Raw genomic sequence first — 41,039 nt, 5'->3', positions numbered from 1 at the left:
TATCTGCGTAAGGACTTCCGGAGTTTGTGTCCAGTAGTCCATTAGTATTATATTGCTTTAACTCAGGCTGTGTAAGACTTTTAGCCATAGCTAGTATATTTATACGGGGGAAGTCCAGAAATATAGACGAGGTAAAGGGTTTTAGGGGCCTGTTTGGCCAAGCAGCTGCAAGGTTTTCAAGCTAGTGGCTCAAAAACCTTGCCTCTTGATGAGCGATCGCATCCTGTCGGGGCGAAGCATTCGGATAGAAAATCTACGGTTTCAGCGATAGGTTATTGCCCGAATGCTTCGCCCCTACTTTTTCAGCAAACCCCTAATTGGTACTTTTGGATCGGTGGCGATGATGTGAAGATCGATATTTTTCTGCCAGATCAGGCGCATGAGTTTTTGGGTGAAAGAACCTTTGATGAAATGCTTCCAGCGCGATTGAAGGCTCTCCCCGATCACAATCTGGGTGATCCGTTCCCGTTCGGCCACTTCTGCGATCGCTTCGGCCACCTGATAGCTTTTAACCCGTAAGAATTTACCCTCGAATTCTCGACATAAACGTTCGCAGGTTTCGATATGTAAAGCCTCCTCTTTGGAGAGAAAGCGATCGGGGTTATCGACGAAAATCACGAAAAATTCTGCGTTCATATACCCCGCTATCCGCGCTCCCCGACGTAATAATCGTAAAGAGTTGGGATAGGTGGAAATACAGACTAATACCCGTTCGTGAACGGGACAGGATTGACCGATGAATTTGGTCGAATTACTCGCTTCTTCTTCTACCGTATCGGCCACTTCGCGCAGGGCGAGTTCCCGGAGGGCGATTAAATTGCGCCGTTGAAAGAAATTATTTAAAGATTGTTGGATCTTTTCGGGAGCGTAGATTTTTCCCGCTAATAATCTTTCCTCTAGGGTTTCGGGAGTAACATCTACCACGATCACTTCATCAGCTTCCTCCAAAATTCGATCGGGTATTCGCTCCCGCACCACCACCCCGGTGATTCGGGCGACCAGATCGTTTAAACTCTCGATATGCTGGATATTCACTGTCGAGTAAACATCGATTCCCTGGGATAAAATTATCTCCACGTCCTGAAAGCGTTTCTCTCGCTCCGAACCAGGCGCGTTCGTGTGGGCTAATTCATCGATCAGACACAGCTGCGGCGAGCGGGCGATAATCGCTTCCGTATCCATTTCCGAGAGAGTGAATCCCTCTTTCTCTAGGATTTTTCTCGGTACGATTTCCAGTCCCTCAGCTTTTTCGGCGGTCTCTTTCCTGCCGTGGGTTTCAAGCAGTCCAATCACCACGTCGGTTCCCTGCTTTCTGAGGCTATGCCCCTCCTCCAGCATTTTGTAAGTTTTCCCGACCCCCGGGGCCATGCCGATAAAAATTTTATGTCTTCCCCGTCGCACGCTCGTCTCCTTTTTGGCAACTTGCCTTACAGATTAATACTAAATCCAGTTATTAAAAACTGATTATCTATTCCCTCTTTTGCCTTTTGCCTGTCCTCATAAGTAGCCTATACTCAACGGATTTGCTCTGAGAGTGCTTATTGACTAGAGGTAATACCGCGCTGACGTAATTGGTCGATAAAAAATTCTTCTAGGGAAGCACGAGCTAAATTAAGACTAATCAAGCGAGCATCCATACTAGGCAGGGCAGCCAGAAAAGCAGCGGGTTCTCCCTGTAATTGTCCGTGCCAACAATGATCGCGCCAATGCAACCCGAGTATCCATTGCTGCAGTTGCTCCTCCCTACCACCTTGAACAATCACCTGATAGACATCAGCACGACCGAGAATTTGCTCGAGGGAACCGACACAGAGTAATTCTCCCCGGGCCAACAGGGCAATGCGATCGCAAATTTGTTCCACATCGGAGAGAATATGAGAGTTAAAAAAGATGGTTTTCCCCTGTTGTTTGAGGGATTGAATAATTTCTCGCACCTGATAGCGACCGATAGGATCCAGTCCCGACATCGGTTCATCGAGAAAGACTAATTCAGGATCATTGATTAATGCTTGGGCTATACCGATCCGTTGCGTCATACCCTTAGAATATTGACGCAATTGTTTTTTCTGGGCAGTTTTGCGGTCTAATCCCACTAAATCCAATAATTCAGGAATGCGTTTTTTCTGCACAGAAGAGGGAATTTGAAAAATGCCGGCGATTAATCTTAGGAATTCCCAGCCGGTGAGATAGTCGTAGTAGTAGGCATTTTCAGGAAGATAGCCGATGCGTTGCCTGACCGAGCGATCGCCAATTGGTTGACCGAGAATCAAGGCCCGTCCGGAAGTGGGTCGGACAATCCCCAAAAGGGTTTTTAAGAGTGTGGTTTTGCCGGCCCCGTTCGGGCCTAATAATCCAAAAGTTTCGCCCTCATGGACAATTAAAGTACAGTTTTTCAAGGATTCGATTTTTTTATTTAACCAGAATCCTGTCCGATAAGTTTTTTGTAAGTTTAACGTCTCTAGCACAGTTTGACGGCTGGTATTCGTCATTGTTTTGGAATCATCTGAGACAGAATACATGGGTCTGATATCCCTTTTCCTACACTTTGCTTTTATTATCCCCAAATTGTCACCAGCAATGTCAACGGTATCAAAATAGCACGATTTTGGAACCCAGAAAAATTCCAACTGGTCTTGAGAAGGGGTATCAGTGCAGTTCCAGGCTATTGCCAGCTTTCTTCTCTGGCATTGGTGTGCATTAGCCGCTAAAATCTGTTAGACAGGTAACTTTGACACTTGAGCGGCAACTGGTACAATAGTGCGAACGCTTACGGAAACCAGACTCTTACACAAACACAGCATGAAACAACTCCTCAATAGCCTCAATTCGCTGACAGTGGCCAGTGTAGCCACTATCGCCTTGGCCTACCCTAGCATCGCTCAAGTTAATCTGTCTGTTTATCCCGCTCCTTCCTCGTCGAACGAATCCATAGAATTATACGTTCCCCCGCCAGAAAACAATAACACCAATAATAATACCTGTACTCAATTGATTGGGGCAAATATCGATAAAATTATCGGTCAAGCTCCCAATCAGTGGGGTATATTAATCGAATCTATCGATCGCCAAACAGTTATTTATAGTCATAACGCTGATCGCTATTTTATCCCTGCTTCTAATACAAAGTTATTTACCACGGCTGCCGCTTTACAGGTGATGAACCCGGAAACGACAATTCAGAAAAAATCCCTGCGCGATTGGGTTAATATCACTAATCAGAGAAGTAATAATTTCTACGCTGAAACTCTTTTTCGCTTTATCGGCGGTTCTAAAAATGTTACTGCCATCTTGGCACAATTGGGCATCAATCCCAGTGGTTTTCGTTTAGCCGATGGTTCGGGATTATCCCGCCAGAATACCGCTACTCCCCGCTCGATCGTGGAAATTTTGCGGATGATGTATTATTCTCCTAATCGCGACACTTTCTATGCTTCCTTACCAGTGGCGGGAATTAGTGGCACCCTGAGAAACCGAATGCGTCAGACGGCCGCTACTGGCACAGTTTACGCTAAAACCGGCACTCTTACCGGTGTGCGGGCCCTATCGGGTTATCTAGAACACCCCAACCAAGGACCGATGTTATTTAGCATTATCGTTAATAATCAACGGGTTTCTGGACAGGCCCTGGTGAAAGCGATCGATACTATTGTTCTACAGATGACCGCATCTCGTTCCTGTCAAGCTCAGTAGAGCGCTGGTAAAAATCCCCATTTGTCCTGGTCAGCTGTCCGCGCATTTAAGTTGCTTGTGGAGATAAGGCAAGAGTCAAGAGGCAAGAGTCAAGGTTAATAATAGCCATAATCTGCCTCAGTTTGGGTTTGGGTTTGGGGGGAGAGATACTCAAAATTGGAAGGATCTCGCAGGAAGCGAAAGATTTCTGCTTCGAGACGATGAATTAGATAGGGTTCTATGGAATTAGAATGGCGTAAACAGGCTAAATAGCCTTCTACATATAGCCGGATCTCATCAAAACGCGAGCCACGGTGCCAAAGATCCACCATGTCATCGGTTAGTCTTTGATAGTAACGAATAGATTGGGTATCTTGGAGCATGGGCAGTAGAACAAAAAAGAGAGAGTGGGGGTAAGTGTTTATGGATAATCGTAGGGAGAATTGCTATTCTCGGTCCCCGATACCTCTATTGTACTCACCAAATCGGCAAAACACAGGCGGGGGTATTTTCAGTGATCAGTAAAGGGTGTGGGGTGTGGGGTGTGGGGTGTGGGGAGAACAAAGCTGCCTTTTGCCTTTTGCCTCCTGCCCTCTGCCTCCTGCCTTCGTATAGATTATTCATGGTTTCTTTGTCTTTTTGCCCGTTCAATTTCCGCTTGTAGTTCTGCTATTTGTCGCTGCAATCTTTCGCTTTCCCTATCATTAGCATCAACATTAATTGAGCTTTTAACCCCTGTTTTGGCATAGTTTCCCCGGCGAATTTGACGATAGGATTCCGAGTTAAACCATTCCTGTAGATAATGCACTCTTTCCACGGAAAAAGGATGGGTTAAAAAGGAACCATTACCGCCATTATAAATGAGAAATTTATAAATCTGGTTTAAGTTATCTTGGTCTAATTGTCGGTAGGCTTCCCCTTGACGAATAAATTCTTCTAAGTTGCATTCATGCAGGTATTTTTGACTTCCTCCTGCACATTTCATTAAAGTTCTCAGGACTAAATTTAAATCATCGCTAACTAATAAAGCCGCTCTGTCTGCTGATAATTCGGCTTTTCTGCGCCATTCATAAAAGGCATAAACTAGACCGGTAGTAATGGCTTTTCCTAGTCCTAAGGTGATGCCCCCAAGGAAATTAGCCGCCCCCATCACCCAAAAAGACATTTGAATTAAAATACTATGATCGCATTTTAAATGACCTAATTCGTGGGCAAGAATTACCCTAATTTCTTCTTCATCTAAGAGGTCTAAAAGGGCAGTATTAAAGACAATGTAGGGATGTTCCGAACCTAAAGAATAGGCATTCGCTGAAGGGTTTTGACTGACATAAAGATTCGGTTCTGGAGACATATCTAAATCCCGCAGACATTGGCGATATATACCGTATAAAGTGGCGTATTGACGCGGGCCGACTTTTAGATCATTGCCCATTAATAAAATTTGCTGGGGACGTTCATAGAGATATTCGGAAAAACTTTTCGCTAATAAATCAAACCCTGGAACTGATCTTAAGGCCTGTTCAGCTTGCTGATCTAGGGGATGTTTAAAAGCTTGACTGGAGATATCACGATAAGTTGGCATATTTTTTCAAGGAAAAAGGGTAAAGGTAAAGATGATAATTCAGTCGTTAGTCAGAAATAAACGGGCATTAATTGCCAAGTTTTTAAGATTGTCTTGTCAACTTTTTCGAGGCAACCTATGGCATTATAGTCAGGAATTCCTTCTAGAAAAAGTTGGCGTTTATCAAATCAGTAATGCCTCTCAATAGGTTTTTAATTCTGCAAAATTGCGGATTCTAGAGTTTATTTCGGTGACATAGAATAGACCTGTGGAAGAAATGAGCTTTTTTATTGTTAACTATCCTTAGCAATAATTCCTAGATTCGATAACAAAGCTTGTAGGTTAGTTTGCACGGTAGCGGGTTGGTATCTCTTAATAGTTTCTAGGGAATTATCAGCGAGTTTTTGCCACAATTCCCTATGATCATAGAGTTCGATCACCGCTTGGGCAAATTCCTCGGCAGTATCGGCAATTAAAACATCTTGGTGGTCAATTAATCCCATACCTTCGGCACCAATTTTTGTGGTAATAGTCGGTAATCCTAGGGAAAGACTTTGACCTATTTTACCCTTCATTCCCGCACCAAATCGCAGGGGTGCGACAAAAATCCGACTCTTTTGGAAATAGGGTTCCACTTCGGGAACATAACCGGTAACAATTACTTTATCATTGGCTAATTCTTTCACTTCATCCTTGAGGTTACTTCCCAATAAATTAACGGTAATGTCAGGACGGAATGCCCAAACTAAGGGCATAATTTCTAAACATAACCACTTAACTGCATCAATATTAGGAGGGTGATTGTAGCTACCAATAAATACTAACCCCGATCGCTGGTCAAAAGCAACTTTTTCTGACAGGGAAATTTCTTCATGGATATTGGGGATTACCCAAACATTTTTCACTCCTAAAGAGGATAATACCTGCTTTTCGTCTTCGGTTACTACTACGGTTGCTTCCGCTTGATTAGCATAGTTTAACTCTAATTTCTGATAGGTTTGCCAACTCCAGCTAGTATTTTGGTAACTGGGATCGAGATAGTCTTTTTGTCGTTTTAAACGTAGAAAATGCAGGTCAATTGTATCATAAATAATTGGTGCTTTTGTTTTTAAGCGAATTAAATCCATATACTTATCGCACAATTCGGGACGACACAACCAAACTCCATCTATCAGGGGTAAATATTTGATTAATTTTTCTTCTAGATTATATCTTTGTGGTGTGCCATAAATAACTTCAATTCCCAGCTGTTGCAGGACGGAAGTATAGGGTTGTTCGGGATAGCCATTATCGGGAAAGAAAATGACTGAATAGCCTAAATTGAGCAGTAGCTTAAGAATATTTAATAAACGCACACAGCCGGATTCTCGATCGTATAGTGGAACGTAGGAATCGATGACTAAAATTGTCGTTTTTCCTTGTAAACGTCGGGCAGCTTTGGGTACATTATTAGCATCGTTATCTAGGTGTTTAGTTAATACCTTTGACCATTTTTCTCGAAACTTAGTTTGATTAATAACTTGATATTGTTTGATCCCACTAGAAAGGTCTGTTCCCGAGGTGATTCCTTCGTAGTGAATGACGTTAGATTGGGGTTGATAAAGGACTTGATAACCCAATTCTCGGAGGGCAAAACATAAGTCTGTATCTTCGTAATATGCGGGGATAAAGTCTTGACAAAAACCACCTAATTGCTTAAATAAATCTGTAGGAACTAATAAACTTGCTCCCGAACAATAGTCCACGGGACGGACATAATTATATTCCGGTTCCTCGGGACTATCTAAGCGTCCATAATTCCAACCATCGGCAGAATTCCAGATAATTCCCCCCGCTTCTTGTTGTTTACCATTAGCATAAATTAACTTGGAACCCACCGCACCAACTTGGGGATTATTGATAATTAATTTCACTAAACTTTCTAGACAATTTTCTAGAATACGAGTGTCGTTATTGAGAAAATATAGGTATTGACCTTTTGCTTGACTAGCCCCATAATTACAGGAACGAATAAAACCAGAGTTCTCTGCATTAGTTAATACTTTAATTCCTTTAACTAAAGTTGCTAATTGTTCTAAAGTTTCATCGCTGGAAGCATCATTAACGATAATTATTTCATAAGCTAAATCAGAACCTAGGTTAACACTCAAGGATTCCAGACAGTTAAAGGTGTAGGCAAATTGGTTATAAGCAGGAATAATAATCGAGACTAAAGGATCATCACTACTGGCAATTTCTAGGGGTCGGGGTTCAGCTAATTTAGCACTTTCGATCACCTGTTCTTCAAATTCAGAGGAACTCTTTCCTGTGAGAATTTTGATAATTTTTCGTTTCGTCTTTTTGAGCGCTGGTTTCCATCCTTCCTCCTGGAGACTAAAGACAAATTTTTTCAGCAGTTTTTTAACTTTGAAAATAATCATTATTACCATAAATACTCCTCTAGAGAAAACCAATCTTGTGCTAAATTTAAATCTCTTTTTGCTCTAACAATAGCCCCTTCTTTTAATTGTTGATCGAGGTAGTTTCTCTGTTGTTCCAAAATATATAATTTAATCGCTTCATTAATTAAATTATTATATTCTTTTTCAGGATAATCACTACTCGCCAACCATTAATCGAGAAGTTGCATGGTATCTTCAGGGAGAGTTATCTGAAGTTGTCTGGCCATTTTGTCTTTCCTAACTATATCTAGACAATAACAATTATAAACCCCTAGAGCGATTTTAGTTGCTGTCGGGATAAATTCTCGGGGCTGCGGCGATTAATTTTTGAGTGTAGGGGTGTTGGGGATGGCTAAAAATCTGTTCAGTGTCACCCATTTCAACTATTTTACCCGCAGTCATCACCGCAATTCGATCGCAGAGGAATCTCGCTAACCAAAGATCATGAGTTATAAATAAATAAGTGAGATTAAATAACTTTTGTAACTCTAACATTAACTCTAAAACCTGTGTCTGGACACTAGCATCAAGCATACTAACCGGTTCATCACAAATAACTAATTCTGGATGGGTAATTAAAGCGCGAGCAATGGCTACCCTTTGCTGTTGTCCCCCCGATAACTCCTTAGGATAGCGTCGATAAAATTCCTCTACTGGTGTTAACCCGACTCGATCTAACATTTCTAAAACCTGTTTTTTAGCCGTTTCTAGATTAACTTTTTGATGGATAAAAAGCGGATCGGCGATACTTTCTCCCACCGTCATTAAAGGATTGAGACAAGCGAGGGGATCCTGAAAAATCATCTGCATTAAGCGCCGTTTTGGACGCATTTTTTCCGCCGACAAAGGGGTTAAATCTTCTCCTAAAAATTCCACTTTTCCCCCGGTGGGTTTAATTAACTGTAATAGGGTTCGCGATAGGGTACTTTTCCCACACCCCGACTCCCCAACTAAACCGAAGATTTCCCCTCGATACAGTTCAAAATTGACTTCATCCACCGCTTTAATAAATTTCTTGTCTTTCTTTAAAAAGCTATCTAAAAAGTTACCTTCTAGGGTATAATACTGTTTTAAATTATCCACCTTTAACACCGTTTCCTTGCCTTGAATTGCCGTTGATTTTTCCTCCCGTAACTGTAGGTGTAAAGCGGCGGCCAAAAGAGAACGGGTGTAGGGGTGTTGAGGTGTATTAAAAACTGTTTTTACCGCTCCCGATTCGACAATTTTGCCCCCCTTCATCACCGCTAATTGATCGCAATATTCTCCCACCAGCGCTAAATCATGGGAAATTAACAATAATCCCATCTGTTCCTCGCTACATAAACGCTTTAATTCCCGCAGAATTTCCGCCGAAACCGTCACATCTAAACTGGTGGTGGGTTCATCGGCAATAATTAACTTAGGGTTTAATAATAAAGCTAAAGCAATGGCCACTCTTTGCCGCATTCCCCCGCTAAATTCGTGAGGATATTGGGACCAACGATTAGCGGGAATTTTCACTTTTTCTAGGACAGTACAAGCTTGACTTTTAGCTTGACGATAGGTTAAATTTCCCCGATGAGCTTGCAAAGTTTCCACACAATGATCGCCAATAGTCATCAGCGGATCCAGTCGCGTCATCGGATCTTGAAAGACTAATCCCACCGCTTCCCCGCGAAACTTTTCTAACTGTTTGCTAGATAAAGATAAAAGCGATCGCCCTTCAAAGGTAATCTCACCTTCCACGTGAGTGCGATTGGGTAATAACCTTAAAATAGCCTTACCGATGGTCGATTTTCCACAACCAGATTCACCCACTAATCCCAGAGTTTCCCCTTTGCCTATACTAAAAGATACCCCATCGATCGCCCAAGCGGGAGAACTTAATTCGGTCGGGTAGGCAATTTTTAGGTCTTTAATTTCCAACATGACGCGATCGGTAACGATAAAAGTTAGGACTTAGGGTCAAGTATGCCACACAAACGGCGATCGAGCATTTAATTGCTAATCGACAACTGACCCTAACAAAACCCGACAATACCCCTTTAAAGTCGCCACTCGCTCGCTAATTATCTGTAAACGTTTCTCCCGTCCTTGCCGCGCCGAGGCCAAAAATAACCAATCCGTCTCCAGCAATCGCCACGATCGATATAGTTCCGTCTGGAGCGCGCGCCAACGATTAGCCACCTCTGGGCTGAAATTGTCATCATTTAGTGACAATATCTCCCCTTCTAGACAGGTTTGTAAAGCTTGAAAAGATTGTAACCCCGTGGAAGCATCCCCATCCAGAAGGGCAAGACTGAAATCCTCCAGTTTTCTTAACAAAGATTTGTAGGCTTGATGGTAATTTGTCGGTAGCATCCAATACAAAGCGCGTTAGAATTTGTTACATAAGATTAACGATTTGCCGTCACGGTTGCAAGTCCTCTTCCCGATCAGAGACAAAAACTTAAAAGAATCCCGCCCTTTTCGCCGATCGATCCGATTCCAGTGTTAGAGAGTTAAGTAATCTGGCATCCCTTCGGCCTAATAATTTTCTAGTTATCCGTCTCCTCCCCCCCCCTATTATCCCCCCGATCTAACCATGAACGCCATCACTGCCATCCAACCGGAAACCCTCACCGCCCTTCCCCGGGCCACGGAACCGAAAAAAGCGTTAGTTTTACCCGATTGGCTGAAAGAATGCCTGATTACCTACGAAAACGACCCCCAGAATCCCGATATCGATTTAATCTCTAGGGCTTTTAATTTCGCCCACAAACTCCACGAGGGCCAGTATCGCAAATCCGGGGAACCCTATATCGCCCATCCCATAGCTGTGGCGGGATTACTGCGGGATCTGGGGGGTGATGGGGCAATGATCGCGGCGGGATTCCTTCACGATGTGGTGGAAGATACGGAAGTCACCCCCGAAGAAATCGAGGCTAGATTCGGTGTCGAGGTGCGTAATTTGGTGGAAGCGGTGACAAAACTCTCCAAATTCAACTTTTCTAGCAAAACTGAACGGCAAGCGGAGAATTTTCGCCGAATGTTCCTGGCGATGGCTCAAGATATCCGCGTTATCGTGGTCAAATTAGCCGATCGCCTGCACAATATGCAAACCCTCGAACACCTCACCCCGCAACAGCAGCAACGCATCGCCCTAGAAACTAGAGAAATCTTTGCTCCTCTGGCTAACCGTTTAGGGATTGGCAGATTTAAATGGGAATTAGAGGATTTATGCTTTAAATACCTCGAACCCGATGCTTATCGCACCGTGCAGTTATTGGTATCGGAAAAACGTATCGATCGAGAGGCCCGCATCGAAACCGTCACTAACACATTGCGGGAAAAATTGCAAGAAATTGGCATAAAAGTTCTTGATTTACAGGGTCGCCCCAAACATCTCTACGGCATCTATCATAAAATGCACAATCAGGGCAAAGAATTCGAGCAGATTTATGATATAGCCGCCGTCCGCATTATCGTCGAAACCAAAGAGGAATGTTATCGTTGTTTAGCCATAGTTCACGACCAATTTACTCCGATTCCTAACCGTTTTAAAGACTATATCGGTTTACCAAAAGCTAACCGTTATCAATCCCTCCATACCACCGTTGTTGGTTTAAATGCCCGTCCCCTAGAAGTGCAGATTCGCACCCTAGAAATGCACCATGTTGCTGAATACGGGATTGCAGCCCATTGGAAGTATAAAGAAACCGGTTCTAGTCAAACAACTTTAACCGCTGCGGATGAAAAATTCGCTTGGCTGCGTAATCTGCTCGACTGGCAAAAAGACCTTAAAGATGGCCAAGAATACATGGATGGCCTCAAAAATAATTTCTTTGAAGAAGATATCTATGTTTTCACCCCCAAAGGTGATGTGGTGGCCCTCGCCCAAGGCGCAACACCGGTAGATTTTGCCTATCATATTCATAGCGAAGTAGGTAATCAGATGAAAGGGGCAAGGATTAATGGTAAATGGTCAGTTCTTGATGCTCCCTTGCAAAATGGTGATCTGGTGGAAATTCTCACCAGCAAGCATAGTCACCCTAGTTTAGATTGGTTAAATTTTGTCGTTACTCCTAGCGCCAGAAATCGCATCCGGCAATGGTACAAAAAATCGCGCCGAGAAGAAAATATTAGCCGGGGTCGTGATTTATTAGAGAAAGAATTGGGTAAAACTGGCTTCGATGCCCTGCTAAAATCAGAACGAATGCAATCGGTGGCTAAACAGTGCAATTATGTGGCAGTAGATGATTTATTGGCGGCTTTGGGTTACGGCGAAGTTACCCTAAAAAATGTGGTTAATCGTCTGCAAGAAACAGTTAAAAATCAACAGGAAATTTTAACGGTCAAAAATCCGCCCGATGTCCTGACTGATTCCCAATTGATTCTACCACCTTCTCCCGTTCAAAGGGCTTTACCCGTTAGTAAATCACCGATCGCCGGTGTGGAGGGATTAGTCTATCGTTTGGCTGGTTGTTGTTGTCCTTTACCAGGGGAAAATATTACCGGTATAGTCGCCCATGCAGGGGAAGGTATTGTGATTCACCGTCAGGGCTGCTCGAATGTGGAAAAAGCCGAAGCTGAACGCTTAATTCCTGTTAGTTGGAACCCCCTAGATGACCAGGGACGTTATCCAACTTATCCAGTAAATATTCAGATTGAAGTGATCGATCGCGTCGGGGTTTTAAAAGATATTCTCTCTCGTTTAAGTGACCAAAATATTAACGTTCGCAATGCCGGAGTTAAGACTAATTTCGGTAAACCCGCTTTAATTTCCCTGAAAATTGAAGTAAAAGACCTGCAACAATTTGAACGCTGTGTTACTCAAATTAAGCTGATGAGCGATGTTTTAAACGTTCGTCGCATCAGTCAGGTAAAAAGCGATCGAGAGTAGGGTGAACCTAAAATTTCTGCTAATATCCCCCAAACTTCAGAGTGCCTTAGCTTTGGAAGTGGGATGCTGACACTGACTAAAACCACGATGGCAATATCGGCACTTTTTGTCACCGAACAACGTAGGATCGATAATTAATCTGAGTGCGAAAATCCCTATGTTATTATCCCTACTCTCAGTCATCAGTTTTCTGATTAGTTTTCTGGTGGTTGCCCTGATTAAACAACGTTTTAGCCAACAATTGTTAGATATTCCCAATGAGCGTAGCAGCCATAGTCAACCCACACCTAGGGGGGGTGGACTCGGTTTTGTCGTCGCTTTTGCTCTGACTGGCTGCCTCAGTTATTTTCTCCTTCCTCCTTCCCTACCTCTCATTCCCCTGTGGTTGTCCCTGACTCCTTTAATTATTATCGGCCTTCTCGATGATCGTCGCAGTATTCCCTCTAGTATTCGCTATTTAGTGCAGTTATCCTCCGCTAGTGTTGCGGTCACTTTTTTCGGTGCTTTTCCCCAATCGTGGCTATTAGATTTGGGTTTTGGCGGCAAAGTTTTGGCTATTATTCTCACAATTATCGGCCTGACCGCGATGATTAATTTTTATAATTTTATGGATGGTCTCGATGGCTTGGTGGCTGGCTGTACGGCGGTACAATTAGGATTTCTCGCTCTCTATTTTCAGCAACCAATTTTATGGCTTTTAGTGGCAGCTTTAGGCGGTTTTCTCCTCTGGAATTGGTCGCCAGCGAAAATTTTTATGGGTGATGTGGGTAGCACCAGTCTGGGGGCAATTGTCGCTATGGTTTTACTTAATAACCAGGGCAATCAAAGTCAGGCTTGGTCAGCTTTAACTATCACTTTACCTCTGATTGGTGATGCTATTTATACCCTTATTTGTCGATTATTAAAAAGGGAAAATATCTTCCAAGCTCACCGCATTCACCTTTATCAAAGATTACAAAAATCTGGCTTGTCTCATCCACAAGTAGCAATTATTTATATGGGGGTAACTCTCCTGATTGCTATTAGTATTAACTCCCTAGGAATACTAGGATCATGGCTGAGTTTACCTCTGATTCTAGGATTAATTTTTCTCGGAGAAATTTATCTGAACAGGAAAGTTAGCGATCATAATTTAGCGGTGACAAGAAAAGAATAATTTTTTTTTGCTATGGACTGAGGGGTTATTCAAACCTAGAGAATGTTAGACTAAATCCTCTTGAAAGATTATAGGAAACGGGGGGTAAGGAGCAGCAGTAATCACTCAAATAGTTATTGGCTAAAGTCTTTTATTTTACTCAAAAACTGATGGTTTTAAGCTGGCAAAAACAGAGCGATTCACCTATTATCCCTCCTAACCAAGAGAAAAGAAAAAATTAATACTTATCGGCCAAGGTTAGCTGATATGATGAAGGAGATGACTATCATTCCCAAGTCAATGAGCGCAAGAACGTTATTCGATAAAGTCTGGGACGCACACACGGTTAAGATTCTTCCCAGTGGACAGACACAGTTATTTATCGGACTGCATCTAGTCCATGAAGTCACCAGTCCCCAAGCTTTTTCGATGCTAAGAGAAAGGGGTTTAAAAGTATTATTTCCAGGACGGACTATTGCCACCGTCGATCACATCGTCCCCACCGAAAATCAGGCGCGTCCTTTCCTTGACGATTTGGCCGAGGAAATGATCCGAGCGATCGAAACTAATGTTCAAACCAATCATATTCCTTTCTATGGCATCGGTTCCGGCAATCAGGGCATAGTTCATGTGATCGCTCCTGAACAGGGTCTAACCCAACCGGGGATGACGATCGCCTGTGGTGATTCCCACACCTCCACCCACGGCGCTTTTGGGGCGATCGCTTTTGGCATCGGCACTTCCCAAGTACGCGATGTTCTTGCTACCCAAACCCTATCCCTATCGAAATTAAAAGTGCGTCGAGTGGAGGTAAACGGCGATTTAAACCCCGGTGTCTATGCTAAAGATGTAATTCTCCATATTATCCGTCAATTGGGCGTAAAAGGCGGTGTTGGTTACGCCTACGAGTATGCTGGTAGTACAATTGAACGGATGTCCATGGAAGAAAGGATGACGATTTGTAACATGGCGATCGAAGGTGGGGCCCGATGTGGTTATATCAACCCTGATCAAATCACCTACGATTACCTCAAAGGTCGTGATTTTGCGCCCAAAGACTGGGAAAGTGCGGTTAATTGGTGGGAAAGCATTAAAAGCGATGCCGATGCGGTTTATGACGATGTGGTGGTCTTCGATGCCGGTGAAATCGAACCCACAGTTACTTGGGGGATTACTCCGGGCCAAGGAATCGGGGTTAACGAAATCATTCCCACTCCCGAAAGTTTACCAGAAAGTGAAAGAGCGATCGCAGAGGAAGCCTATCAATACATGAAACTCACCCCCGGCACCCCGATTAAAGGCACAAAAATCGATGTCTGCTTCGTCGGTAGCTGTACTAACGGCCGGATCAGTGATCTGCGCGAAGCGGCCAAATTTGCCCAAGGTCATCGTGTTGCCCCCCATGTGAAAGCTTTTATCGTCCCCGGTTCCGAAAGAGTCAAAAAACAAGCGGAAGCAGAAGGATTAGACCAAATTTTCCTAGCATCGGGCTTTGAATGGCGCGAGGCGGGCTGTTCCATGTGTTTAGCCATGAATCCCGATAAATTGCAGGGAGATCAGATCAGCGCCTCCTCCTCCAATCGTAACTTTAAAGGTCGTCAAGGTTCCGCTTCCGGGCGTACTTTGTTGATGAGTCCGGCGATGGTGGTAGCGGCAGCGATTAAAGGGGAAGTCACCGATCCCAGGGAGTTGTTAAATTAAATAGGGTTTGCGGCAAAAAGTTTGTTACTGGGGTCAGGAGTCAGGAGTCTCCGAGTCAGGAGGCAGGAGATAGGGTGATAGGGTTTTGGGGTGATAGGGCGATGAGACAGCTTCCCCACTTCCCCACCCCACTTCTCACTCCCTTCTCCCCTTCTCCCTTCTCTACAATAATTACTCGCAACCAGAAATACCTTGGGTTATTAAGTACCTAAGCAAAATTAATTACACATCTAAGCCACTACTCCGTGAGACTTCTGCTGATGTGAGCAAACAGAGAACTGAAAACTCAAATCCGATCCCTAATAGCTGTCTCCCGTCTCCTGTCTCCTGTCTTCTGTCTCGACTAGGAAATTAATTTTGCACGACTAATTATCATACTTTGTGCTTTTTGTCAAAAAAACTTTTTTTTTGCAATAAAACTACACAAAAAAAAGATCATCGTTGTGGGTGAAATTGACTGATTTACCCGTCTTAATTAGGATCACCTTCTAGGTGTGGCAAGGGTTTCAACCATTGCTGCCCAAAAAAGCACAGAATAACCCATTATGAAATTCAGTAAAATCGCTGTAACTATCATAACATCGTTGTTAAATAAAAATCTTTCTCAATTAATTTTTAAGAATTTATAAATATTGCGGAATGTTAATTTAAATATTCTCAAGTTTTTGCAGTAAATCAATAATTTTTACTTATCTTTGTCCAACATTGGGTTAGAAGTCAGGAGTCAGGAGTCTCCGAGTCAGGAGTCTCCGAGTCAGGAGTCTCCGAGTCAGTAGTCAGTAGTCAGTAGTCAGGAGATTATTTTTATTTATTCTTCCCACTTCCCCACACCCCACTTCCCCACTTCCCACTTCCCACTCTATTTTAATTTGATTGCCATAATTGCCAAGCTTTAACGAGATTTCCCCCCATCAAGGCAGCCACTGCATTTAAAGTCTTAATTTCCTCACTATCGGGATTTAATTGTCTAGCTTTATCTAAGACTTTTTGGGCTGCTTGCGGTTGCCAATCGTAGAGATAAATAAAACCTTGATAAGCATAATGATAGGGATTATAGGGGTCAATTTTAATCATTTCCTCCGTGGCTTTTATTGCCCCTGCTACATCCTGTTGTAGTACCTTAGAAATTGCTAATCCGTAGGCTAAAGATAATTTATCGGGGGGGTTTTGTTGCTGTAAACGACAGGAAAAAGCCTTGTCTGCTTGCAGCACATAATCCTGAATCGAATCGTATTGATTGATACGATTAGTTAACTGAAAAATTGGCTCAATACCCGTTAATCCTTGACCAATATTAGCAGACTTTAAGCGCAATTGGGTCACTAAATCTAATTGGGGCGTTGCTAACTTGGAGACTTGAGGATCGATAGTAATTTGAGCATTAGTTTTAATTGGATAGGTTTCGCCAGTTTCCCGATTGAGATAGACAGCAGATAAGCGATAAACTCCGGGGGTTGCTGCCGACTGCATGGCGGTTTTTTCAGTGACTTCAAAACCCTTTTGTTGCTCTTCTGGAGTTAATTTTTCTGCCATTAATCTCCCCATAGCAATACCATGATCGTGCATCCAATAATCCTTACCGTCCACTTCTTGCCAGGTTAAAATTACTATCCCTGACTTTAATTGTTGCCAGTCTCCTGCCCATTTATAAACCACAGAAATTGGTTGATTAGGAGAGGCTTTTTCGGCAAGGGCAATCTCTCTTAATTCCACCTGTTTTGGTGCAGTTTCAAGGGGTTTAACCGTGACGGAGGGGGCTATTTTACGGTGTAGGGAAAGGGTACTATCATCCGGTAGCTGCCAAGTTTTCTCCACTTGGAAATCTGGCCCAGTGGCGACTCGATTAACAATTTTTTTCTGGACATCGGGGACGGAACCCTGTTCACCAGTTTTAGTTAAAAACCAATCTAAAGAATTGACATCCTTTTCGATATCTTCTTCCCGAACTCCCACCTGTCTGCCGGCAACCTGGGAATTATGTTTACCACCGTAGAAAGAGAAGGTATGTTGATTTAATTCGGGGGTGGAAGGTAAAACCCCTAGGGTGCTGCGAAGATAGGGAGAATCGACTAGAATCTCTTTAACTACTTCTTCCTGTTGCCAGCCGGTTTTTAAATAGGGATGGTGTTGCAATTCGGGACTAAAAACATTAGTAATTATATCTCCCCCCAAGGGGAATAAATTTAAGCTGGTGAGGATAGCGGCAATAGTTAATGTTCCCCAACGGATAGCGGGGGCAAAACGACCGCGCCAAGATAATAAACCAACGGATAAAATTAAGGATAAAGTCGGTAAAAGCGGCAAAATATAACGAGCATCTTTATTGATATTGAGGGATGATAATAGGTATCCCCCCAGCAGAAAAACTCCTAACCAAATCCACACAGGACGATTAACCTTATCTTCGGTTTTTCTATGACGTAAGGAGATTAATAATCCCACCAGGGGAACTAATAACAATACCCAAGAAAGAAAATAGGGTAAAACTTGGGCGTAAAATGTCCAGGCATCTGGACTGGTAAGAGGGGGATCTCCCTCCAAAATCGCCGAATCTACCGTGGCACGTTTGCCCGCGGTTAACATTAATAACCAATTCGTCCGATACCAGGGAAACATTAACAGTGCTGCCGTCAAAAAACTGAGCATTAATTGCGCTAGATTGCCCCAACGTTTTCGCCGGAGATTTTCGCCCAATACCCACAAAATCGGTAAAAAGAGGAAAAATAGGGCGGTTTGTTTGACTAACATCCCTAAACCGAAAGAAATCCCGAAAGCGATCGCTTTTAGCCAGCCTTGACCACTAAATCGCCACCATGTCAAGCATAAGTAGGAAAACGTTACAATTGCCGCTAAGGGAAAATCTAAGAGATATTCGAGGCGATAATAGTATAAACCGGGAAGAAATTGACAGATTAAGACCGCCCATAAAGCCACAGTCCCATTAAAGAGGATAATTCCCAATCCGTACACAGAAAAGAGCAGTAGGGCGCTATAGATAGCCATTACCCACATACCCGCGTCAAGACTAATACCAAAGAGATTAAAGAAGGGAATCGTTAAAAGATAGGTTAAAGGGGGAATTTTCGGGGACATTAGCCATAAACTGCGCCACCAATCCCCGTCAAACCAGCGCGGATTTTGGAAAGCTTGGGTATAGATAATCCCACCGTTGAGATAATCGGCCTGATCCCAAGCAGGAATAGTATGATCGAGACTAAACCAGAATCTATCGACTAATATCCCCAATATCCAAATAATAGTGACAATAATTAATTCCTGTCTCCTATCTAGCGATCGCTTCAAAATGACTTCTCCCTAGTGCAACTGTCAATTATTCTGCCACGCTCTCAAGTGACCCTGAAAAAATCGCCAGCGAGAAACACCAGACCGATCGGGTAAAATAAAGATTTAGTGAAAAATTGTAACAGGAACTTGACAAATGCGAGTGGTGATCGTTGGTGCGGGATTAGCGGGAATGGCAACAGCTATCGATCTGGTCGATGCGGGCTGTACAGTAGAAATATTAGAATCTCGTCCCTTTGTCGGGGGAAAAGTCGGTAGTTGGGTAGATGCGGACGGTAATCACATCGAGATGGGCTTGCACGTCTTTTTTGGTTGTTACTATAATCTTTTTGAGTTAATGAAAAAAGTGGGCGCTTTTCAATCCCTACTACTCAAAGAACACACCCACACTTTTATCAACGAAGGGGGAAAAATCGGCGAATTAGACTTCCGTTTCGTCGCAGGTGCGCCTTTTAACGGTTTAAAAGCCTTTTTTACCTCCTCCCAACTCTCAGCAGCCGATAAAATCTTTAATTCTCTGGCCTTAGGTACCAGTCCCATCGTCCGCGGTCTGATAGACTTCCAAGGAGCAATGAAAACGATTCGGGATCTGGACTCGATTAGCTTTGCCGATTGGTTTCGTAGCCATGGCGGTAATGAAGGCAGTTTAAAAAAAATGTGGAATCCGATCGCCTATGCCTTAGGATTTATCGATACGGAAAATATCTCGGCCCGTTGTATGCTGACGATTTTCCAATTTTTTGCCGCTAAAACCGAAGCTTCCGTCCTGCGGATGTTGGAAGGTTCCCCCCACGAATACCTGCATAAACCGATTATTAACTATCTGGAAGCCCGGGGAGCCCAAATCTCTACCCGTCGTCAAGTGCGGGAAATTCTCTATTCTGGAGAGGGCGAAAATCTGCAAGTTAATGGCCTGATCGTCGCTAACGGAGAAACCACGGAAACTATCACCGCAGATGCCTATGTTTGCGCTGGTGATGTCCCCGGTATTCAGCGTCTTATTCCCCAAGATTGGCGAAAAATGCCGATTTTTGACAATATTTTCCGACTAGAAGCCGTCCCCGTCGCCACGGTACAATTGCGTTTTGACGGTTGGGTGACGGAATTAAATGATGCCGAAAAACGGCGACAACTGCAAAAAGCGGTGGGAATTGATAATCTTTTGTACACCCACCAAGCGGATTTTTCCTGTTTTGCAGATCTTGCTCTCACCAGTCCTAGGGATTATTATCGCCCCGGAGAAGGTTCTTTATTACAGTTGGTTTTAACCCCCGGGGATCCTTTTATTAAAGCTAAAAATGAAGATATCGCCTGGCAGGTTTTAGCGCAAGTCCACAAGTTATTTCCCTCCTCGCGGGAGTTAAATATGACTTGGTTTAGTGTGGTGAAATTAGCCCAGAGTCTCTATCGGGAAGCACCGGGGATGGATGTCTATCGTCCCTCGCAAGCGACTCCTATTGCTAACTTTTTCCTGGCTGGCAGTTATACCCAACAGGATTACATTGATAGCATGGAAGGAGCCACTTTATCGGGTAAACAGGCAGCCAAAGCGATCCTACAACAGGCCGAGCGCCGGAAATCTTTAGCCACGGTTTGATTAAACAGCCAGCAATCTCGTCTCTTGAGAAGGGATTGCCTCTAGACTTGTTTTCAGTGGCAAAAGATAACCCCTATAGCTAACTTGGCAAGTCAGCCTCAGGGCAAGCTATACAAAAAAGACCGATCAAGCTAGACTCGTAAAAAGATCACTCCATCTAGAAGGCTTACCCTAGACTGGAAAGAACGTCGGAAAAATCTCGTCAGAAATAGGAGTCAATCGAGTTTATGCCAGAGCTTGCTGTACCATTAGAGCTTGATTTCACCAGCGAAACCTATAAATCAGCCTATAGTCGCATTAATGCCATCGTTATTGAAGGCGAATACGAGGCCAATAGCAATTATATTCAATTAGCAGACATCCTCGCCGATAACAAAGAAGAGTTACACCGTCTGGCAAAAATGGAAAACCGTCACATGAAAGGTTTTCAAGCTTGCGGCCAAAATTTGAAAATCACTCCTGATATGGATTATGCCAGAGAATTCTTTGCCTCTCTGCACGATAACTTCCAAATTGCCTACGCAGAAGGTAAAGTTGTCACCTGTTTATTAATCCAATCTTTGATTATCGAAGCTTTCGCGATCGCTGCCTATAATATTTATATTCCTGTTGCTGATCCTTTTGCCCGTAAAATTACTGAAGGCGTAGTTAAAGACGAATATTTACATCTCAATTTTGGCGAAGAATGGCTAAAAGCGAACTTTGAAACCGCTAAAGAGGAATTAGAAGCGGCAAATCGCGCTAATCTGCCCATTGTCTGGAGAATGCTCAATCAAGTCGAGGATGATGCTCGCGTCCTCGGGATGGAAAAAGAGGCCCTCGTGGAAGACTTTATGATTAGCTACGGGGAAGCTTTAAGCAATATCGGTTTCAGCACCCGTGATATCATGCGGATGTCTGCCTACGGATTAACTGCTGTCTAAAGCTTGAGCATCGAGATTTCTTTTTTTCCCCTGCTGCCGCTCAACACAGAGCGGCTCTTTTGTGTATTATATTTAAGAGTCTTAACGATTTCTTAGCAATATCCTAATTTTTATCTAGTGCCATCTAGTTTAACGAAAGAACAATCAATGTTTGGTCTTATAGGTCATCTTACCAGTTTAGAACACGCCCAATCGGTCGCCGACGATCTAGGTTATCCTGAATATGCTAACCAGGGATTAGATTTTTGGTGCGCTGCCCCCCCGCAAATTGTCGATGATTTTCATGTCACCAGCATCACGGGGCAAACCATCAGAGGAAAATATATCGAATCCTGTTTTTTACCGGAGATGTTGTCGAATCGTTGGGTAAAGTCTGCTATTCGTAAGGTGCTAAATGCCATGGCACTCGCTCAAAAAAGTGATATCAACATCACCGCACTCGGTGGTTTTTCTTCAATTATTTTCGAGGAATTTAATCTCAAAGATAATCGACAGGTGCGGAATATCGAGCTAGATTTTGGCCGTTTCACCACCGGTAACACCCACACCGCTTACGTCATCTGCACTCAAGTAGAAACCCTCGCTGAAAAAATGGGCATCGATTTAGCTCAATCTACCGTCGTGGTTTGCGGGGCAACTGGAGATATCGGCAGCGCCGTTTGTCGTTGGTTAAATGAAAAAACCGATACAAAAGAACTAATATGTGTGGCACGCAATCAAGAGCGTTTACAATCTCTGCAAGAGGAGTTAGGACGCGGTAAAATTCTCCCCCTAGAGGAGGCTTTACCCCTGGCTGATATCATTGTTTGGGTGGCTAGTCTGCCTAAAGGGGTGGAAATTGATCCAGATAAACTCAAGCGCCCCTGCATTATTATTGATGGTGGTTATCCGAAAAATTTAGGCACGGTGTTAAATGCCCCCGATATTTCGGTGATTAAGGGCGGCATTGTCGAGCATTCCCTCGATATTGACTGGAAAATTATGAAAATCGTCAATATGGATATTCCCTCTCGTCAAATGTTTGCCTGTTTTGCCGAGGCGATTTTATTAGAGTTGGAGGGTTGGCAAACTAATTTTTCCTGGGGACGCAATCAAATTACCGTCCCTAAAATGGAACAAATCGGCGCAGCTTCCCGCAAACACGGGTTTCAACCTTTGTTATTTTAATTAATATCCCCAACCCCCCCCCCACCGACCACGGAATTAGAAGTTTTAGGCGACAAATAATTAGGAGTGAGTGCTTGACTTTGCCGGCGGCTTGGGTTATGATTGTCTTATAATGGGATGTTTGTGTTTATCGCAGACTGCTTAGATTCCCATTATGAATAAACTCTTTTAAAAATATTATCCCAAAATCTGCCGACAAAAGCAAGCAAAATTTTGCCATCAATTGTTAAGTTTTGTTAAGAAAAATGGCAAGAGTGGCAAGGAAGAGAACTTCCTTAGCTGATCAGTCCGATATCCTTGATAGTTTCTCATGACTTTTGGGGGAATTATAGAAGTGTGGGCCTGATTTTTAGCCTTCTAGCAAAGACGACAAAACCACTAAACCCTATGAAAACTTGGTTAGAAGATCGCGGTATTTTACCCGCTTACGGTGGTGGGGTAATCATTGGCATTACCCTGTGTTTTTTCGGAGCTGCGACCAATACCATGGCGGGATGGTTGTATGCTATCTGTGGCACGACGATCGCTGTTTTAATTTTATCGATAATTTTACCCCGTCGTTCCCTTCTTCCCCTGAAAGTGCGTCGTCTTGCCATTGTACCCGTAAGTGCGGGAGACGATCTTAGTATTAGCCTAGAGATAGAAAATACTAGCAATCAGCCGATAAATCTGTTAGAAGTGACAGATATCCTGCCTATAGTTCTCGATCAGCCAAAAATAACCCCAATAGAAGTGATTGCCTCCAAAAGTTGCCATCGTTGGACTTATTATTTACCCACCAGTAAACGGGGTATTTATCACTGGCAAGAAGTACAATTAAGAACAGCAGCCCCTCTCGGTTTATTTTGGTGTCGTCGTTGTCAGCAAGCAGCGGCTAAAGCTTTAGTTTATCCCCAAATTTTACCCTTACAACAATGTCCCCTGATCGATTCCCTTGGTCAAGAGATGGAACAAAAATTAGAAAATAATCGCTATTATCAAAGGGCTAGTCAAGGACTTACTCGTAACCTGAGACAATATCGCCGGGGTGATTCTACCCGTTTAATTCACTGGAAAACTAGCGCCCGTCTGGGAGAATTTCAAATTCGGGAATTAGAAGTGTTAACGGGAGGACAGGAAGTGATTATCTGTCTGGATACCCTCTGTGATTGGCAAGAAGACAGTTTTGAACGGGCGATTATTGCCGCTGCTTCCCTCTATTTTTATGCCCATCGTCGGCAATTAAATGTGAAACTCTGGACGGGTGAAACGGGTTTAATTCACGGGGAGAGGATCATTTTAGAAACTTTAGCCGGTATAGAGGCAAAAGCTAGTCAAAAAAATGCCAATCTGCCTAATTTACCTGTAATTTGGTTGACAAGTAACTTCAATTCCATCGAACAACTCACCCCCGGCAGCCGTTGGTTATTTTTCCTCGCTGCCGATTCTAGGGAGAGTCCTTCACTCTTAATCCGACAGTTTAGCGGATTGGCGATCGAACCGGAAACTTCTCTACAACAACAATTGCAAAAACCGCCTCGTTGAGGAAATTTCCGTTCACAGTCTAGATTGAGAGGAAATTCTCCGGAAAAAAATACCGGTATCCCCGAAAAAGATGTTATGATAAAAAAGACTCGGACTCATGCGATCGCAACGCCTTAACCTTGTCAGGACCGGAAGGTAGCAGCAATACGGGATGCTTGTGACTGGCGTGATCTCCGGGTCTTTTTGTTGCCTGTGACGGTCGCTGTTGTGAACGCTTTCAAAACTTTTCGATCGCTTACTGCCGAAACTCGTCGTCAATTACTCATCCTCTTCGTCACGGCGCTGTTTTTCTGGATAAGTATCACCACTCTCGTCCCCACTCTCCCCACCTATATTGACTCCCTAGGCGGTAGCAAACAAGATATCGGTTTTGTCATGGGGTCTTTTGCCATCGGTTTAATTTTGTCGCGCAGTTGGTTAGGCAATCTAGTTGATCGCCGCAGTCGCAAATTAGTGGTTTTATTTGGAACTATTGTCGCCGCTACCGCACCCCTCGGTTATCTATTTTTTCGCGATCTTTCCTCTTTATTCGCCGTCCGCGCCTACCATGGCCTCAGTATCGCTGCTTTTACCACTGGTTACAGTACCCTAGTGGTGGATTTTTCCCCCGTTCGTCAACGGGGAGAGATAATTGGTTATATGAGCTTAACTGCACCCATAGGCATGGGAATCGGTCCAGCTTTAGGCAGTTATCTCTACGAATCGATCGGTTATAACGGTTTATTTCTAGTTTCCGCCGCTTCAGGAGCGATCGCCTTTCTCTTGGGTTTCTCCATTCAAGAACCGGACTTCAAGAAAAAATTAGCCCAAATGAAGGCAGAAAATCAGACAATCGAGCGCAGTTTTTGGGCATTATGTCAAGAGCGAGCTTTTTTAGTCCCTACCTTAGTTTTTCTATTGGTCGGTACTTTATTCGGCGGTTTAGTCGCTTTTTTACCCCTGTTTCTCCTCGAAAATCAGATTCCTGTCAGTGCTGGTCTATTCTACAGCTGTGCGGCAGTATCGGGGGTAATCGGACGGATTTTGTCGGGAGGAGCCAGCGATCGCTATGGACGGGGTTTATTCATCACTATTAGCGTTTTTTGCTATGGTTTATCCATGTTGATTCTATCTTCTGCCCGATCTCCTTCCGATTTAATTTTAGCCGCTATCCTCGAAGGTACGGGAGGGGGGATTTTATTCCCTATGTTACTGGCTTTAATCTCCGATCGCTCTGGGCCCCAAGAACGCGGCCGGGCCTATTCTATCTGTATCGGCGGTTTTGATGTGGGAACAGCCTTAGCCGGTCCAATTCTGGGGGTTTTAGCAATTTCCTACAAAACTATGTTTAGTTTATCGTCAGGATTAGCTGTTATCGCTCTCTTTCTCTTTTTTACTCTCTCTAACCCCACCATACGCCATTCTTTTCTCTTCGCTTTTGGTTTAGAAAAAGATCGTTATGCTCTGCGCGGACAATTACAATAAAGCTTACTGAAAAAGTTTTTCCTAGGGCAGGGTTATTTAATAGGTTTGAGGTGGAAAATTATCGGGAATATCTAATTCAAATACTTGGTCATGAATCTGAGCCACATAAAGCCCTTCTTGCAGAATTTTTTCGCGTAATTCTGGGGATAAATCCACCGCCGCTAATATGCCATAGAGTTTTTTATCTTTGTGTTCAGGAAAAAAGCGGCGAAACCGTTGCAAAATACTTTTTAATTGTGTAATATCTTCCTGTCTAACATGACTTTTAACCTCAACGATATAAGCAGTATTTAGCTCACCATTGCTATAGGCAAGAACATCAATTTCTAGGTGTTGTCCTTCTTTACTGGCGCGCACACTGGGACTAACAACTTCCATACCAAAGCGTTGTCTGAGAATCGTTTCCATTGAGGGAAGGGCAAGTCCTTCGGTAAAGCTGCCGAATTTGGCACCGAGTCCCCCAATTTGTTTGCCCAGTTCTTTGAGTTGTTTGTCAGTTTCCTTCTGTTGTTGGGCGTTTTCCTTCTGTTGTTGACTAACTTCCTTCAATAGTAGTTCAGTCTCCTTCTGTTGTTGACTAACTTCCTTGAGTTGTTTGTCAGTTTCCTTGAGTTGTCGGTCAGTTTCTTTTTGAGCGGTAGTTAATTCGGCTAAGAGTCGCCATACGTCTTCGGATGTAGTTGCCATAGATAATTTTTTCCTTCTGCTCTGGTCTATTGCTATTTTAGTCAATTGCGCCGATACTTCCTAATTTTTAACCCGCAATGATGTCTTTTTTGTCCAGTACATCTTATCCCATTTTAAGCGAACACTACCGTGCGATTAGCGTAAACCAAAATGCGATTTTGCAAGTGTAAACGTACCGCTCGCGCTAACACCCCCCTTTCTAAATCCTTACCTTGACGAATTAAATCTCCTACGGTATCGCGATGGCTAACTCTGACCACATCCTGCTCGATAATTGGCCCCTGATCGAGATCGGCAGTGATATAATGGGCGGTGGCTCCAATAATTTTTACCCCTCGATCGTAGGCCCGTTGATAGGGATTAGCTCCGGCAAAAGCCGGTAAAAAAGAATGATGAATATTGATAATATTGGGGAAAAAGTTAATAAAATCTGGAGTGAGAACCTGCATATATTTAGCTAAAATCACTAAATCTATCCGGTATTCCCGCAGTAACTCTAATTGTCTGGCTTCCTGTTCAATCTTGGTTTCGGCGGTAATGGGAATATGATGAAACTCAATACCGAATTGATTGGCAACTGAGTGTAATTCTGGATGATTGCTAATAATTAAAGGAATTTCTGCCCTAATTTCTCCCCCGTGTTGTCGCCATAATAAATCGAGGAGACAATGATCCTGTTTTGTCACCCAAATAGCTAGACGCGGGACAGTATCGGAAAAATGTAAGGACCAACTAGCCTGCAAAGGTTTGGCAATAGCGGCGAAAGCTGGTTCGATCATCCCACGGGGTAAATTAAACCCTTCTAATTGCCATTCTATCCGCATCAGAAACAATCCCGCCGAAAAATCCGTGTGTTGGTCAGCGTGGATAATATTGCCGCCATTAGCATAGATAAAATTAGCGATTTTCGCCACCAGACCAATCTGGTCGGGACAAGAAATTAACAAGGTTGCAGTGGTACCAGTCATAAATTATCGGTGGCAAGAATTGACTTTTCTATCCCCTAATGTATGGCCTTTCTCGTCAAGGTAAAGTATAAATTGAACCTTGCCGAAGTAAAGATTTCAGTCGCAAAAACGTACCCCATCTATCGGAGAACGGCTGTAGGACAATTTTAGACAAGCTAAGAGGCATTACCGTTCCGCAGTTCCGGCGTTTCCCTATGCCCATAGACCAATTTAGATGCGCGGGCAGCCTACCCAGTCTCTTTTTTGCACAAAAAAGAGCATTTGTCAATAGCGATCACCGATTAAATTTCTGGTTAAACTGATACAGTATTCTCTTGCTCAGAAGTGGCAAAATGCCGCTCGATCAGGGAGGGGACATCTTGGGGAGCTACCTGATTATAATGCTTTTTATCGGGCATAACCACCAGATTCGGCCCTTTTTTGCACTGTTTTAAACAGCCAGTTAATTTAATATTCACCGCTTCTCCCAGTCCTTTTTCCTCTAAATCACTCTCTAACCTTTGGCAGACTCTCGCACCGCCATTTTTCCAACAATCGGACTTCTGACAGATTAAGACGGTGGCTTTTTTAGCTTTTACTGGGGCCACTTCTGGGGTTTTTTCGCCAGATAAATGCTCGATCCCTAGTACCCTCAGTTTTAATTTTCCCTTTTTTGAACAAAGACTACTTTCTCCCGTCACTTTTAGCCATGATTGGAGAGCAATATTGAGAGGTATGTGGTCTCGCAGTGTTTTTTCGGGCTTAAACCAATATTCTCGTTTATCAACACTGATTCTCAGGTATTTTACCTTATATCCGTCCTTGAGGACAAAACCGAGGAATTGACCGACCACTTGAAAGGGAACCATGGTAGTTGTAGATTTTGACATACTTTCTCACTTTTTACTCTCAGATTGCTAATTTTTCTCAAGGATTATGCCTGCCAACAGGTTTCCAGCCAATCGATTAAACAGCCTCGGGAAGCCTCTACCTGTCGCAGGACAATCCACAGCTGTAAAAGTTGAGCGGGGCTATCGATGCGAACCTGCAAAAGCTTATGGAGCGAGCATTTATCTTCAATGTCCAGGGTCTGCAGCCGGTGGTAGAGCTGCCAGCGCTCCCAAGCACTAAGAGGGAAGATTTTCTCACCTTCCGATGGCAATTTGTCTATACTCATGGGGCTTTTAATTGAGAACTATTAGCAATATAACTCTAGGCTGATGTTCTCAGTATAACCGACAACTGCAAATAATTATCAATAACCTGAAGAAAAAAAGTTACCCGGTAGCGGCGATCGGCTAAAATCTTGCTATTGTTGCCTTGTCCGCTTTGCCGATCCCAGAATCGCTACCGCCTAGAATTGTCAAAGAGATAAAAATGGAGATAACAAGATTTATTGACGAAAATTATGGATAAAAAAGCTCAAAAAACCGATAATTCAGCAATTCTCTATTTTGATGGTGGTTCTCGCGGCAATCCGGGGAGAGCAGCCGGTGCAGCGGTAATAGTTTTAGCCGAGGGTAATTCCTTGACCACGACTAGATATATGGAGAGAGCCACTAATAACGAGGCCGAATACACGGGATTGATTATTGGATTGGAAAAAGCCCAAGAATTAGGCTTAAAAAGCCTAGAAATTCGCGGAGACAGTCAATTAGTCATCAATCAAGTTAAGGGAGACTGGAAGGTAAAAAGCGATAGTTTACGTCCCTTTTATCAGCGTGCTTGTCAATTAGTTGCCCGATTCGATCGCATTAGCTGGCGCTGGATTGAACGAGCTAAAAATAGTTTGGCTGACGCTGCTGCCAATCATTGTCTGGATGCGGCGAAAAAATCGCCAGAAAAACCAAAGGAAGGCGAAACTAATCTCGATATTCTGCTCCAATCCCTGAAACCAGTCCTAAATACCGAAGAATTCGTTTTTTCTTCCCTAACAGCAACAGGACTAGAACAGCTACAATTAACCCCTATCTGCCAATTTCAGGAAGAGGAAGGCATAACGGTGATTATTCCCCGTCAGCAAGCCGATCACAAGAATTTGCAGTACAAATATATTTATAGACAAATTACTCTTTCTGTGCATTCTAGTTTAGCGGCGGTGGGATTTTTAGCGGTAATTAGCGAGAAACTGGCCGCAGCAGCAATTAGCGTCAATGTCATTTCTGGTTATTATCACGATCATTTATTTATCCCTAGGGATAGGGTGACAGAAGCGATGGCTATTCTCGAAGAAATTAGCCGCTCATAACAGTTATCAGTTATCAGTTATCAGTTATCAGTTAGCAGATGTGAGTTTTCAATTCACTCATTACTGTTTACTGTTTACTGTTCACTGAAAAAACAGGATTTATTATTATTTGCCCTCCTCTGAGGAATTTTTCACCGTTTCTTCTAGGAAAACTACTGGTTCTTTTTCCCGCTGCTGCGAGCGGATGATATCGATAGTACTTTTCAGCACACTAGCGATGGGAACTGCTATCAATAAACCGAGAATTCCTGCCACTTTGCCACCGATAAAAAGAGATAGAATAATCCAGACGGGATTAAGTCCGATCATACCTCCCATTAACCGAGGGGCGATGACATTATCATTAATTTGACCGACAATAATGGTCAGGGTCAAAACTTTTAATCCTAACCAAAAGTCTTGAAACATCAGTAGGGTACTAATGCCAATAATGGTGAAGGCACTGGCAAAAGGAATTAATGTAGTTAGACCGATCGCCACACCGAATAATAGGGCATAATCAACCTTGAGAATCACAAAAACAAAAATTTGAGCAAGGCTGAGAATTCCCGCTAAAATGGTTTGACCGGCAAAATAGGTTTCAAAAGTTTGACGAATAATCGTTCTTAATTTGAGATTCCAGGGAGCAGGAATCCAGCTAAAAATTCCCTCCCAAATTTGTTCGCCATAGAGAACAAGAAAGACGGTTAGAACCAGAACAAATAGAATGTTTAAGATACTGTTGATAGTTCCTAGCACAAAGCTCAGTAATTGAGTGCTAAGAGTTTGTAAAACATTGGTTAGTCGTTCCGATAACTGGGTGATTGATTGCTCGATATAAATCGCATATTTCTGAGTTTTATCCCACTTTTCTAAATTTTGTATCTGTTCGGTTCCCGACTCGATCCACTGGGGCAAACTATTGATTAAACTGCTTAATTGTTCGACAATCTGGGGAATTAAAATTAAACCTAAAACAATCAAAATTAATAGGGCAATTAAAAAGACAATAGCGATCGAACCACTGCGATTAACCCCGCGTCTTTGCAGCAGTTTGATGGGAACATCTAAGACAAAAGCTAGTAAACTAGCAGTGACAAAAATACTGACTAAGGGTTCTAGATAGCTAAATAATTGGAATAATAACCAACCATTGAGAAATAAGAGCGGAAAAACTAGACTTAGCCGCAACCAACGAGGTAGTTGCTTAAAAAGCTCTATCATATAACTAATTTTGTCCTGAGAGAGTATCGAGGTAAAAAGAGACTTTTCTAACCAGAAATCCTCTTTCAATCTAGCATCTCCTCGTTACTTTTCTGGTCTAAGCAACCCTGAAACTCTTATCCTAACCTTATGGAGCTAAGCGGATTCGAACCGCTGACCCCCTCAATGCCATTGAGGTGCTCTACCAACTGAGCTATAACCCCGCGAAGACCATTTTTGAATATAGCTTAAATAGAATTATTTTGTCAAGGGGTGACGAGAAAAAAATTTGTCACTGTCAAGGCGATCGCTGATAAGACAATGGTGAAACAATCGCCCCCATTTAGACAGGAGCCGAAATTTGGGTTAAATAGGTTAAACAGTGACCCATGAGGAAATAAACTACTAACATAGCTGCTGCCGCTGCTGCCACTAAGGTTCCCGCCAGCATCAAGGAAAACTCTTGCTTGTCGAACGCTTGCTGCATCAGATGCAATGACCAAGCCACAAGACCGAGGTCAAAGATGAGAATCGGAACTAACATATTTTAAATTTTGTTAACTTTCATCTATTCTAATACATAATTTTCCCCAGGGATAATCGGACTGAAGTTAAAAACAGGGATTTTTTGCCAGTTTCTCGATCGGGGCTGTCAGCCGTCGGCCGTTAGCTTTCAGTAATAGGTCTAAACCTTGCTCTTCTTGGGTTGCAGCCTGAAGAAATCCTTTGCCAGGAAAACCGACTCAATCACTAGATTAAGTTCTGCAAATCTTGCTCTCATTTTCCCTGGCTAACGCACGGGTACTTGTTGATTTTGCAGATAATTTTTGACCTCAGCGATGGTTAATTGACCATAATGGAGCAAAGAAGCCAATAAAGCCGCTTCTGCCCGCCCTTCCGTCAATGCTTCGTAGATATGCTGACAATTACCCGCTCCTCCCGAAGCAATCACAGGAATCTCCACCCTTTCAGCGATCGCTTTTGTCAAGGCCAGATCGTAACCCGCTTGCGTGCCGTCAGCATCCATACTGGTAACTAACAACTCACCCGCCCCGCGTTTTTCCACTTCTTGCGCCCATAATAAAGCATCAATACCCGTATTTTCGCGTCCACCCCGAACATAAACCTCCCAACCGGGGTTATGCCCATCCTTACGTCGTCTAGCATCGATCGCCACCACAATACACTGTTGACCAAAGCGATCGCTGGCTCGATCGAGCAATTCCGGCTCGCGCACGGCAGCCGAGTTAATGCTGACTTTATCAGCCCCGGCTCTTAACAAATTTTTAATATTTTCTAAGGATTGGATACCGCCACCCACTGTCAGAGGAATAAAAACCTGTTCCGCCGTACGATAGACTACATCAATAATCGTGTCGCGATCTTCATGGGTAGCAGTAATATCGAGAAAAACCAACTCATCGGCCCCTGCCTGATTATACAAGCGGGCTAACTCCACGGGGTCGCCAGCATCCTGAAGATTGACAAAATTAACCCCTTTAACTACCCGACCTTTATTGACATCCAAACAAGGCAAAATCCGCTTCGCTAACATATCCTAGACTCTTGATTGTAACAATGGCCATCAAACGATCGCACAATTCCCCCCCGGCTGCCGAGGAAAATCTGCTCACTCCCAATCCCACTATAGAAGAAACGGAAAAAGCAGCAGCGCAGATTCGTCCGCAATCCCTAGAGGATTATATCGGTCAACAGGACTTAAAGGCTAATCTAAAAGTCACCATCGCCGCGGCCAAAGCTAGACAAGAAGCGATCGATCATTTACTCTTCTACGGACCGCCGGGGTTAGGAAAAACCACCATGGCTTTAATTTTAGCGGCCCAGATGGGAGTAAATTGCCGCATTACCGCCGCCCCCGCTTTAGAGCGTCCCCGGGATATTACCGGCATCCTGATCAATCTTCAACCCCGGGATATTCTTTTTATCGACGAAATTCATCGACTGAATCGGGTGACGGAGGAGTTATTATACCCAGCGATGGAGGATTATCGCCTGGATGTGACGATTGGCAAGGGTCAAGCGGCGAAAATTCGCAGTATTTCTTTACCTCCCTTTACTTTAATCGGTGCTACTACCAAAGTTGGCTCTTTAACTTCCCCTTTACGCGATCGTTTTGGACTGATTCAACGTCTGCGTTTCTATACAGTTGAGGAATTGACGGCAATTATTCTCAGAAGTGCTACTATTTTTAATATTCCCATTACTGAAGCGGGTGCGATCGAAATTGCCCGTCGCAGTCGGGGAACTCCACGCATTGCCAATCGTTTATTAAAACGAGTGCGCGACTATGTGCAGGTGAAGGGAGAAACTATGATTAGCCCCCAGTTAGCCGATGAGGGATTAAATCAATTAAATGTCGATTCTATGGGTTTAGATTGGACCGATCGATTAGTATTAAAGACGATGATCCAACAGTTTCAAGGTAAACCCGTGGGATTGGAAGCGGTAGCGGCAGCCACGGGAGAAGATGCCAAGACGATCGAGGAGGTGTACGAGCCTTATTTATTACAAATAGGTTATCTTAATCGTACTCCCCGGGGTCGCGTGGTGACGGCAGCCGCCTACGAACATTTAGGTTTACTGGCGAAATTGCCGAAAAATAAGGATCGGAGTTTACCTTTGTTTGAGTTCTAGTTTTCTAGATAGGGCTGGCTGAATAAATGTGAAATATAGACGAGGTATCGGGTTTGGGGCTTTTTGGCGAAGCAGCTGCAAGATTTTCAAGCTAGTGGCTCAAAAACCTTACATCTTGATCGGCGATCGCGTCCTGTAGGGGCGAAGCATTCGGACAATAACCTATCGCTGAAACCGTAGATTTTCTATCCGAATGCTTCGCCCCTACTTTTTCAGCCAACCCTAGATAGGGCTGGCTGAATAAATCTAAAAACCTTGTTGGATTAAGACTTTTTCCGGGGGAAAATTCACACCCTACATCCAACACCCCACGCCCCACGCCCTGCTCCTGGTAACAACTTTTTGCCGCAAACCCTAATTACCTGGGTTTCAGCTTATCTGTGTCTTTAAATACTTGGTCGACCGCGTCAAATCACACAAGTCTTTAGATAAAGGTCGTATCATAATGATCGTAGTAAGTTACATTGTTGACATTGCTTGCCGCTTCTAATCTAGACTGTATTGGGATTTGTCAAAGCCAATTGCAATAGTGAGCTTTTATAGTCAATATTTTTTAAGTCTGTTAGCGCCCTATGTCTGTCCTAAATAAAGAAAATCTTAAACTGGAAACTCTTACCCTGTTTCAAAAATACCAAAAAACGGGAGATAATAAGTTACGGGATCAAATTATGGAGTTAAACCTAGGATTAGTCAGAAGGGAAGCTCATCATTGGGTTAATCAATGCCATGAAAATTACGAAGATTTAGTGCAGGTTGGCTGTATGGGGCTAATTCGGGCGATCAATCGTTTTGATAGCAGCAAAGGTCATGCTTTTAGCTCCTTCGCCATTCCCTATATTCGCGGCGAAATTCAACACCATCTGCGCGATAAAGGTTATACAGTTCGTATTCCTCGTCGTTGGTTAGATTTAGGCAGACAAGCGACAAATGTGCGTCGGGATTTCCAGTCCCTCTACAATCGTCAACCCAATGATACGGAAATCTCCCGCGCTTTAAATATTTCCCTCGAAGAATGGCAAGAGGTAAAACTGGCTTTCCAAAATCGTGAACCTCTTAGTCTCGATGCGACGGTTAATAACGATGAAGATAATAATACTTGTTTAAAAGACATCGTTCCCGATCCCCGTTATCGCAGCTTTCAACTTTGTCAAGAGGATCGCATTCGTTTACAACAGGCACTGGCTCAATTAGAAGACAAAACCCGTCATATTCTCGAATTTGTCTTCCTTAAGGATCTTACTCAACGGGAAACCGCCGAACAATTAGGCATTAGTGTTGTTACCGTCTCCCGTCGGGTGAAAAAGGGTTTAGAAATGCTCAAGGAAACCATGCTCCAGGAAGTATTTTAGACCAATTATCGGTTATCATCAGTAGTTGTGCAAAATTAATTTCCTGGTTGAGACTCCCAGACTCCGAGACTCCGAGACAGCTATCAGGGATCGGATTTGAGTTTTCATACCAAATCCGTTTTTAATAGCATCATTAACTCCCAATCCAACTTTAAAAACTCAGTTATGGATTTTTTCCCCCGCTCCCCGCTTATCTTTGCTGCAATAGCAAGTAATTTAAAACCCCAGCTAAATATTCATACTGCTCGATCGAATTATAGTAGTGAGCAGAAATCCTCACAATTAATGATGCTTCTCCCCAGGGAATTATCGGCACTTCAATCTGATATTTTTCCCACAGTTGCCTAGATAAATCTTCTGCTGCCCAAGCATAACTAGGAATCAGAATTGAAGACATTGATCCGATCATTGATTCTGGACAGGGATAATTGACCTCTAAGGCATGACAAAGCAAATTTCTGGCTTTTAAAACCAAATTACGATTCCTCGCCATCAGACCCAGTAAACCATCAATAGAGAGAGAATTTAAAAACTCGATCGCTTTTGGCACTGATAAATAAGCGGTGGGATCATCGGTTCCCATCCAAGCAAATTCTAACTGAAAACGGGAGCGATCTTGTCGAGGGGAATTCGCTCCATGGCTAATAGTTAAAGGTCGAATTATTGCCTGTTTATCCCCGCGCACATAGAGAAAAGCAGCCCCCTTGGGACTACATAACCACTTATGACAATTAGCAGTATAATAGGTGGGATTAATTGCCCCGATATTAAGGGGTAAAAAACCTAAAGCATGAGCGCCATCGATGAGAGTATCAATGCCCCGATTATTTAATTCTTGCACAATTTCTGCGATTGGCCAAATTAGGGTCGTGGGACTGGTGACATGATCTAAAACTACTAATTTTGTCCGGGGAGAAACTGATGCTAAAATTGCTTGACTAATTTCTAAAGGGGACTGCACGGGAAAGGGAATTTTAGCGATAATTACCTTTAAACCCCATCTTTTAGCTATATGTTTAACTGCATTAGCACAAGCATTATAGGTCTGATCGGTGATCAGAATTTCCTCATTTTCCTGAAAAATTAAGGAATTTAATACCGCATTCACTGCTGTGGTTGCATTGGGAACAAAGACTAAATCATCGCTATTGACACCGACTAAATCTGCTAATTTTTGCCTAGCAATATCTAATAAACCCTCTAATTCTCTACCCAAAAATGCTAAAGGTTGCCTTTCCATTCGTTCCCGCAATTGTTGCTGATAATCCAAGACTATTCTAGGGGTTGCACCATAGGAACCATGGTTGAGAAAATAAATATCATCGGGAATTAACCAAGAGTTTTTGGACATATTGAATTAATTTAAAATTATTCAGAACTAGAAAAAATAGCTGAGAAATTACGACGACCACTAATAACTCTAAGAATTTCAATATCTTCTCCTAAGACACGATAAAAAACAATATAGTTTTTTAAGGATAATTCTCTTAAATCCTTAGGGATATAAGCATAGCTTTTACCACTTTGGGGGAATAAAACTAATTGCTGACACTTGCGATTAAATTCTTAAAAAAAAATCTCACCAGCTTCCACATTATTACTAGCAAAGTAATCAGCTATTGTATTCAGATCCTGACTAGCTAGTATATTTATGACATAACGACCCATTTTAGATTAATCTCCCATGGTTTGAAAACGATGGATAATTTCAGTGACAAAAGTTTCTCCATCTATGAGAGGATGATTTTCTGATGCTCCCGATAGCTTTATCTATTTTTTGCCGAATATCTTCTCTCCATTCCGCATCAGTTATTTGTTCGTATTCATCGAGTAACTGCAAAGCAAAGTCGATGACTTCTTGGGGAGATTGATATTTTCCCGTTTTCACTTTCCGTTGGAGATGTCGGTTCATAGGTATTATGACTATCTACTGAGAAAATCAACTTTACCTTAATTTTAAGCTAAATATCGACAAAAAAAGCTCTCCAGGAAAAAGGAGAGAGGAGAGAACGAGTTAGAAAAAATTATTAATGTAACCATCCTTTCAGACGACGCGCGACTTGAGGACGACGCAATTTTCGCATCGCTTTAGTTTGAATTTGACGTACTCGTTCCCGAGATAAATTGAACATTCCCCCCACTTCCTCTAGGGTATAGGGTTGACTGGTAGCTAAACCATAACGGAGGGAGATAACATCTTTTTCCCGTTCCGTGAGAACATCACTTAAAACTGCGAAAATTTCTTGACGCATCATCATCTCATTCATTTTATCTTCGGGAAGTTGTAGATCATCATCTTCCAACAGATCCACTAATTCCGTATCTTCTCCTTTCCCTACACGATGATTTAAAGAGAGAGATTGACGACGCAATTGTAATAATTGCCGCAATTGTTCGGGAGTCGTTTCCAACGCTTCCGCAAGTTCCCGTTCATTGGGATTGCGCTGTAAATCTTGCTTGAGAATGCGCTGCGCTTTTTTGAGTTTATTGAGTTTTTCAACAATGTGAATCGGTAAACGAATTGTCCGCGCATCGTTAGCAATGGTGCGGGTGATTGCTTGTCGAATCCACCAATAAGCATAGGTAGAGAATTTATAACCTTTATTGGGATCGAATTTTTCGGCCGCACGGTTGAGTCCGATCGCACCTTCTTGAATTAAATCTAAGAAAGGAACCCCGCGATTTAAATAGCGTTTAGCGATAGAAACCACTAAGCGCAAATTAGAACGAATCATTTTCCGTTTAGCTGTTCGTCCGCGATAAAGACGGTTTTCCAGTTGACGTTCATTATCTAATTGTAAAGCGCTTGCCCATTCCGTTTTCGTCGGGGGACGATGTAAATTTTCTTGTAGTTTTTGGCGCACTTCTTCCGCTTCCATCAGAAACTTAACCGAGTAGGCTAATTCAATTTCTTCTTCCGCATTAAGCAGGGGATAACGCGCCATTTCTTTAAAAAATGCCCCAACAGTATCTTCATTGCTGCCTTTATCGTATCCAGTTCCACTACCCTTACGAGTGGTTTTTAGGGTTTCCGGTAAAGGTTCAGTCAGATCTTCGTCAGTTCTTTCAGCAAAATCCACGCTGTCTAGTTCTAAAGGATTTGTCTCCAGGGCAATGATTTGATTAAAATTATCATCAGAGGCTAGTTTAGAGATTTTCATAAGCAGTTATGGATGGAGTGGGATTATAATAGCAGGGAAAAACTCAATTTCTCCCAATGGGCTGATTGTTACATTGAATTTTCGGGGAGCAGATTTTTTAAACGTTTTCTTAATTAATGGCGGCCATTTCTGGGATACAATTGCGCGATTCTGTGTCGATGGTTACAAATCGCCGAACCAGACAATAAGATTTTCTGGTGAATAGGAGAAGCTTTTTGTGTTTCTACTCATACACTCTAACTAAGGTTTTTGGTATTTGACTAGATAAAGATCACGCTTCTTAACAATCAAGATAGCAGTCAGCTTTTTATGACTATTCTTCGCTTTTTTTATTGAGAACTATTCTCAAGTTTTGACTAACTATGCTTTGATTCAATAGCTAATAGTCAATAATTATCATTAACTTTATCAATGCTTAAGGGTGGCCAAAAATTCTTTTGGGGAGACTGCAAGAGTTAAAAATCAAAATTTGTGGGCAAAAAAGCAATATTTAAACTGTTTTTAGAGAAAATTAGCTATTTTTATTCCCCTCAAGCTTTAAACTATAATTTAAATACCTCATTCTCCCCACTTGCCACTTGCCACTTGCCACTTCCCACTGATAACTGATAACCATGCTCGATCGCTGTGCTACTCTAACTGTAGCGGAACCTCGCACACCTTACCAATTAACCACAACTGGGCAACCGTGGTTAGAGGTTTTGGTCGATCGCCCTTATCCTAGAGATAGTCAAGAGGATCAGCAAATATTAACCTATAGTGTCCCCCCGGATTTAACGGTAGAAATTGGCGATATTTTAAGCGTTCCCTTCGGTTCTCAGGTAATTGGGGGAATTGCTCTTAGATTTCTCGAAAATTTGCCCGCAGGACTAGAAGAAAATCAAATTCGTCCCGTGGAAGATGTGATTGCTAAGGGCTTTTTCCCCGATAATTATTGGCAGTTATTGACGAAAATCGCCCAATACTACGCGACGGATTTAATCACCGTTGTTCGCGTCGCTTTACCTAAGGGTTTACTGCGAAGTTCCCAACGTCGCATCAGATTAAAACCAGAAGCTATTCCCCCCGGTGGGGAAGTTTTTTGTACTCCCCTCTCCCGTCAGATTTTATCCCTGCTCAAGAATCAAAAAGAAGGCGATTATTCGGCGAAATACCTGCAAGAAAAAGTCAAAAATGCTAATTACGGTATTCGAGACTTAGTTAAGCGCGGTTGGGTGGAAAGTTATCTAGAAGCACCCAAAAGTCCCAATATTAAACAAAAAAAAGCCATTACCCTGCTAATAACCGACTTTCCTGCTGATTTAACCGAAAATCAGCGCAAAATTGTCGAAATTTTACGCCACCAGGGTGGAGAAATGTGGCTGCCAGAATTGGCACAACTTGCGGGGACAAAACATTTTAAACCACTAATTGACAAGGGTTATGTGGTGATTGAGGACCGGGAATTTCTGCGCTTATCCTCGGCGATTATGAGCAGGGATCAACCAAAAACACTCACTTCTAGTCAAAAACAAGCCCTAGAAGCCATTCAAACCCTGAAAGGTGGTGAAAGCGTCCTCTTACACGGAGTGACGGGATCGGGTAAAACAGAAGTCTATCTACAGGCGATCGCACCTGTCTTAGCAGCGGGTAAATCTGCCTTGGTTTTAGTCCCCGAAATTGGATTAACACCGCAACTAACCGATCGCTTTGTGGCCCGTTTTGGCGATCGAGTCTATGTTTATCATAGCGCCCTCTCGGAAGGAGAAAGATACGATACCTGGCGACAGATGTTGACAGGAACCCCGCAAGTCATTATCGGGACGCGATCGGCGATTTTTGCCCCTTTACCCCACCTAGGCATGATTATCCTCGATGAAGAACACGATAGCAGCTTTAAACAAACCCAATTACTCCCCACCTATCACGCGCGTACCGTGGCTAAATGGTGCGCTCAATTAAACCATTGTCCCGTAATTTTAGGCTCGGCCACACCATCCCTAGAAACATGGCTAGAATCCCAAGTTAATCCTAGTCTTTACCTATCTTTGCCCGATCGCATCCAAAATCGCCCCTTACCCCGGGTGGAAATCGTCGATATGCGACGGGAATTGCAACGAGGCAATCGTTCCCTGTTTAGTCAATCCCTGCGTTCATCTCTGGAAACCCTGCGCGACAAGGGAGAACAGGCAATTTTATTCGTCAGTCGTCGGGGACATAGTACCTTTGTATCTTGCAGAAGTTGCGGTTATGTGCTGGAATGTCCCCACTGTGATGTCTCTCTCTCCTACCACCACACCGAACCGGGAGCGCAAGAATTACTCCGCTGTCACTACTGCAACTATGGTCGCATTCATCCGAAACAATGTCCTGAATGTGGTTCTCCCTATCTAAAATTTTTCGGTACTGGCACTCAGCGAGTCACCCAAGAATTAAGCAAAGAATTTCCTGATTTGCGCTGCTTGCGTTTTGATAGTGATACCACCCGCAACAAAAATGCTCCCCGGGAACTATTAAAACTATTTACTGATGGTGAATTCGATGTCTTAGTCGGAACCCAAATGCTCACCAAAGGATTAGATATCGAGCGAGTTACCCTAGTGGGAATTATGGCTGCCGATGGTTTACTTTATCACTCCGATTATCGCGCCTCCGAACGCGCTTTTCAAACCCTCACCCAAGTAGCAGGGAGAGCAGGAAGGGGAGAAAGAGAAGGAAAGGTAATTATCCAAACCTATACCCCTGAACATCCCGTGATTAGAGCAGTGCAAACCCACGATTATGAGGGTTTTGTCGAGACGGAATTAATGCACAGAGAGAGTTTAAATTATCCTCCCTACGGCAGTTTAGTCTTAATTCGCTTTAGTGGTTTAGATGGGGAAGCAGTCCAGAAAAGTGCCGAAAATGTCGCAGAGGAATGTGTTAATAATTTGGGTTCCGATTGGGATATTTTGGGACCTGCACCCGCAACAATTATGCGCGTGGCTAACCGTTATCGCTGGCAAATTCTGTTAAAATTATCAGGAGAAAAGGCGGATATCGGTGGTATTTTGCGTCCTTTGAAAAGCTTAGTTTTACCCAAGGTAAGTATGGCGATCGATGTGGACCCCTTAACTATAGAATAATCAAGGTTGAATGAGATGATCGCCATTGCTCACGGATGCAACCAGTTATCTAAATCCGTCAAAGTGTCAAAGTCTAATAAAGCGAGTCCTAAGTCTTCTAAGCGCTCCACAGGAAGTTTACGGATGGTTTCCTCAAGATTCTGCGGTATTTCACCGAAACGTCGTTGAAGAAGTCTAATAACAAGATTGGCTTCTTGAATTCTACCCTGTTCAAGACCCTGCTGTACACCTTGCTGTAGTCCTCTTTTCAGTCCCTCTTGAACCGCTTGTTCCCTATCCTGTTGGTAAAGTGGAGCTAAACGCATAATAAACTCCCTATCCTCCTGTGTTTTTTTCGATAACGCTTCTAAATTTCTACTC

At 43.1% G+C, this 41,039-nt stretch carries 34 protein-coding genes, 1 tRNA gene, 1 other RNA gene and 1 pseudogene; 15 read left to right on the top strand and 22 right to left on the bottom strand.

What is annotated here, in order from left to right; genetic code table 11:
• Positions 1 to 294: 294 nt before the first annotated feature.
• Positions 295 to 1,401 carry a universal stress protein gene (locus IM500_RS04350; RefSeq protein WP_190720425.1) on the bottom strand — a complete coding sequence of 369 codons (1,107 nt, stop codon included), beginning with the start codon at positions 1,399 to 1,401 and terminating at the stop codon, positions 295 to 297.
• 137 nt (positions 1,402 to 1,538) lie between these two features.
• Entirely contained in the window at positions 1,539 to 2,519 is a 981-nt protein-coding gene (locus IM500_RS04345) for an ABC transporter ATP-binding protein (RefSeq protein ID WP_287737798.1), read from the bottom strand.
• A gap of 280 nt (positions 2,520 to 2,799) precedes the next feature.
• Here IM500_RS04345 and dacB point away from each other — a divergent pair, with 280 nt between their 5' ends.
• Positions 2,800 to 3,690 (top strand): D-alanyl-D-alanine carboxypeptidase/D-alanyl-D-alanine endopeptidase, encoded by an 891-nt coding sequence (dacB, locus tag IM500_RS04340; protein WP_190720419.1) that lies wholly within the window; start codon positions 2,800 to 2,802, stop codon positions 3,688 to 3,690.
• Positions 3,691 to 3,785: 95 nt separating this feature from the next.
• Here the strand turns inward: dacB and IM500_RS04335 are convergent, their stop codons facing one another.
• Together IM500_RS04335 and IM500_RS04330 are read right to left on the bottom strand one after the other, a co-directional pair.
• Positions 3,786 to 4,052, bottom strand: a complete 267-nt coding sequence (locus IM500_RS04335) for a DUF6761 family protein (RefSeq protein WP_190720417.1) — start codon at positions 4,050 to 4,052, stop codon at positions 3,786 to 3,788.
• A gap of 233 nt (positions 4,053 to 4,285) precedes the next feature.
• Positions 4,286 to 5,251 carry a M48 family metallopeptidase gene (locus tag IM500_RS04330; protein ID WP_190720415.1) on the bottom strand — a complete coding sequence of 322 codons (966 nt, stop codon included), beginning with the start codon at positions 5,249 to 5,251 and terminating at the stop codon, positions 4,286 to 4,288.
• Between the two features lie 31 nt (positions 5,252 to 5,282).
• Between IM500_RS04330 and IM500_RS04325 the strand changes: the two genes are divergently transcribed.
• Positions 5,283 to 5,438, top strand: coding sequence for a hypothetical protein (locus IM500_RS04325; protein ID WP_190720412.1), 156 nt, complete (start codon positions 5,283 to 5,285; stop codon positions 5,436 to 5,438).
• 85 nt (positions 5,439 to 5,523) lie between these two features.
• Here IM500_RS04325 and IM500_RS04320 read toward each other — a convergent pair whose 3' ends face one another.
• From IM500_RS04320 to patD, 4 genes are all read right to left on the bottom strand, one after another.
• A complete protein-coding gene (locus IM500_RS04320; protein WP_190720409.1) occupies positions 5,524 to 7,659 on the bottom strand; it encodes a glycosyltransferase in 2,136 nt (711 codons plus the stop codon).
• Positions 7,653 to 7,838 carry a hypothetical protein gene (locus IM500_RS04315; RefSeq protein ID WP_242034560.1) on the bottom strand — a complete coding sequence of 62 codons (186 nt, stop codon included), beginning with the start codon at positions 7,836 to 7,838 and terminating at the stop codon, positions 7,653 to 7,655. The genes IM500_RS04320 and IM500_RS04315 overlap by 7 nt, the downstream gene beginning before the upstream one ends.
• A gap of 115 nt (positions 7,839 to 7,953) precedes the next feature.
• Positions 7,954 to 9,579 (bottom strand): dipeptide ABC transporter ATP-binding protein, encoded by a 1,626-nt coding sequence (locus IM500_RS04310; RefSeq protein ID WP_190720406.1) that lies wholly within the window; start codon positions 9,577 to 9,579, stop codon positions 7,954 to 7,956.
• Between the two features lie 75 nt (positions 9,580 to 9,654).
• A complete protein-coding gene (gene patD / locus IM500_RS04305; protein WP_002759645.1) occupies positions 9,655 to 10,011 on the bottom strand; it encodes a heterocyst frequency control protein PatD in 357 nt (118 codons plus the stop codon).
• Between the two features lie 223 nt (positions 10,012 to 10,234).
• Here patD and IM500_RS04300 point away from each other — a divergent pair, with 223 nt between their 5' ends.
• The 3 genes from IM500_RS04300 (at position 10,235) to leuC (ending at position 15,368) form a co-directional block, all read left to right on the top strand.
• Entirely contained in the window at positions 10,235 to 12,532 is a 2,298-nt protein-coding gene (locus IM500_RS04300; RefSeq protein ID WP_190720402.1) for a RelA/SpoT family protein, read from the top strand.
• 157 nt (positions 12,533 to 12,689) lie between these two features.
• Positions 12,690 to 13,688 carry an MraY family glycosyltransferase gene (locus IM500_RS04295; protein WP_287737795.1) on the top strand — a complete coding sequence of 333 codons (999 nt, stop codon included), beginning with the start codon at positions 12,690 to 12,692 and terminating at the stop codon, positions 13,686 to 13,688.
• Between the two features lie 279 nt (positions 13,689 to 13,967).
• Positions 13,968 to 15,368 (top strand): 3-isopropylmalate dehydratase large subunit, encoded by a 1,401-nt coding sequence (gene leuC, locus IM500_RS04290; RefSeq protein ID WP_190358647.1) that lies wholly within the window; start codon positions 13,968 to 13,970, stop codon positions 15,366 to 15,368.
• Positions 15,369 to 16,232: 864 nt separating this feature from the next.
• Here the strand turns inward: leuC and IM500_RS04285 are convergent.
• A complete protein-coding gene (locus tag IM500_RS04285; RefSeq protein ID WP_287737794.1) occupies positions 16,233 to 18,671 on the bottom strand; it encodes a glycosyltransferase family 39 protein in 2,439 nt (812 codons plus the stop codon).
• Between the two features lie 136 nt (positions 18,672 to 18,807).
• Here IM500_RS04285 and zds point away from each other — a divergent pair, with 136 nt between their 5' ends.
• The 6 genes from zds (at position 18,808) to IM500_RS04255 (ending at position 25,346) form a co-directional block, all read left to right on the top strand.
• Positions 18,808 to 20,268, top strand: coding sequence for a 9,9'-di-cis-zeta-carotene desaturase (gene zds / locus IM500_RS04280; RefSeq protein WP_287737793.1), 1,461 nt, complete (start codon positions 18,808 to 18,810; stop codon positions 20,266 to 20,268).
• Positions 20,269 to 20,495: 227 nt separating this feature from the next.
• On the top strand, positions 20,496 to 21,191 hold the full coding sequence (locus IM500_RS04275; protein WP_190720391.1) for an aldehyde oxygenase (deformylating): 696 nt from the start codon (positions 20,496 to 20,498) through the stop codon (positions 21,189 to 21,191).
• 147 nt (positions 21,192 to 21,338) lie between these two features.
• A complete protein-coding gene (locus tag IM500_RS04270) occupies positions 21,339 to 22,358 on the top strand; it encodes a long-chain acyl-[acyl-carrier-protein] reductase (RefSeq protein ID WP_012267666.1) in 1,020 nt (339 codons plus the stop codon).
• Between the two features lie 387 nt (positions 22,359 to 22,745).
• Positions 22,746 to 23,882 carry a DUF58 domain-containing protein gene (locus IM500_RS04265; protein WP_190720388.1) on the top strand — a complete coding sequence of 379 codons (1,137 nt, stop codon included), beginning with the start codon at positions 22,746 to 22,748 and terminating at the stop codon, positions 23,880 to 23,882.
• An 86-nt stretch (positions 23,883 to 23,968) separates the two neighbouring features.
• Positions 23,969 to 24,065, top strand: an RNA gene (gene ffs / locus IM500_RS04260) — signal recognition particle sRNA small type.
• 9 nt (positions 24,066 to 24,074) lie between these two features.
• Entirely contained in the window at positions 24,075 to 25,346 is a 1,272-nt protein-coding gene (locus IM500_RS04255) for an MFS transporter (RefSeq protein ID WP_287737792.1), read from the top strand.
• 36 nt (positions 25,347 to 25,382) lie between these two features.
• Here IM500_RS04255 and IM500_RS04250 read toward each other — a convergent pair whose 3' ends face one another.
• The 4 genes from IM500_RS04250 to IM500_RS24425 all read right to left on the bottom strand — a co-directional run bounded on the left by IM500_RS04250 (position 25,383) and on the right by IM500_RS24425 (position 28,157).
• Complete coding sequence (locus tag IM500_RS04250; RefSeq protein WP_190720382.1) at positions 25,383 to 26,033, bottom strand: DUF3782 domain-containing protein; 651 nt, start codon at positions 26,031 to 26,033, stop codon at positions 25,383 to 25,385.
• A gap of 113 nt (positions 26,034 to 26,146) precedes the next feature.
• Positions 26,147 to 27,001, bottom strand: a complete 855-nt coding sequence (purU, locus tag IM500_RS04245; RefSeq protein ID WP_190720378.1) for a formyltetrahydrofolate deformylase — start codon at positions 26,999 to 27,001, stop codon at positions 26,147 to 26,149.
• A gap of 293 nt (positions 27,002 to 27,294) precedes the next feature.
• Positions 27,295 to 27,870 (bottom strand): (2Fe-2S) ferredoxin domain-containing protein, encoded by a 576-nt coding sequence (locus tag IM500_RS04240; RefSeq protein ID WP_287737791.1) that lies wholly within the window; start codon positions 27,868 to 27,870, stop codon positions 27,295 to 27,297.
• A 44-nt stretch (positions 27,871 to 27,914) separates the two neighbouring features.
• The gene (locus IM500_RS24425) at positions 27,915 to 28,157 is read right to left on the bottom strand and encodes an Asr1405/Asl0597 family protein (RefSeq protein ID WP_353737891.1); all 243 of its coding nucleotides are present in this window, start codon (positions 28,155 to 28,157) and stop codon (positions 27,915 to 27,917) included.
• A gap of 231 nt (positions 28,158 to 28,388) precedes the next feature.
• Between IM500_RS24425 and IM500_RS04235 the strand changes: the two genes are divergently transcribed.
• Positions 28,389 to 29,228, top strand: a complete 840-nt coding sequence (locus IM500_RS04235; protein WP_287737789.1) for a reverse transcriptase-like protein — start codon at positions 28,389 to 28,391, stop codon at positions 29,226 to 29,228.
• Positions 29,229 to 29,333: 105 nt separating this feature from the next.
• On the opposite strand, the gene IM500_RS04230 is transcribed toward IM500_RS04235, so the two are convergent.
• The 4 genes from IM500_RS04230 to hisF all read right to left on the bottom strand — a co-directional run bounded on the left by IM500_RS04230 (position 29,334) and on the right by hisF (position 31,965).
• Positions 29,334 to 30,431, bottom strand: a complete 1,098-nt coding sequence (locus IM500_RS04230; protein ID WP_190720428.1) for an AI-2E family transporter — start codon at positions 30,429 to 30,431, stop codon at positions 29,334 to 29,336.
• Between the two features lie 130 nt (positions 30,432 to 30,561).
• A tRNA-Ala gene (locus tag IM500_RS04225) sits at positions 30,562 to 30,634 on the bottom strand.
• Positions 30,635 to 30,753: 119 nt separating this feature from the next.
• Positions 30,754 to 30,954 carry a hypothetical protein gene (locus IM500_RS04220; RefSeq protein ID WP_190720369.1) on the bottom strand — a complete coding sequence of 67 codons (201 nt, stop codon included), beginning with the start codon at positions 30,952 to 30,954 and terminating at the stop codon, positions 30,754 to 30,756.
• Positions 30,955 to 31,200: 246 nt separating this feature from the next.
• Entirely contained in the window at positions 31,201 to 31,965 is a 765-nt protein-coding gene (gene hisF, locus IM500_RS04215) for an imidazole glycerol phosphate synthase subunit HisF (protein ID WP_287737787.1), read from the bottom strand.
• 23 nt (positions 31,966 to 31,988) lie between these two features.
• On the opposite strand from hisF, the gene ruvB reads away from it, so the two are divergent.
• Both ruvB and IM500_RS04205 read left to right on the top strand, forming a co-directional pair.
• Entirely contained in the window at positions 31,989 to 33,065 is a 1,077-nt protein-coding gene (ruvB, locus tag IM500_RS04210; RefSeq protein WP_190720365.1) for a Holliday junction branch migration DNA helicase RuvB, read from the top strand.
• A gap of 572 nt (positions 33,066 to 33,637) precedes the next feature.
• Complete coding sequence (locus IM500_RS04205; protein ID WP_190720363.1) at positions 33,638 to 34,414, top strand: RNA polymerase sigma factor SigF; 777 nt, start codon at positions 33,638 to 33,640, stop codon at positions 34,412 to 34,414.
• Positions 34,415 to 34,604: 190 nt separating this feature from the next.
• Here the strand turns inward: IM500_RS04205 and IM500_RS04200 are convergent, their stop codons facing one another.
• The 4 genes and pseudogenes from IM500_RS04200 to IM500_RS04185 all read right to left on the bottom strand — a co-directional run bounded on the left by IM500_RS04200 (position 34,605) and on the right by IM500_RS04185 (position 37,575).
• Positions 34,605 to 35,765 (bottom strand): aminotransferase class V-fold PLP-dependent enzyme, encoded by a 1,161-nt coding sequence (locus IM500_RS04200; protein ID WP_287737785.1) that lies wholly within the window; start codon positions 35,763 to 35,765, stop codon positions 34,605 to 34,607.
• Between the two features lie 17 nt (positions 35,766 to 35,782).
• Positions 35,783 to 35,962 (bottom strand): annotated as a pseudogene (locus IM500_RS04195) (type II toxin-antitoxin system RelE/ParE family toxin); the annotation flags it as partial.
• A gap of 160 nt (positions 35,963 to 36,122) precedes the next feature.
• Positions 36,123 to 36,326 (bottom strand): ribbon-helix-helix domain-containing protein, encoded by a 204-nt coding sequence (locus IM500_RS04190; RefSeq protein WP_190720357.1) that lies wholly within the window; start codon positions 36,324 to 36,326, stop codon positions 36,123 to 36,125.
• Positions 36,327 to 36,441: 115 nt separating this feature from the next.
• Positions 36,442 to 37,575, bottom strand: a complete 1,134-nt coding sequence (locus tag IM500_RS04185; RefSeq protein WP_190720354.1) for an RNA polymerase sigma factor, RpoD/SigA family — start codon at positions 37,573 to 37,575, stop codon at positions 36,442 to 36,444.
• Between the two features lie 614 nt (positions 37,576 to 38,189).
• Between IM500_RS04185 and priA the strand changes: the two genes are divergently transcribed.
• A complete protein-coding gene (gene priA, locus IM500_RS04180) occupies positions 38,190 to 40,679 on the top strand; it encodes a primosomal protein N' (protein WP_190720350.1) in 2,490 nt (829 codons plus the stop codon).
• 29 nt (positions 40,680 to 40,708) lie between these two features.
• Here priA and IM500_RS04175 read toward each other — a convergent pair.
• The coding region (locus IM500_RS04175) for a DUF4351 domain-containing protein (RefSeq protein ID WP_287737784.1) at positions 40,709 to 41,039 on the bottom strand (331 nt) is incomplete at its 5' end.

This window comes from Microcystis sp. M179S2 (genome assembly GCF_020245805.1).
GTDB classification, from domain to species: Bacteria; Cyanobacteriota; Cyanobacteriia; order Cyanobacteriales; family Microcystaceae; genus Microcystis; species Microcystis aeruginosa.
This window is presented reverse-complemented; position numbering and strand designations above follow the sequence as displayed.

What these genes read in the sequence shown, in the direction of transcription:
- IM500_RS04310 (WP_190720406.1), bottom strand. Translation starts at nt 9,579, where the DNA reads ATGTTGGAAATTAAAGACCTAAAAATTGCCTACCCGACCGAATTAAGT.
- IM500_RS04235 (WP_287737789.1), top strand. Translation starts at nt 28,389, where the DNA reads ATGGATAAAAAAGCTCAAAAAACCGATAATTCAGCAATTCTCTATTTT.
- IM500_RS04335 (WP_190720417.1), bottom strand. Translation starts at nt 4,052, where the DNA reads ATGCTCCAAGATACCCAATCTATTCGTTACTATCAAAGACTAACCGAT.
- IM500_RS24425 (WP_353737891.1), bottom strand. Translation starts at nt 28,157, where the DNA reads ATGAGTATAGACAAATTGCCATCGGAAGGTGAGAAAATCTTCCCTCTT.
- IM500_RS04270 (WP_012267666.1), top strand. Translation starts at nt 21,339, where the DNA reads ATGTTTGGTCTTATAGGTCATCTTACCAGTTTAGAACACGCCCAATCG.
- IM500_RS04345 (WP_287737798.1), bottom strand. Translation starts at nt 2,519, where the DNA reads ATGTATTCTGTCTCAGATGATTCCAAAACAATGACGAATACCAGCCGT.
- zds (WP_287737793.1), top strand. Translation starts at nt 18,808, where the DNA reads ATGCGAGTGGTGATCGTTGGTGCGGGATTAGCGGGAATGGCAACAGCT.
- IM500_RS04300 (WP_190720402.1), top strand. Translation starts at nt 10,235, where the DNA reads ATGAACGCCATCACTGCCATCCAACCGGAAACCCTCACCGCCCTTCCC.
- IM500_RS04185 (WP_190720354.1), bottom strand. Translation starts at nt 37,575, where the DNA reads ATGAAAATCTCTAAACTAGCCTCTGATGATAATTTTAATCAAATCATT.
- IM500_RS04230 (WP_190720428.1), bottom strand. Translation starts at nt 30,431, where the DNA reads ATGATAGAGCTTTTTAAGCAACTACCTCGTTGGTTGCGGCTAAGTCTA.
- ruvB (WP_190720365.1), top strand. Translation starts at nt 31,989, where the DNA reads ATGGCCATCAAACGATCGCACAATTCCCCCCCGGCTGCCGAGGAAAAT.
- hisF (WP_287737787.1), bottom strand. Translation starts at nt 31,965, where the DNA reads ATGTTAGCGAAGCGGATTTTGCCTTGTTTGGATGTCAATAAAGGTCGG.
- purU (WP_190720378.1), bottom strand. Translation starts at nt 27,001, where the DNA reads ATGACTGGTACCACTGCAACCTTGTTAATTTCTTGTCCCGACCAGATT.
- IM500_RS04240 (WP_287737791.1), bottom strand. Translation starts at nt 27,870, where the DNA reads ATGTCAAAATCTACAACTACCATGGTTCCCTTTCAAGTGGTCGGTCAA.
- IM500_RS04220 (WP_190720369.1), bottom strand. Translation starts at nt 30,954, where the DNA reads ATGTTAGTTCCGATTCTCATCTTTGACCTCGGTCTTGTGGCTTGGTCA.
- IM500_RS04265 (WP_190720388.1), top strand. Translation starts at nt 22,746, where the DNA reads ATGAAAACTTGGTTAGAAGATCGCGGTATTTTACCCGCTTACGGTGGT.
- patD (WP_002759645.1), bottom strand. Translation starts at nt 10,011, where the DNA reads ATGCTACCGACAAATTACCATCAAGCCTACAAATCTTTGTTAAGAAAA.
- dacB (WP_190720419.1), top strand. Translation starts at nt 2,800, where the DNA reads ATGAAACAACTCCTCAATAGCCTCAATTCGCTGACAGTGGCCAGTGTA.
- IM500_RS04295 (WP_287737795.1), top strand. Translation starts at nt 12,690, where the DNA reads ATGTTATTATCCCTACTCTCAGTCATCAGTTTTCTGATTAGTTTTCTG.
- IM500_RS04325 (WP_190720412.1), top strand. Translation starts at nt 5,283, where the DNA reads ATGATAATTCAGTCGTTAGTCAGAAATAAACGGGCATTAATTGCCAAG.
- IM500_RS04330 (WP_190720415.1), bottom strand. Translation starts at nt 5,251, where the DNA reads ATGCCAACTTATCGTGATATCTCCAGTCAAGCTTTTAAACATCCCCTA.
- leuC (WP_190358647.1), top strand. Translation starts at nt 13,968, where the DNA reads ATGAGCGCAAGAACGTTATTCGATAAAGTCTGGGACGCACACACGGTT.
- IM500_RS04320 (WP_190720409.1), bottom strand. Translation starts at nt 7,659, where the DNA reads ATGGTAATAATGATTATTTTCAAAGTTAAAAAACTGCTGAAAAAATTT.
- IM500_RS04190 (WP_190720357.1), bottom strand. Translation starts at nt 36,326, where the DNA reads ATGAACCGACATCTCCAACGGAAAGTGAAAACGGGAAAATATCAATCT.
- IM500_RS04205 (WP_190720363.1), top strand. Translation starts at nt 33,638, where the DNA reads ATGTCTGTCCTAAATAAAGAAAATCTTAAACTGGAAACTCTTACCCTG.
- IM500_RS04200 (WP_287737785.1), bottom strand. Translation starts at nt 35,765, where the DNA reads ATGTCCAAAAACTCTTGGTTAATTCCCGATGATATTTATTTTCTCAAC.
- IM500_RS04275 (WP_190720391.1), top strand. Translation starts at nt 20,496, where the DNA reads ATGCCAGAGCTTGCTGTACCATTAGAGCTTGATTTCACCAGCGAAACC.
- IM500_RS04250 (WP_190720382.1), bottom strand. Translation starts at nt 26,033, where the DNA reads ATGGCAACTACATCCGAAGACGTATGGCGACTCTTAGCCGAATTAACT.
- priA (WP_190720350.1), top strand. Translation starts at nt 38,190, where the DNA reads ATGCTCGATCGCTGTGCTACTCTAACTGTAGCGGAACCTCGCACACCT.